A 54963-nucleotide genomic window follows, 5' to 3' on the forward strand; every position below is an offset into this window, starting at 1 on the left:
CCGCGAACTGCCACATGACCGCCGGGTCCTCGGGCGAGCCGAAGTTCAGGCAGTCGGACACGGCGAGCGGCTTGGCGCCGGTCGTCGCCACGTTGCGGTAGGCCTCGGAGAGGGCCAGCTGCGCGCCCGCGTACGGGTCGAGCTTGGCGTACCGGCCGTTGCCGTCGGTCGCGATGGCGACGCCGAGGCCGGTCTCCTCGTCGATCCGGATCATGCCGGAGTCCTCGGGCTGCGCGAGGACGGTGTTGCCCTGCACGAAGTGGTCGTACTGCGAGGTGATCCACTTCTTGGACGCCTGGTTGGGCGAGGCGACCAGCCTGAGCACCTGGTCCTTGAGCTCGGCGCCGGTGGTGGGCCGGGGCAGCGCGTTGGCGTCGTCCGCCTGGAGCGCGTCCTGCCACTCGGGGCGGGCGTAGGGGCGCTCGTAGACCGGGCCGTCGTGGGCGACCGTGCGCGGGTCGACGTCGACGATCTTGCCGCCGTGCCAGAAGATCTCCAGCCGGTCGCCGTCGGTCACCTCGCCGATGACGGTCGCGATGACGTCCCACTTGTCGCAGATCTCCAGGAACCGGTCGACCTTCGACGGCTCGACGACCGCGCACATGCGTTCCTGCGACTCGCTCATGAGGATTTCCTCGGGCGAGAGCGTGGAGTCGCGCAGCGGTACGTCGTCCAGCGTCACGCGCATGCCGCCGGAGCCGTTGGAGGCGAGCTCCGAGGTGGCGCAGGACAGACCGGCCGCGCCGAGGTCCTGGATGCCGACGACGAGCTTCTCCCGGAAGGCCTCCAGGGTGCACTCGATGAGGAGCTTCTCCTGGAACGGGTCGCCGACCTGGACGGCCGGGCGCTTCGACGGCTTGGCGTCGTCGAAGGTCTCGGAGGCGAGGATCGACGCGCCGCCGATGCCGTCGCCGCCGGTCCTGGCCCCGTAGAGGATGACCTTGTTGCCGGCGCCGGAGGCCTTCGCGAGATGGATGTCCTCGTGTCGCATCACGCCGATGGCACCGGCGTTGACCAGCGGGTTGCCCTGGTAGCAGGCGTCGAAGACGACCTCGCCGCCGATGTTGGGCAGGCCCAGGCAGTTGCCGTAGCCGCCGATGCCGGCCACGACGCCCGGCAGGACGCGCTTGGTGTCGGGGTGGTCGGCCGCGCCGAAGCGCAGCGGGTCCACGACCGCGACCGGACGCGCGCCCATCGCGATGATGTCGCGGACGATGCCGCCCACGCCGGTGGCCGCGCCCTGGTAGGGCTCGACGTACGAGGGGTGGTTGTGCGACTCGACCTTGAAGGTGACCGCGTAGCCCTGGCCTACGTCCACGACGCCCGCGTTCTCGCCGATGCCGACGAGCAGCGCGTCCGACTGGGGGGCCTTCTCACCGAACTGGCGGAGGTGGACCTTGGAGGACTTGTACGAGCAGTGCTCGGACCACATGACGGAGTACATGGCGAGCTCGGCGCCGGTGGGCCGGCGGCCGAGGATCTCCACTACGCGCTCGTACTCGTCCTTCTTCAGACCGAGTTCGGCCCAGGGCAGCTCGACGTCGGGGGTCCCGGCCGCGTGCTCGACCGTGTCCAGAGGCGTCCGGCTCATGCGTTGACCAGCTTCTTGAGGATCGAGGTGAAGAACGGGAGGCCGTCGGTGCGGCCGGACCCGACGAGGGGTTCGACGGCGTGCTCCGGGTGCGGCATGAGGCCCACGACGTTGCCGGCCTCGTTGGTGATGCCGGCGATGTCACGGAGGCTGCCGTTGGGGTTGACGTCCAGGTAGCGGAAGACCACCCGGCCCTCGGCCTCGAGCTTGTCGAGGGTGTGCTCGTCGGCGACGTACCGGCCGTCCATGTTCTTCAGCGGGATGTGGATCTCCTGGCCCGCCTCGTAGTCGGCGGTCCAGGCGGTGTCCGCGTTCTCCACCCGCAGCTTCTGGTCGCGGCAGATGAAGTGGAGGTGGTCGTTGCCGAGCATCCCGCCGGGAAGCAGGTGGGCCTCCGTGAGGATCTGGAAGCCGTTGCAGATACCGAGGACCGGGAGCCCGGCCTTCGCCTGCTCGATGACGGTCTCCATCACCGGCGAGAAGCGGGAGATGGCTCCGGCGCGCAGATAGTCGCCGTAGGAGAAACCGCCGGGGAGCACCACGGCGTCCACCTGATGGAGGTTCTTGTCCTTGTGCCAGAGAGCGACGGGTTCGGCGCCGGCGAGCCGGATCGCGCGCTGAGTGTCCCGGTCGTCGAGGCTGCCCGGGAAAGTGACGACGCCAATACGAGCGGTCACTTCGCGGCTCCCGCGACTGCTTCTTCCGACTCGACCTTGACGGTGAAGTCCTCGATCACGGTGTTCGCGAGGAAGGATTCCGCAAGATCGTGGATGCGGGCGAGGGCGGCCTCGTCGACCGGCCCGTCAACTTCCAGTTCGAATCGCTTTCCCTGACGTACGTCGGAGATGCCTTCGAAACCCAGCCGCGGCAGTGCGCGCTGCACCGCCTGGCCCTGGGGGTCGAGGATCTCCGGCTTGAGCATGACGTCGACTACGACGCGTGCCACTGGCACTCCCGGTGGTGTGGTGCTGAGCAGGTGCCTGCGGGTGTCTCCAACAGGTGTCTTCAGACTACCCGTACAAAATTTCTACGCGGGTAGAGTTGTAGGAAACTACGTGAGCGCCATCACGATCAGGTATCGGACCAGTGCCTACGCGAAAATTTCAGGGAAAGATCCGGGGTGCGCCGACGTTCCCTATTGCCCTGGGACACGCGGGCAGATTTAGTCGAGCTTCACATTGCAATGCCGGGCACTGTACAAATGAATTGGCAATAGCCGATACTTTGCCCCATAACAGGCGGACAGTCGACATCTCCGTGACGTCTTGGCACGTCATCGCAGAGCTGTCGCACGAAGGGACCGATATTCGTGGCGCAGAAGGTCGTGGTCACTCTCTTTGACGACATCGACGGCTCGGAAGCGGCGGAAACGATCGCCTTCGGACTCGACGGCAAGTCGTACGAGATCGACCTGAATGAAGCCAATGCCAAGAAACTGCGTAAGGCTCTCGCGCCCTACGTGGACGCCGGCCGCAAGCGGTCGAGGTCCGGCAAGGCGTACAAGCAGACGGAGGTCGCCCCCGACCCCGCGGCCGTCCGGGCCTGGGCCCAGGCCAACAAGCTGGAGGTGCCGGCGCGCGGCCGCATCCCCAAGAAGGTCTACGAGGCGTTCGCCGACGCGCAGTGAGCCGCAGTCGTCGGCCTGCCCCCGCGAGCGCGGGCCGACGGCCGGTCACGGGCCCCTCGCACATACCGACTTGCGCTGCACCCCTCCTGGTCAGCTAGAGTCTGGAGCACGCCGAGGGGCGAGGCCGAAAAGCCCAGCTCACGGAGTACACGCGGGTGTAGTTCAGTAGTAGAACATCCCCCTTCCAGGGGGAAGGCGCAGTGTGCGATCCCTGTCACCCGCTCTGTATCACCTGTCTGACCACCCTGGTGGATCAGGTAGGGTGGTGCTCGCGCCGATCGGTGAAAGCCGGTCGGAGGCAATGCGGACGTAGCTCAGTTGGTAGAGCGCAACCTTGCCAAGGTTGAGGTCGCGAGTTCGAGCCTCGTCGTCCGCTCAGGAAAAAGACCCCGGTCCTCTGGACCGGGGTCTTTTCGTGCGCTCTGCTCATCTGCCCCGCTCGCGTGCTCTGCGCGGGTGCCGTGCTTGTGCGTCCGGCTCGTGTGTCCCGCGCGATACGAGTGGCCGTCTGACATTTGTCATACGGAGTGATGACACCTCGCACTGCTGCCGGCCTCCGCCCGCGGGGAGGCTTGGGGCATGGACACGAATGAACACGTGATCGAGGTCACCGACCTCCGGCGTGTGTACGGGGGCGGGTTCGAAGCGGTGCGTGGGATCTCCTTCCACGTCGGCCGCGGTGAGATCTTCGCGCTGCTCGGCACCAACGGCGCCGGAAAGACCTCGACGGTCGAGTTGCTGGAAGGGCTCGAGCGCCCCGACGGCGGGCGGATCAGCGTGCTGGGCCACGATCCCCACACCGAGCGGGCCGCCGTCCGGCCGCGCACCGGCGTGATGCTCCAGGAGGGCGGCTTCCCCTCCGAACTGACCGTCGCCGAGACCGCGCGCATGTGGGCGGGCTGCGTGAGCGGCGCCCGCCCGGTCGGGGAGGCGCTGGCACTGGTCGGACTCGCCGGACGGGCCCATGTCCGGGTCAAGCAGCTGTCCGGCGGTGAACGGCGGCGCCTCGACCTGGCCCTCGCGGTCCTCGGCGAACCCGAGGTGCTCTTCCTCGACGAACCGACGACCGGCCTGGACGCCGAGGGACGCCGGGACACCTGGGACCTCGTGCGCGCACTGCGCGACGCCGGTACGACGGTGCTGCTGACCACGCACTACCTGGAGGAGGCGGAGAACCTCGCCGACCGGCTGGCCATCCTGCACCAGGGCCGGATCGCGGCCGCCGGGACACCCGCCGAGGTGACCGGCGCCCAGCCGTCCCGGATCACCTTCGAACTGCCCGAGGGCTACTTCGTCGGCGACCTGCCTCCGCTGGGCGAACTCGGGGTGTGCGGTCACGAGGTGGACGGGCGCGTCGTACGGCTGCGGACCGGGGAACTCCAGCGGGCGGCCACCGGTCTGCTGGTGTGGGCCGAGCGGGCCCAGGTGACGCTGCGGAGGCTGGACGTGCGGTCGGCCTCGCTGGAGGAGGCGTTCCTGGGGATCGCCCGGGAGGCGTCGAAGAGCGACGAGACCGAGGAGGTCACGGCATGAGCGGAGTCACGGTGAAGGACTCGGCCACCCGTGCCGGCACCCGCCCGGTCACGACGCCCGCGAGCCGGATGGCCGCCCTCGCACGGGCCGAACTGACGCTGCTCGGGCGGAGCAGGAGCACGCTCATCGCGGCCGTGTTCATTCCGCTGGTGCTGCCGGTGTGCCTGGCGTCGGTGGTCGACGACATGGACGTGGAGGACGTCGGGCTCAGCGTCGGTCTGGTGCTGCTGCCCGCCGCGATCGGCTTCTCGCTGCTGTTCGGGGTGTACTCGGCGCTGGCGGCCATCTACACGGCCCGGCGGGAGGAACTGGTCCTCAAGCGACTGCGTACCGGTGAGCTGCGGGACGCGGAGATCCTCGGCGGGGCGGCGCTGCCCGTTGTAGCCACGGGGCTGGTGCAGTCCCTGGTGCTGGTGGCCGGCAGCACGGTCCTGCTCGACGTACCGGCCCCGAGGGCGCCCCATCTCGCGGTCCTGGGGCTGCTGTCGGGCCTGGTGATGTGCGCGGCGCTCGCGGCCGTCACGGCGGCCGTGACGCGGACCGTGGAGAGCGCTCAGGTCACCACCATGCCCATGGTGCTCCTGTCGATGATGGGTTCCGGCGTGACCGTCCCCCTGGAGATGCTGCCCGACCGGCTCGCCGCCGTCTGCGAACTGCTGCCGCTGTCCTCGGTGATCATCCTGATCCGCGGCGGCTGGACCGGAGACCTGTCGGCGTACGAGGCCCTGGGCGCCCTGGCGACCGCACTGGCCTGGACCGTGGTGGCGGTGTTTGCTGTACGGCGGTGGTTCCGTTGGGAGCCCCGGCGCTGACGTACGCGCGGCGCCGGGAGTACGGGGAGACGGGGGGCGTGCGGATGCGCAGGCCGTGGGGCTGGTGGCGGCGGAAGAGCACGCCCGCGAAGGTCGAGACCTACACGCGGTGGTCGTTCCACTTCTTCGCCGTGGCCGAGTTCATGGCGGTGGGGCTGCCGTTCACCGGCGGGCTGCGGACCGGCACGGGGTGGTGGCTGCCGGCGATGACGGTCGGGCACTGCGTCCTGAGCGCGGTGACGGCGTCACGGGCGCTGGACTGGACGCGCGGGCGCCGGCCACAGCCGGTCCGGCTGCTGTGGGCCCTGGCCGCGGCCACCGCGGTCGTCGCCGTCACCGCGATCGGGATCGCGGAGCACGGGCCGGACCACGAGGGCGTCGACACCGCCGCGGGCGGGGTCTTCGGGGTCGTCCTGGTCTTCGGGGCCGGCTTCACCGCGCTCGGCGTGCGCAGACGGCGACGGGTGTTCGCGGTCGTCGCCGGCTTCGCGCTGGGCGCCGGGCTCATGGCGTTCCCGGTCGGACTGCCCGGCCCGGCCACGGTCATGACGATGACCGCCGTGTTCCTCGGCGGCGGATTCCTCGCCTTCACCTCCATCTTCTCCGTCTGGCTGCTCGACGCCGTCTACCGGCTCGACGAGGCCCGCGACACCCGGGCCCGACTCGCCGTCGCCGAGGAGCGGCTGCGGTTCGGACGGGATCTGCACGACGTGATGGGCCGGAACCTGGCGGTGATCGCCCTGAAGAGCGAGCTGGCCGTGCAACTGGCCCGACGGGGACGACCCGACGCCGTGGAGGAGATGATCGAGGTGCAGCGCATCGCGCAGGAGTCGCAGCGCGAGGTGCGCGCCGTCGTCCGCGGATACCGCGAGGCCGACCTGGGCGTCGAACTCGCGGGCGCGCAGGGGGTGCTGAAGGCGGCGGGGATCGCGTGCGCGGTGAGCGGGGAGGCCGGCGGGCTGTCCGCCGAGGTGCAGTCCGCGCTCGCCTGGGTGGTGCGCGAGACCACCACCAACGTCCTCCGGCACGGAAACGCCGGCCGGTGCTCGGTGGCGCTGCACAGGACGGAAGACCACGTGGTGCTGACGGTGGAGAACGACGGCGCGGGGCCCACCGGCGCCGGCGGCGGTTCGGGACTCGCCGGGCTGCGGGAACGGTTGCGGGGCGTCGAGGGCACGCTGGAGGCGGGGTTCGTCGGGACCGGTGTCTTCCGGGTCGTCGCCGAGGTCCCGCTGAGCGGGAAGGCTGCTGTGAGAGAGGTCGCTTCATGACCGTGCGGGTACTGCTCGCCGACGACGAACATCTGATCCGGGGTGCGCTGGCCGCGCTGCTCTCCCTGGAGGACGACCTGCTGATCGTCGCCGAGGCGGCCACCGGACCGGAGGCGCTGGCGATGGCGCTGGCGCACCGGCCCGACGTCGCCGTCCTGGATCTGCGGATGCCGGGCACCGACGGTGTGAACGTCGCCACATCCCTGCGCACCGAACTGCCCGGCTGCCAGGCACTGATCGTCACCAGCCACGGCAGGCCGGGGCATCTCAAGCGGGCGCTCGCGGCGGGTGTGCGGGGATTCGTCCCGAAGACGGTGAGCGCGCAGCGGCTCGCGGAGATCATCCGTACCGTGCACGCCGGGAACCGTTACGTCGACCCGGAGTTGGCCGCCGACGCGATCGCCGCCGGGGACTCGCCGCTCACCACGCGGGAGACGGAGGTCCTCGAACTCGCCGCCGACGGGGCGCCGGTCGCGGAGATCGCCGAGCGGGCCGCGCTGTCCCAGGGGACCGTACGGAACTATCTGTCCTCGGCCGTCTCCAAACTCGGGGCGGAGAACCGGCATGCGGCGGTGCGGCTCGCCCGGGAGCGGGGTTGGGTATAGTTGGCCTCGCGCCACGGCACCTTCACCACGGCGCAGTGCGGACGTAGCTCAGTTGGTAGAGCGCAACCTTGCCAAGGTTGAGGTCGCGAGTTCGAGCCTCGTCGTCCGCTCCATCGCGAAAGGCCCCGGTCATCGACCGGGGCCTTTCGCGTCAGGCCCAGCTGACGCCGGTCAGGCGCTCGTAGGCCTCGACGTACTTCGCGCGGGTCGCGTCCACGATGTGCTGCGGCAGCGGCGGCGGGGGCTGCTCGCTCGCCCGGTCCCAGCCGGACTCGGCCGAGGTCAGCCAGTCGCGCACGAACTGCTTGTCGTACGAGGGCTGCGCGCGGCCGGGCCGCCACTGGTCGGCGGGCCAGAAGCGGGACGAGTCGGGCGTGAGGACCTCGTCGGCGATGACCAGGTCCTCGCCCTCGAAGCCGAACTCGAACTTGGTGTCGGCGAGGATGATGCCCCGGTCGCGGGCGATGTCGCGGGCGCGGCCGTAGACGGCGAGGGTCGCCTGGCGGAGCTCGGCGGCGGTGTCGGCGCCGACCTGCCGGGCGACCTCCTCGTAGGAGACGTTCTCGTCGTGGTCGCCGACGGCGGCCTTGGTGGCCGGGGTGAAGATCGGCGCGGGGAGTTCGCTGCCGTCGACCAGACCCTCGGGGAGGGCGAGGCCGCAGACCGTGCGGGACTCCTTGTACTCGGCGAGGCCCGAGCCGGTGAGGTAGCCGCGGGCCACGCACTCGACGGGGACCATCCGCAGCGACTTGCAGACCAGGGTGCGGCCGGCCCAGTCGGCGGGGGCGCCCGCGGGCAGTTCGGTGCTCAGGACATGGTTCGGGACCAGGTCGCGGAGCTGGTCGAACCACCAGAGGGAGAGCTGGGTGAGGACCCGGCCCTTGTCGGGGATCTCGGTCGGCAGCACCCAGTCGAAGGCGGAGGTGCGGTCGCTGGCGACCATCACGAGGTCGCCCGCCTCGTTCTGGTACAGGTCGCGCACCTTGCCGGTGTGCAGATGCACCAGGCCCGGCACCTCAAGGGGCTCGGGCTTTTCTACGAATCCGGACACGGTTCCTCCCCGTGGTTCTGTCCTGGTGGGTCGATTGTCCCGTACATCGGGATCGACCTCGGACAGCGGGTGGCGCGAGCGGGCGGCCGGGCGTCAGCCGCGTTTGCAGATGCGGTCCAGGAGGTTGGCCGTGGCGCGCTGGACGCGGGGGTCCACATGGCCGGGGCGGTCCAGGGCCGGGGACCAGGCGAAGGTGCCGGAGGCGAAGACCAGGGCGCCCGAGGGGGCCCGGTAGAGGGAGGTCTCCTGATGGCGGAGAACGCCCTCGCTGTCGGCGTACGGGGAGTGGGCGAGGAGTATGCGGTCCTCGTGGGGCGGGAGGGGGGTGCGCGGGAAGTAACGGTCCGCCTCGCCCGCGACCAGGTCCTCGATGGCGTCGCCGTCGCCCGCGCCGGTCGCCTCCCACAGCCAGTGGCCGGCGTTGCGGACGATCAGCGGATGCGGCTCGGGCACCCGGCCCGCGTACTGGATGCCGACCAACTGCTGTTCGGCGCGGTCGATCTCGCGCCAGAGGACGGGCCTGCCGGGGCCCTTGCGCTTGCGGCAGGTCAGCAGCCGGCTGGGCACGCCCGAGGGGGAGGGACCCAGCTCCACCTGCCAGTAGACGGAGTTGGCGGACAGGAACACCAGTGAGGTGCCGCTGTCGCGAGCGACCTCCACGGTGCGGCGCATGCTCGTCGACCAGTACTCGTCGTGGCCGGGGAAGACCAGGCCGCGGTAGCGGGTGGGGTCGATGTGACCGGCGTGCAGGTCGCGGGCGTCGGCGTAGGCGAGGTCGTAGCCGTAGCGCTCGGCCCAGCGGATGAAGTCGTAGGCGTGGCCCACGTGGAGGGGCAGGCCGGCACCGGCGTACGGGCGGTCGAAGGAGACCGTGGTCGCGGCGTCGGCCTCGCCGAGGAGCCGGCCCTCGTCGTCCCACGCGTGGTAGAGGCTGGCGCCGCTGCGGCCGTCCTCGGGGTAGAGGTTGTAGGCCTGCCAGGTGACGTCGGGGAGCAGCAGGAGCAGGTCGGCGGGGCGCTGGTCGCGGACCGTGAAGGGGACGTGGGAGCGGTAGCCGTCGGCGGTGGTGAGGACGGCCACGTACGCGCCGACGTTCCAGTAGGACGGGACCTGGAGGCGCCAGGAGAGCCACCAGTGGTGGCAGGAGACCGTACGGTCGGCGGTCAGCGGCGGGGGCTGGACGATGCCGGAGAGGCGCGGGCTGGTGGTGATCTTGGCGGCGCCGTCACCGTCGTAGTGACCTATGCGGTAGACGTCGACGCTGAATTCCTGGGGCGGGTCGACCGTGATGTGGAAGTCGACGGCGTCACCGGGGGCCACCGCGCCGGTGGAGACGAAGCCCTTGATCTGGCGGTGCACGTCGTCGGCCGAGCGGGGGCCGCCCGCCGAGGAGGCACGGGGGGCCGGGATGCGGGCGGCGCCCTCGACGGGGGCCGCGTCCACGTACCAGGGGACGACCTGACCGGTGTCGTCGAAGTACGTCTCGCTGCCGCGCAGCCAGGGGACGGGGCCCTGTCCGAAGGGGTCCGTCACCGCATGGGCCAGTGCTCCCGACTCCCATCGGCGGATGTGTTCCGGTCCTGGTCCGGGTCCCATGGTGCTCCCCTCCCTTGTGCCCCCGTGCTGCCTGGTGCGTACGTCCTACGTGACCGCCCTGCGGGTTGTCCTATGTCGTGAGCCCATGCCACGGGCCCGATCGGTCCCAGCACATCACATAACGCGCGCAGGCAGTCACTATTCGTTGCGAATTGGCCGAAAGTGGAATATAGAGCTCCGTTAGGGCTGGGGCGGCGGGGTCCCGGGGGTCGCCCGGGGCGGGCCGACCGGGGGCGGGGTCCCGGGGGCGGGCGGCGCGGTCGGCGCGGACGTGGTCGGTGCTCAGGCCCGCTCAGCCGAGCCGCACCGGCTTCTCCGGGCGTATGCCGAGCTCCACCAGCCAGGTGCGCAGGGGGACCGCGTCGCCGTCCTCGACGAGGCTGAGCACCCGGGGGGCCAGGTCGGCCACGCGCTCGCCGTCGACCAGGAGGGTCGGGCCGTCGAGCCAGTCGAGCCCCGGCACGGCGCCGACGGTGTCCATCGCGGCGCAGCAGACCATCGCCGTGACGTGATCGGCCAGGAGTTCGCGGTCGGTGCGGGGCGGCTGGAGGGGGCACAGGGGGAGCGCGTCCTCGTCCCACAGGGCCATGTCGGGGCCCTGTCCGGGCGCGGGGGGACCGGCGGGCGTGGGAGGCGCGACCGAGGCGGCCGCGGCTTCCTCCCGCCCCACCTCGGCCCCGAGCCCCGCGGCGAGGGCCGCGCTGCGGGGGTTCGGAGGCAGGGGCTCCTCGTCGTCGTCGGGGAAGTAGGGCTCGGGGACGGCGTCCAGGACGGCGTCGGGGACCGGGGCGGGGGTCGGCGCCCGGCCGGTGCCCTTCGCGGGGTCCGGGTTCGAGTCCGGGCGCGGGGTCGGAGTCCGGGTCGGGGTCGCGTTCGGGTCCTCGTGGGGACCCGGACCCAGGTCCTGACCCAGCTCGGGGCTCGGGACCGGCTCGGGGCTCGGGACCGGCTCGGGGCTCGGGACCGGCTCGGGGCTCGCGTGCGGGTCCTCGTCGGGACCCGGACCGCCCGTGTCCCGACCCAGGTCGCCAAGCGGGACGAACTCCGGGCTCGGTTCCCGATCGGGGCGCGGGTCCGGGTCAGCGGGACCGGGGTCGCGTTCGCGGTCGCGGTTCGAAGCCGGGTCAGGACTCGGGCCCCGTCCGGGTCTCCCGTCGGACTCGCTCACACCCGTGGAGCCGCTGGCACCCGTGGAGCCGGTGACGCCCGTGGGACCGCTGGCGGTCGTCGGGGCGGTCGCGGCCGTGGAACCGGTCATGCCCGTGGAGCCGCTGGCGGTCGTCGGGGCGGTCGCGGCCGTCGGGCCCGGCGACTGGGTCGGAGGGGCCGGGTGGGGGGCGTCCGTCTCGTCGGGGTGGTCTGTCGGTCTGTCGGTCAGGTGGTCCAGGACCCGGGCCAGGGTCGGGCCGCTGTGGCCGCCGGGGTGGGGGCCGGAGTCGGCCGTGCCGGTCGGGTCGTAGGTGCGGCGGACACCGAGGAGGTCGAGGACCCGGTGGAGCCGGGCCGCGTCGGTGCGCCACTTGCGGTCGACGACCTCGTCCGGGTAGTCCTCCCAGGCCACCGGCGACCAGTCCGGGCCGGGGTCCGCGGGACCGCCGTGGAAGAGGCGGGCGGCGAGCAGCGAGGCGGCCTCGTCGATCGTGCCGGGCTCCTCGAGCAGGTCGCAGGCGGGGCGCTCACCGAGGCGGGAGGCGAACCCGTCGGCCAGCCGGTCGCGCCGGGACAGCTCGGTGAGGGCGGCGACGACGCCCGCGTCCAGCCGGGAGGGCCAGCGGCCCATCCGCCAGGCCGGCAGCGCCACCCGTGTCAGCAGCCGGTCCCAGCCCGCGTACGCCAGGCCCACCTGCTCCTGGGCGACGATCCGCAGTCCGTAGTCCACAGCCTGTGCACGCTCGGAGGCCGCGGCGGCGACGCCGCGCTCCATCTCGCCCGCGTGGATCTGACAGCCCCGCAGCATCAGGCGGGCGACCCAGCCGATGCCCGCGCAGGCCGGGCGCAGCACGGGATACCGGCCGCCCCGGTAGGCGCAGACGGCCACCGCGGCGTCCAGCCCGCGCACGAAGCGCCGGGCCGCGGCTATGTCGGGCTGCGCCGAGGGGCCCGTACCGGCGACGACCGGGGCCAGCACGGCCCGCAGCTCGCCGACCCGCATCCACCACAGGAAGGGCGAGCCGATGACGAGGACGGGCGCCGCCGCCGTACGACGGTGGCGGCCGTGCGAGCCGCCCGGGCCGGCTATCTCGTCACCGCCGCGGGACGGGGCCGGGCCGTGGGCCGGGTGGGTGCGGTCCTCCAGCCAGCTGTCGCAGTCCGGGGTGAGCGCTATCGCGGAGGGCGCGGGGACGTCGAGACGGTCGGCGAGGTCGCGGACCAGCCGGTACAGGTCGGGGGCCGCCTCCTCGGCGACGGCGACCGTGGGGCTGACCGCGGGACGCGCGCGGGCGACGACCAGGCCGATGACACCGGCGGCCAGCAGGACGATCAGCGCGACGACGGACACGGCCCAGCGGGCGGCGTCCCACCCCGGGCCCACGAAGTGCCCGGTGGAACGGCCCGCCAGCAGGATCACCGCGGCGGCCGCGGGCAGCAGCGCGACGGCGAGCGCCCGGCTGCGGATGCGCAGCACCGCCAGTGCCCGGGCCCGCGCGGCCTGCGCGCCCATCTCGACTCCCGTACCGGTCACGACCGGACCTCACCCCCTCCCTACGGTCCTGTTTCCCCCGGCTGTCTTCGCAGTGGTCACTCCCCCACTGTGGCACCGACCACTGACATCGCAATGCCGGTGGGCCAAGTGCCGGAACGAGTACCGGAATGCTTGCGCCGCACCCTAGTTGGCGCTCCGGCCCACGTCAGCCGGATGGCTCAGCGCTCACACGATGGAATGGCTTTGGGGAAAGGTGGATGACGGTGGGCAACGATCAGGCCCCGGGTTCCACGGCTCCTCCGTGTGGAGTTCCGTGGTGCCCCGGGGCCTGAGAGATCCGCGTCGCCGCCTGCCTAGGCGCCCGCCGCCGCCTTCGCGGCGATGTCCGTGCGGTGCTGCGAGCCGTCGAGTCCGATGCGCCCGAGCGCCCGGTACGCGCGCTCGCGGGCCTCGGTGAGGTCGGTTCCCGTCGCGGTGACGGACAGGACGCGCCCGCCGGCACTGACGACGGTGTCGCGGTCGTCAGCGGCGTACTTCGTCCCGGCGTGCAGGACGTACGCGTGCGGGGCGTCCTCGGCGGCCACCTCGGCGAGGCCGGTGATCGGGTCGCCGGTGCGCGGGGTGCCGGGGTAGTTGTGCGAGGCGATGACGACGGTCACGGCCGCGTCGTCGCTCCAGCGCAGGGCCGGCAGATCGGCGAGGTCGCCGGTGGCGGCCGCCTTCAGGACGCCGGCCAGCGGGGTCTTCAGCCGGGCCAGGACGACCTGCGTCTCGGGGTCGCCGAAACGGGCGTTGAACTCGATGACCCGGACTCCGCGGCCGGTGATCGCGAGGCCCGCGTAGAGCAGTCCGGAGAACGGGGTGCCGCGGTGGCGCAGCTCGTCGACGGTGGGCTGGAGGACGGTCTCAAGGACCTCCTCCACCAGCTTGGGGTCGGCCCAGGGCAGCGGCGAGTAGGCACCCATGCCGCCCGTGTTGGGGCCCTCGTCGCCGTCGAACGCGCGCTTGAAGTCCTGGGCGGGCTGGAGCGGGAGGACGCTCACCCCGTCGGTGATCGCGAAGAGGGAGACCTCCGGGCCGTCGAGGAACTCCTCGATGACGACGCGCTCACAGCCGGCCGCGTGCGCCGCGGCGGCCTCCAGGTCGTCGGTGACGACGACGCCCTTGCCGGCGGCCAGACCGTCGTCCTTGACGACGTACGGCGCCCCGAAGGCGTCGAGGGCCTCGGCGACCTCTTCGGGCGTGGTGCAGACGTACGAGCGGGCGGTCGGCACGCCGGCTGCGGCCATCACGTCCTTGGCGAACGCCTTGGAGCCCTCGAGCTGCGCGGCCTCCTTGGAGGGGCCGAACACCGGGATACCCGCCTCGCGCACGGCGTCGGCGACCCCGGCGACCAGCGGGGCCTCCGGGCCCACGACGACCAGCTCGGCGCCGAGCGCGACGGCGAGGGCGGACACGGCCTCGCCGTCCATGGCGTCGACCTGGTGCAGCTCGGCCACCTCGGCGATGCCGGCGTTGCCGGGGGCGCAGTGCAGCGCGGTGACGGCGGGGTCGAGGGACAGTGAGCGGCACAGGGCGTGTTCGCGGGCGCCGCTGCCGATGACGAGGACGTTCACGGGGGTCAGCCTAACGGGCGGGGGCGGGGGCGGTTTGTGCGGGCTTCCGAGAGCCGGGAGGGGGCGCGGTGGTGCGTTCCTCCAAAGGCCGGCCGCTCCTACTCGTTGGTGAACTCCTCCACGACCGTCGCTCCGAGCTCGCGAACGATCAGTTCGTAGCCGGAGAGGGCCGACTCGTTGAGGTCGGGGTCGTCGTCCTCGGGGGTGTCGTCCTCGGGGGCCACCGGTTCCGGGGCGGGCGGACGGGACGGCGCGGGGGCGGGCGCCGTGTGGGCGGCCGCCGACGGCGACGCGTGCTGGACAGGGGCGGGCGCGGCGGGTGCCTGCGGAGCGGACCCGGCCGACGGGGCCGGCGCGCCGTAGCCGCCGGGGTTGCTGTGACCACCGGGGCTGCCGTACCCGCCCGGCGCACCGCCACCACCGCCGCCGAAGCCACCGCCGGGCGGGGGTCCGGAGCCGCCGGACGGGTCGACGACCGCGTCGATCTTCCACTGGACGCTGAACTGTTCGGCCAGCGCCTGCCGCAGCACGTCCTCGCTGCCGCTGCTGGTGAAGTTGTCGCGCGCGCCGGCGTTGACGAAGCCGAGCTGGAGGGTGGTGCCGTCGAAGCCCGCCACATGGGCGTTCTGGCTGAGCAGGATCCAGGTGAAGCGACGGCGGTTCTTGACCGCCTCCAGGATGTTCGGCCAGAGCACGCGGGGGTCGATGCCGCCCGAGGGAGGCGCGTACCCGACCGCCTCGGGGCCGGGCGCGGGTGCGGCCGCCGGGGCCGGGGGTCCGGCCGGGGCGGCGGGCGCGGAGGCGGGGGTCGCCGGAGCCGGGGGCCTGCCGCCGCCGCCCGCGGGCGCGGCGGTGGGCCAGCCGCCGGGGCGGCGTCCGCTGCCCGCCGCGGTGGCGGTGGGCCAGGCGCCGGGGGCCGGCTGGGTGGGAGCCCGGTGGCCCGCGCCCGGCGCCTCCTCCACCGGAGGGGCGGAGGACGCGACGGGGGCGGGAGCCGGAGGGGCGGAGGGAGCCGGGGCGGGGGCCGGTGGGGCGGCCGGAGGCTGGACCGGCGCGGCCGCGGCGGGCTCGGCCGGTCGGCCGGGTGCCTGACCGGGACCGGGACCCTGCCCCGGACCCGGACCCCGTACCGCGGCGCGGGCGGCCGCCGCCCCGCCGCCGGGCGGGATCGGCGCGCCCCCGGCCATCGGGGCGCCGCCGTGCGCCTCGGGCCCGGGGACGTACCCCATCGCCGGCATCGCGGGCGCTCCGGGCGCCGCGCCCTGGACCGCGCCGCCCGGCGAGAAGTTCACGCCGCGCTCGATGCGGTCGAGGCGGGCCATGACGGAGCGTTCGTCGCCGTAGGCGGCGGGCAGCATCACGCGCGCGCAGATCAGCTCCAGCTGGAGACGGGGCGAGGTGGCGCCCCGCATCTCGGTGAGCCCCTCGTTGACCAGGTCGGCGGCGCGGCTCAGCTCGGCGGCGCCGAAGACACCGGCCTGGGCCTGCATGCGCTCGATCACGTCGGCGGGGGCGTCGATGAGGCCCTTGTCGGCCGCGTCCGGGACGGCGGCGAGGATGACGAGGTCCCGCAGGCGCTCCAGCAGGTCGGCGACGAAGCGGCGGGGGTCGTTGCCGCCCTCGATGATCCGGTCGACCACCTCGAAGGCGGCGGCGCCGTCACCGGTGGCGAAGGCCTCGACGACGGAGTCGAGCAGCGAGCTGTCGGTGTAGCCGAGCAGGGAGGTGGCCATGGCGTATGTCACACCGGCGTCGCTCGCGCCGGCGAGCAGCTGGTCCATGACGGACATGGAGTCACGCACGGAACCCGCGCCGGAGCGCACGACGAGCGGCAGCACCCCCTCCTCGACGGGGATGGCCTCCTGCCCGCAGACCTGACCGAGGTAGTCGCGCAGGGTCCCGGGCGGCACCAGCCGGAACGGGTAGTGGTGGGTCCGCGACCGGATGGTCCCGATGACCTTCTCGGGCTCGGTGGTCGCGAAGATGAACTTCAGATGCTCCGGCGGCTCCTCGACGACCTTGAGCAGGGCGTTGAAGCCGGCCGGCGTGACCATGTGGGCCTCGTCGATGATGTAGATCTTGTAGCGGCTGCGGGCGGGCCCGAAGAAGGCCTTCTCGCGCAGGTCACGGGCGTCGTCCACACCGCCGTGCGAGGCCGCGTCGATCTCGATGACGTCGATGGAACCCGGGCCGTTCCTGGCGAGGTCCTTGCACGACTCGCACTCCCCGCACGGCGTCGGGGTGGGCCCCTGCTCGCAGTTCAGGCACCGGGCCAGGATGCGCGCGCTGGTGGTCTTCCCGCACCCACGCGGCCCGCTGAACAGGTACGCGTGATTGACCCGGTTGTTCCGCAGCGCCTGCTGCAAGGGGCCGGTGACATGCTCCTGCCCGATGACCTCGGCGAACGACTCCGGGCGATAGCGGCGGTACAGCGCGAGAGACGACACGCATACGAGGTTATAGGCGACCACCGACATCGAGTCCCGCGCGGAACGGGCGCCCGGCCCCCACCGGCGAACGCAAGCGCCCCCCACGCACCCGCCAGAGCCGACCTACCCTTGCTGCCTTCCGGCCCTGGGGGAGTTCAGTCAGATAGCGCCGCGTGAGGGGCTGCGCACAGGCTACAGGATCTGAGCGGGGGGAACGAGTTCGCGAGCACTCCTCAACGTCTTGTATTGTTTGCCGCGGAGGATTCGCCTAGTGGCCTAGGGCGCACGCTTGGAAAGCGTGTTGGGGGCAACCCCTCACGAGTTCGAATCTCGTATCCTCCGCCAGTGCCTCACCGGGCACGAAGTCGAAGGGCCCCACCGCGAGGTGGGGCCCTTCGACGTTGCGCCGCACGTTCCGCGCCCCGCTTCCCGTCGCACCCCCCAGGTTTCCGCCCCGGCCGGGCGAGGGGGGCTTCCGAAGGTAACGGTCTGTGGTGGGGTCCCCTGGGGGCTTGTGGGGGCCTGCCGACGAAGTGCCAGGTCAGAGGCGCGCGGTCGGCCGCGTACCGGGCGGAGCGGTGATCGCCGTGCGGGCCTGTGACGAACGGGGGAGAAAGACGACCGCTCCGAGCGGCGCATGCAGGCCCATACTGGAGTCAATGACAAAGCCATCGGCACCGAAGCGTTACTTGCCCACCAGCCCCTTCAAGGCCCCGGCCGCGCCGTCCCCCAAGCACTTCGAGGTGGGCGACCAGGTCACGCACGACATGTACGGCCTCGGTCGCGTGATCGGCATCGAGGACGGAATCGCGGCACTCGTGGATTTCGGTTCGGCGCAAATGCGGATCCTGAGCCCGTACACCAAGATGAGCAAGCTGTAGGACCGCTGTGCCCGGTCACGGCACGCCAGGGCCGTCCACGGCCCTGTAACGAATGGGAGACCTCTCATCGACCCGACCTCGCTGTTCTCCGCTCCGGAAGGGGCGACTCGCTATGCCACCGCGGCATCGCCGCCTCCGACGACCAACCCCTTCCAGGCCCCGGACTTCGGGGAGGACGAGATCTTCCTGATCGAGGATGCGCAGGCGTCCCTCTCGGGTACGGGTGTGGATCGACGCCGGGCGAGCTAGCTCCGGCCGCCACGGACCGGTCCGGTCCCGCGCGTGCCGAAGGGCCCCACAGACGACGGTGGGGCCCTTCGACATGTGCGCCGCCTACGGGCGGGACCGCTCGGCCAGCAGGGCCAGCTCGTCCAGGAACGCCTCCGCCAGCAGGCCCGCGTCCCGGCCGCCCGAGTTGGTGGCGACGCTCAGCGTGTGACCCTCGGCGCAACCCCCCAGCGCGAAGGTGACCGTGTCGGCCGGCGGCACCATGGGGACGATGGTGAGGTGGCGCAGCGGCCGCCCGGCCAGGGTCCGGCCCTGCTCGCGCAGATGGACGTAGGAGCAGGCCGCCGGCGCGTACGCGGGGGCGAAGATCGTCCCGCCGGCCAGCGCCAGGGTCGCTCCGGGGACCGCCGCGAGGGTGCCCTCGACCAGCTTCTCGGCGGTGCGCCGGGGCCGGGTGACGGTGGTCAGCAGGCCGGTGCACGCGCTCAGGCGGGCCGCCGGGTCGGCGAGCGTCACCGGCGCGGGGACCCGGACGTTGGCGAACGCGTTGCCGAGGAACTCACCGCAGTCGTCCGGCCGTTCGTCGACCGGGACCGACAGCCACACCTGCCTCGGCTCCGGCACCCGGCCACCGCCGTCGGACACCGGTCCCGAGGAGGCGGCGGCATCGGGCTCCGCGGCCGACAGACAGCCGCGCAGGACACCGGAGACGGTCGCCAGGAACACCTCGTTGGTGGTCGCCGGGCGGCCGGGACCGGCCGCTCCCACCGGGACGGCCGCGCGCGCGGCCCGCAGGACGTCGGCGCGCAGCCGTACGACGGTGTACGCGGGCTCGCGCGGGCCCCGGTGCGGCAGGGGCACCGCGCGGCCCGTGGTGAGCAGCCCCGGACGGACGGCCCCCGCCGGGCCCGGGGCGACCGTCCGCCGCCGGGGGCCGGGCACCGCCAGGGACGCGGCCCCGTCCAGCGGCCGGCCGTCGTCGAAGAGGGCGCGCAGCAGGGTCGTCAGGGAACGGCCGTCGAGCAGGCTGTGGTGCATCCGGAACAGCAGGGAGAACTCCCCCTGCGTCGCCCCGCGCAGCAGGTGGAGGCTCCAGGGCGGCCGGCCGGCCGGGAACGGGGTGTGGAACCACTGCCGGACCGCGTCCCGCAGGGTGAGGTCCGCGCTGTCGATCTGCTGGGCCAGGTCGTGGCCGTCCCGCCGCTCCCAGCGGTGCCGGCCGGTCCACCGGGCGAGACCGGTCCGGGCACCGCCGGGAGCGACCAGGGTCTGGGTGAGCCGGGGCAGCGCCTTCCAGCGTTCCTCCACCAGCCCCCGCAGTTCGTCCAGCGGCAAAGGGGCGCCCGCGAGGTCCAGGGCGATCCCGGCGTTGGGCGGGCCGAACGGCCAGCGGGCCATCCCCTCTTCCATCAAGGGCAGATGCGATCCGGGCATGAGACTGCTCCTGTCATGGGCCGTCCGTGTCGTGGGCCGGTCCTGTCGTGGGCCGGCGGCTGGGGGACGACGTCCTGTACCCCCAACGGCCGATCGGACCGGCGGTCACGTCCGCGGCGTCACCGGCCGTCTCGCCAGGTACCTCTCAGGTGTTCCGCAGGTGTCAACGCGCGGTCGTTCAGGCTCCCTGATGGGGTGACACTGCCGCAGGTTTGCGGTCGGGAGCGGTGTCGGTGCGCCTTTAATCGGGACTCCGCGTCCGCCGTTCGGGCGCCTCGTCCCCGAATCCCCCGCCCCGGCGCCCGTGCCGGACAGGAGTTGTGTGTCGTGCCTGGTACTCATCCGAATCCCGCGCACATCCCCGCGCACGTCCCTGCCCGCTTCCCCGCCCACATCGCCGTGTTCAACGTTCCGATGCACGGACATGTGAACCCGACCCTGGGGGTCGTCGAGGAGCTCGTCCGGCGCGGCCACCGGGTCAGTTACGCCGTCCCCGAGGACTTCGTGCACCAGGTGAAGGCGGCCGGGGCGGAGCCCGTGCTCTACCCGGACGCGGGGGACGGCTCGGACGCCCCGGAGGACATGGGCGAGGGCTTCGCGCGGGTCGTCGAGGTGGCGCTGGCGGCCCTGCCCGCGCTGAGCCGGGCCTTCGGCAAGGACCGACCGGACCTGGTGCTGTGCGACATCTACGCCTTCGCGGGCCTGCTGCTGGGGGCCCGGTGGCAGGTGCCGACCGTCGTGGCCTCGCCCACCCACCTCGCCTACGACGGCATCGTCCCCGAGTTCTTCGGCGTGCCCGGCCTGCCGCAGCTGCCGGGTTTCGGGCGTCTGGCGGCGGCCTTCGCCGACCACGGGATCGAACCGGCGCGGATCCAGGACCTCGTGCGGCCCGAACACGCCGTCGCGTTCTTCCCCCGGGCCTTCCAGCGCAGGGCCGACACCGTCGCGGCGCGGCGCGTGGCGTACGTCGGACCGGCGCTCGGGGACCGCTCCTACCAGGGTTCCTGGCAGCCGCCGCGGCCCGATCTGCCCGTCCTGCTGGTCTCGCTGGGCTCCCAGTTCACCCGGCGGCCGGAGTTCTACCGGTCGTGCGTCGAGGCGTTCGCCGAGCTGCCCTGGCATGTGGTCATGTCCGTCGGCGCCGTCCCGCGGGACGGACTCGGACCGCTGCCGGACACCGTCGAGGTCCATCCCCACGTGCCCCAGCTGGCCGTGCTCGCCCAGGCGGACGCCTTCGTCACCCACGCCGGGATGGGCGGCACGATGGAGGCCCTGCACTACGGCGTCCCGCTGGTGGCCGTCCCGCAGATGGCCGAGCAGCGGGTCAACGCCGCGCAGATCGAACGCCTCCGGCTGGGCGTCCACCTGCCGCGCGAGAGCGTCACCCCCGAGGCGCTGCGCGAGGCCGTCCTGCGGGTCTCGTCCGACCGGGACATCCGCGCGGGTGTGTCCGCCATGCGCCGGGAGATCGCGGCGGCGGGCGGGGCGGGAGCCGCGGCCGACCTGATCGAGCGGGCCCTGTAGACCCGCGGTTCCGCAGCCGCCGCAGCCGCAGTTCCGTTGCCCCCGTGATCCCCGCGGCCCGGCACCCGTAGCCCGGCCGGCCAGGGGGCCGGGGGCCCTGTTCCGATGTTCCGAGGAGTGACCGTGACCCTGACCCACGCCCTGGCGTCCGACATCCGCCGCACCGGCACCGGGCGCCCGCCCCTGGAGGTGCCGGACTCCCGGCCGCACCTCTATCTCCGCCAGGTACGCATGAGCGACCTGGACTCCATGAACCATGTGAACAACGTCCGGCTGCTGGAGATGATCCAGGACGCCCACATGGACATGTTCTATCTGCGGCCCGGACTGCCCGGGCAGGAGATCCGCCCGAGGTTCGTCTACGCCCGCCACGAACTCGACTACACGGAACCCCTCGTCCTCCAGCCGGAGCCGGTGACCATCACCACCACCATCGGTGATCTGCGCCGCTCGACCTTCCGCGTCACCAGCCGGGTCACCCGCGACGCCCAGGTGTTCTGCACCTGTGTGAGCACGGCCGTCGCCTACGACCCGGACGCCCGGTGCTCCCGTCGGCTCGAGGAGGAGGAACGTGCCCTCGCGGCCCGGCACGCCACTCCCGACCCCGCGGGCTGACCGGCCGCCCCCGCGCGGGACACGCGGGCGGCCGCTGTCTCAGCGCCCGATCTCGACCGGCTTCGACTCGCTCATCTGGTCGGTGTCCGACACCCGTACGGTCACCTTCATCTCCCAGGTGCCGGGCAGCGGCAGGTTGACCGTGTCGGCGGCCCAGTAGCCGCCCCGGTCGGTGACCTTGGCGTCGAGCGGGCCGATGTCCTGGCCGGGCAGGCTGAAGGAGACGCGCAGCTCGGGAATGCTCACGAAACCGCCGTCGGGGCCGTAGACCACGGCCTGGAGGCCGTTGTCGCCGACCTGGCCGGGATCGAGGGTGACCTGCACCTTGCCGCTGACGCCGCGGACACCGGGCGCGCCGGAGCCGACGGTGAACGGGACGGTGGTCACGGAGGCCACCGGCAGTCCGGCGGTCTGTGCCGCGGTCGCCGCCTCGGCCGCCGCCCGTCCCGGCAGGGTGCCCGTCAGGACGGTCGTGAAGACGAGGACCACCACGGAGACGACGACCTCGGCCAGCACCGAGCGGCGCAGCGCCCGGCGTTGGGCGTCCTCGGCCGGGGTGAGGGCCCCGCCGGCCGGCGGCCGGGGCTTCCCGGGCAGCGACGGGCCGCCCGCCCGGGCCTCGGCCGGGGCGTCGGCAGTGCCGTCCACCCGGCTCGCCACCCGGCTCTCCACCCGGCCGCCCGTCAGGCCGTCCGCCGCGCCCGCGGACCGGCCGCCCACCGGCTCCGGTACCCGCTCCTCGCGCGTCTCGCGCTCCGTGCCGGCCAAGGTCTCCTCCACCGTCACGCTCCTCGCCGTCCTTTCCCTTGTCACCGTCCGCCGCGACCGGGCCCCCGCGAGCAGCAGCAGCGTCACCGCGGCCACCTTGGCCAGCAGGACGCGCCCGTACGTCGTGTCGGTCAGCGCGGACACCGAGCCGAGGCCACGCCAGGACTGGTAGACCCCCGTCACCACGAGGACGGTCACCGAGAGCGCCGCCAGCCGCGAGAAGCGCCCGACCACGCGGGACGGCACGGACGCCCGGTGGAACAGGGTGAGCAGGGCCGCCAGGCCGCCCAGCCAGACCGCCATCGCCAGCAGATGCAGCACCGTGGACGTCATCGCCGCGGGGACCTGGATGCCGGCCGAGGCGTGTTCGGCTCCGGCCCAGGTCAGGGCCAGGCATCCGGCGAGCGTGGCGCCGGACAGCAGCGCCGCGCGCGACGGCCGTTCCCCCGCCCGGAGAGCCTTGCGCTGCCACAGCAGCAGGGCCGCGGCCGCCGCGAGCAGCGCCAGGCGCGCCACCAGGGCCAGTCCCGGCCGGGTGCCCAGCGTGCGGGTCAGCCCCGACGGGTCCAGCGCCCGCGCGGGGCCGGTGCCGGTCTCGTACGGGCCGCGGAGCAGCAGCAGGAACACCGTCGATCCGGCCAGCGCCCACCAGCCGGCCAGCAGCAGCCCGCGCAGCGGCCGGACGTCCGGCGGGCGGCAGACGGCGATGAAGGCCGCCGTGCCGACGAGGAGCGCCGCGGCGACGTACGCGAGGTAGCGGCCGATGTTGAAGAGGCCCGCGGTGGCCGGGTTCTCCACGGAGGTGCTGGGCAGGGCCGGCGGGGTCGCGGACGGGCTGCCCACGGAGAAGGTGAAGGCGCCGGCGATCGGGTGGCTGTCCGCCGACACCACGCGCCAGGCCACCGTGAACGTGCCGGTGCCGAGCTTCGCGGGGAGCTCGATCCGCGCGGTGTCGCCACGGCCGTCCGCGTGCTCCGCCTCGCCCGTGTCGACCCGCCGGTTGTCGGGGTCGAAGACGCGGAAGGAGTCGTCGAGCAGGCCTACGGACTCGGTGAAGGTGAGGGTGATGGCGTCCGGGGCCGTCTTGACGACGCTTCCGTCCGCGGGGTCGGCACCGCGGAGGGCCGCGTGCGCGGAGGCCGGGCCGCCGCCGAGGAGGAGCAGGACCAGCACGGCGCCCAGCAGCACCAGCCCCTGAAGTCCCCTTCGGCCGCCGCCGGGTCTCCGGCCGGCGAGTTCCCCGGTGCCGCGTCCCCGGGTGCCGAGTCCCCGGGCGTCGGGTTCCCGGCCGTCGGTCCGCTCACCACCGTGTCGTCCGCCATCTCGCCCTTCGCCCACGTCACCGCTCCGCCTTGCCTGAGACCCGACACTCGTGTGCTCGGAGATACGTACGCACGCGCCGGGCGTCCGGTTCACCATGTCGGTCGCGCCGACACCCCGCCGTCCACCACCAGGTCGTGCCCGGTGATCCAGGACGCGAGCGGCGAGGCCAGGAAGACGCAGGCGTCACCGACGTCCTCCGGGCGGCCCAGTCGGCCGACCGCGACCGCCTCCCGCCACCGCCGCACCCCCTCGGGCCACGCCTCGGCCAGCCCCTCCCGGTCGATCAGCCCGGGCGAGACCGTGTTGACGCGGATGCCGGACGGCCCGTACTCCTGCGCCGCCGCCCGCGCATGCATCACGACGGCGGCCTTGGACGCGGCGTAGTGGGCGTGGCCGGGGGCCGGTCTCGCCGCCTCGACGGAGGCGATGTGCGTGATGCTGCCCCCGCGCTCCCGCATGACCTCCGCCGCCGCCTGGGTACAGGCGAAGACGCTGGTCAGGTTGGTGTCCACGACCGCCCGCCAGTCGGCCGCCGGCATCCCGGGCAGCTCCCGCACCGGCTGGACGCCCGCGTTGTTCACCAGCGCGTCGAGCCCGTCGCCCCACTCGGCGGCCCGGGCCACGAGCGTGCGGCACTCCTCCTCGACGGTCAGGTCGGCGCCGGCCAGGACGACGGCCCGCGCACCGGTCTCGGCGGTGATCCTCCCGGCGAGCGCGTGGGCCGCCTCGGTCCCGGTACGGCAGTGCAGCGCCACCGCCGCGCCCTCCTGGGCGAACCGCAGCGCGATACCGCGTCCGACACCGCCGCCCGCGCCCGTGATCAGGGCCACCCGGCCCGTCAGCAACGTCATGGACGGCACAGTCGCGCGATGAGGGCCGCCCGGTCCGGGTGGCGCGCCGTGAGGTCGGCCGCGTCACCGTGTTCGTAGTCCCCGTAGGTGAAGCCGGGGGCCATCGTGCAGCCGAAGAAGGTCCAGGCTCCGCCGTCGGCCACCCGCGCGCCCATCCAGGTGCGCGCGGGCACGGTGAGCTGCGGCTGCTGCCCGCCGAGGAGGTCCGGGCCGAGCATCGCCGTACGGGAGGTCCCGTCGGGGGCGAGCAGCAGCAGCGTGAGCGGATCGCCGAGGTAGTGGTGCCAGACCTCGTCGGTGGGCAGGCGGTGCAGGGCCGAGAAGTCGTCGGCGGTGAGCAGCGCGACGATCGCGGAGCCCGCCGGACGGCCGTCGGGCCCCTGTGGACCCGCCCAGGTACGGCGGAACAGACCCCCCTCGCGGGGGATCGGCTCCAGGTCGTAGCGCGCGACGAGGTCCTCGGGGGTGATCGGGTGTGCTGCTGCCGGATCGGTCACCCGGGGAACGCTACCTCCCGGCGCAGAAACGCCAGTTGCGCCTTCTTCTCCGGCAGGTGCACGTCCGGCAGATCGATCTCCGGCAGGGTGACGACCGGCCCCTCCTCGAAGCCCTGCCGGAGGAAGCGGGTGACCGCCTTCTCGTTGCGCACGTCGGGGTCCACCACGACGCGCGACCGGTCCAGGCCGACCAGCACGTACGACGCGAAGACGCCCAGCAGCGCCGCCGACCAGCCCGGCCGCGCCCCTCGTCCGCCGGCCGGCGCGAGGAGCACGTGGACGCCGATGTCGCCGGGCTCGACCGGGTAGCACTCGCCGACCCGGTCCTCGGCCGGCTCGTAGGTCTGGAGGAGGGCGACCGGCTCGCCGTCCAGCTCGGTCAGGAAGGCGTGATGCGTGTCGAGGCCGGCCATGTGGGCGTAGACCTCGGCCACCTGGTCCCGGGTCAGGCCGTTCATGCCCCAGAACGCGGCCCGCTCCTCGCTCACCCAGCCGTGGACGACGTCCGCGTCGCCCTCGGGGTCGAGGGGACGGATGCCGACGGTGCCGAACCCGTCGGCCGCCTCCGTGTGCACGTAACGGTCAGCCATGGTCGCTCTCCTTCTTCAGCTGTGCCCAGTCGGTGACGACCGGGGCCAGCTCGCCCCTGAGCCACAGGGGGAGCTGGTCGTGGTGGTGGGGGTGGTCGGGGAGGCCGGACGCACCGAACGGGACCACCCACAGGCTGTCCTCGCGGCGGGCCAGGTCCCACACGTAGCGGGCGGCCGGGCCCCGCGCGGCGAGGTCGGTCCAGCCGGGCACGGCCGAGGTGCACAGCACGCAGTCGTGGTCGCCGGCGAGGGCCGGGGCCTGCCGCCCGGGGTCGGGCAGCGCCTGCCAGGGGGCCAGGCGGTGGGTGTCGCCCCAGCGGGCGGCGGGCCGGCCGGCGACCTCCTCGACGGCCTCCCGTACGAGTGCCGTCCGGTCGACGCCGTACAGCTCCTCGGCGCGCAGGAGGTGCTCGAGGGCGAAGCCGATGCGCGGGACGAGGGCCAGCCAGGGGAGGAAGACCTCCGGGTAGGCGGGCGGGGTGGTGAGGGCGGCGAAGGCCGGATGCGCGGCGAGCCGGCGGACCAGGGCGCTCCGCAGGGCCGCGAACCGGGCCGCGTCCTGGCTGTCGGCGTCCATCCGCCGGTCCCAGCGCAGCAGGCGGTCACGGAGTTCGGCGGCCGCTCCTGTCAGGTCGTCGAGGGCGGACAGACGGTCCAGCAGGGGTGCGGCGGAGGCCAGATGGGTGTCCGTGTGGATGGCCGGCATGTCGGACGCGGACCACCGCCGGCGCTCCCCGAGCAGCGCCCGGATGCGGTCGGCGCGGTGCGGCGGGGCGAACTCGACGCCCAGTTCCGCGGCGGGGCCGCGCTGGTTGGCCATCACCGCGACGCCCTCGGCCAGGCCCGCGCGGGGCATCTCGTGCCAGCCGGTCCACTCGTGACCGGGCTCCCAGGCGGGCACCAGCCCGGTGCGGTTCGCCTCGGCGCGCAGCGGCACACGGCCCGCGACCCGGTGCAGCAGGCCGCCCTCGGTGTCGGCGGCCTGGACGACGTTGACGGGCTCGGCCCAGCGGTCGAGGGCGCGGTCCACGTCGGCGACCCGGCGGGCCCTGAGCAGCGGGAGGAGCGCCTGGAAGCCCAGGTCGGCGGTGACCCGGGGCGGGTGGCGCAGGGTCAGCGCGAGCGGGGTGCCGTCGTCGAGGCCCTCCGGGCCGCCGGCGATCACCGGGCCCCGCTCGGTCTCCAGCACCTCCACCTCGACGGTCTCCTCGCCCGCCACCCGTACGAGTTCGGTGTGCCGGGCGACCCGTCGCCAGGTGCCGTCCGGGCCGAGCGCCTCGACGCCCGCGCCGGTGCGGCGCAGCCGTTCGCGGTAGAGGTCCTGGTAGTCGGCCATGGCGTTGGTGATGGCCCAGGCGACCGAGCCGGTGTGGCCGAAGTGGGCGATGCCGGGGACCCCGGGGACGGCCAGTCCGACTACGTCGAACTCGTCGCAGGCCAGGCGGATCTGCTGGTAGACGCCGGGGTCCTCGATGAAGCGGTGCGGGTCGCCGGCGATGACCGGCTGCCCGGTGACCGTCCGGGCGCCGTCCACCAGCCAGCCGTTGCTGCCGGAGGTGCCGGGCCCGTCGGTGGCGAACAGGCCGACCGCCTCGGGGCCGAGATGCCGGGCTGCCTCCTCGCGCCAGAGCTTGGCGGGGAACCCGGCGAACAGGATGTGCGCGGACAGCCAGACGGCGAGCGGGGTCCACGGTTCCCAGCGGCCGGGCGCGAGGCCGGCCCGGGTGAACTCGGGGGCCTCGGCGGTCGCCAGCCCCTCGTTGACCCCGTCGACGTACGCCCGGACCCAGTCCGCCGTCTCCGGGTCCTTCTCCTCCAGTCCGGCGAAGCAGCGTCTCGCCGTGTCGTCGAGGCGGGCGCGCCGTACGAAGCGGTCCCAGGGGAGGGCCTCCGGGCCGAGGAAGGACGCCGAGGTGCCGCGCGCCCGGTGCCGTTCGACCTCCAGTTGCCAGGCACGGTCGCGGGCGGTGACGGATCCCTGGAGCCGGGCGAGGGCGCGGGCGCTGCCGGCGCGCAGATGCGGGACGCCCCAGGCGTCACGGTAGATCTCGGTGGTCACCCTCTGGCCCCTTTTTGCTTTAGGTTAGGCTGGCCTAAGTAGGTTGCGGCGAAATCGTACGCGAGGGGTGGAGAGGTCATGGCGCAGGGGCGGGGCTGGGAGGGCACGGTCCTCAGACTGATGCGTGCGAAGGACTTCACGCTCACCGTGACGGGGGCGGAAGAGGTCACCGACGCCTACCGCCGGCTGCGCCTGTCCGACGGCGGGCTGCTCGCCGCCACCGGCGTCCACCCGACGATCTGGATCCGGCTCTGGTTCGAGAACGCGGGCCGGCCGCACCAGCGGGCCTACACCCTGGTCGACCCCGACCCGGAGGCCGGCACCTTCGCCCTGGAGTTCGCGCTGCACGAGGGCGCGGCCAGCGACTGGGCCCGGTCGGCCACCCCCGGCGACACCATCGAGGCGACCGTCCAGGGCACCGGCTTCGAACCGCCGGCCCCGGCTCCCTCGCGCGTCCTCGTGATCGGCGACCCGGCCTCGCTGCCCGCCATCAACTCCCTGCTCGGCGAGGGCGAGGGAGCGCTCGGCTCCGCCCCGGCGACCGTCTGGTTCGAGGGCGTGTCCGACGGCCTCGACGGCCTCCCCTTCCGGACCGACCCGGCACGCCACGAGATACGGCCCGTGCCCCGGGTGGACTCCGGCGCCCACCTCGTCGAGCGGGTGAAGGCCGAGCTGCCCGCCCTGCTGGAGTCCACCCCCGACCCCTACGTCTGGATCGCCTGCGACACCCGCACCACCAGAACGCTGTCGGCCTATCTGCGCAAGGAACTGGGCCTGCCCAAGGAACGGCTGCACGCGCTGGGGTACTGGCGCGCGAGCTGACGGCCCAGGCGGGATCATCGACGCATGGACGTCACCCTTCACCTCTCCCAGGACCCCGAGGCCGACGAGCTCCTCGGGCGGTCCCCGCTCGCCGCGCTGGTCGGGATGCTGCTGGACCAGCAGGTTCCGATGGAGTGGGCGTTCAAGGGACCCCGGACGATCGCCGACCGGCTGGGCGCCGACGACCTGGACGCGCACGACATCGCCGCCCAGGACCCGGAGGCCTTCGCCGCGCTGCTCTCCGAGAAGCCGGCCGTGCACCGCTACCCCGGCTCCATGGCCAAGCGCGTCCAGCAGCTCTGCCAGTACCTCGTCGAGCACTACGACGGGGACGCCGGCGCCGTCTGGAAGGACGTGGGCAGCGGCAAGGAACTGCTCGGGCGGCTCCAGGAACTGCCCGGCTTCGGCAGGCAGAAGGCGCAGATCTTCCTCGCGCTGCTCGGCAAGCAGCTCGGTGTGCGGCCCACGGGCTGGCGCGAGGCCGCCGGCGCCTACGGCGAGCCGAAGTCCTTCCGGTCCGTCGCCGACATCACCGGCCCCGAGTCGCTGACGAAGGTACGGGCGCACAAGCAGGAGATGAAGGCGGCGGCCAAGGCGGAGAAGGCGAACAAGGCCGACACGCCCGGCAGCACGGGCGAGGCCACCAAGGCCGGCAAGACCGGCAGGACCGCGGAGAAGTAGGCCGGGGCCCGCCCGGACCACACGCCGGACCACACGCCGGGCCTGCCCGCACCGGGCCGCACCGGACCTCGTCGCACCGGACCGGTTGTCCGCCGAACGGGCGGATCCGGCCCCCGGCGTGCTGAATCCAGGGCGTGTCGCGGGGAGATGACCTCTCATGAGCCCCGCAGCACGCCGCCCCCGCAGCCGCATCCGGCTGCGGACGCTCGTGCTGCTGCTCGCGCTGCTGGTGCCGGGCGCGGCCGCCGAGATCGCGGCGGCGCCCGTCGTCGCCGCTGTCGGCACCGCCGAGACGGCCGAGTACGACGCCTTCGACACGGCGCTGCGACCGGCCCCCTGCGCCCACCGGCCCGCCGCTCCCCTGCGTCCCGCCACCCTCCCGGTGCCGGTGCCCGGTGTCCCCGCGGAACGGCCGCGGCCCGCGCCGCACCGGCCCCCGTACGCCCTGCGTGCCCTGCGCACCGTGGTCCTGCGCTGCTGACGGGCGCCGTTCCCCGGCACACCGGCGATCACGCCACGCTCACGCGAGGAACATGCGAGGGAAAGAGTCATGCCCACAGACCCGTACGCGATCCTGCGCGCCCTGCTGCGTGCGGAGGCGGCGCGCAGCACATCGAAACCGCAGGTGAAGGAAGCGAAACCGCAGCAGTCCCCGGAGCACCGGGAGCGCTGACCGGTCGGCGGGGGCGGGACTACCGCCTCCGCCGGGCCGTACCGAAGAGCGAACGGGTGATCTCGCGGCCGATCTGGGTGCCGACGGACCGGGCCAGCGACTTGAACACGCCGCTGCCGACGACCTGCTCGACGACGGAACGCCCCTCCCCGGACTCCCGGTCCCCGGCTCCCGCCGTCTCCTGCTTCTCCTTGGCCTTCTTCGTCTCCCCGGCCGGATGTCCGGGGGGCCGGGCCGCCAGTTTCTCGAACGCGGATTCTCTGTCCACAGCCTGTGCATAGCGCGCGTGGAGCGACGACTCCCGCACCGCCCGGTCGAGGGCGGGGCCGTCGACCGGCCCCATCAGGGACTCCGGCGCGCGCAGCCGGGTCGCGGCCACCGGCGTCGGGGCGCCCCTCTCGCCGAGGACCGTCACGACGGCCTCGCCGGTCCCGAGCCCGGTGAGCAGTTCCTCCAGGTCGTAGGAGGAGTCCGGGAACGTCTTCACCGTCGCCTTGAGGGCCTTCCGGTCGTCCGGCGTGAAGGCCCGCAGGGCGTGCTGGACCCGGTTGCCGAGCTGGGCGAGGACGTCACCGGGTACGTCCTCGGGGGTCTGCGTGACGAAGAACACGCCGACCCCTTTCGAGCGAATCAGCCGGACGGTCTGCGTGATGGAGTCGAGAAACGCCTTCGAGGCGTCCTTGAAGAGCAGATGCGCCTCGTCGAAGACGAACACCAGTTCGGGCCGGTCGGCGTCGCCGATCTCGGGCAGGTCGTGGAAGAGGTCGGCCAGCAGCCACATCAGGAAGGTGGAGAAGAGCTGCGGCTTCTCCTGGACGGCGGGCAGCTCGAGGACCGAGAGGACACCGCGCCCGTCGGCAGCCGTGCGCAGGAACTCGGCCGTGTCGAACTCCGGCTCGCCGAAGAAGGTCGCCATGCCCTGGGCCTCGAAGGCGGTCAGGGAGCGCAGGATCACCCCGGCCGTGGCCGTCGAAAGGCCGCCGATGCCCTTCAGCTCAGCCCTGCCCTCGTCCGAGGTCAGAAAGGCGACGACCGACCGAAGGTCCTTGAGGTCGAGCAGCTCCAGACCCTTCTGGTCGGCGTAGTGGAAGATCAGGCCGAGGGACTGTTCCTGGGTGCGGTTGAGCTGGAGCACCTTGGCGAGGAGCACCGGGCCGAAGCTGGTGACAGTGGCCCGCAGCGGGATGCCGTGACCGAGGCCGCCGAGGGCGTAGAACTCGGCCGGAAAGCCGGTCGCCGTCCAATTCTGGCCGACTTCCGCCGCCCGGCCCCGCACCCGGTCGTTCGCCGCTCCCGGCTCCGACAAGCCGGACAGGTCGCCCTTGACGTCGGCGAGGAAGACCGGCACCCCCTGCGCGGAGAGCTGCTCGGCGATCAGCTGGAGCGTCTTGGTCTTCCCGGTGCCGGTGGCACCCGCGACCAGCCCGTGCCTGTTCAGCATGGGGAGGGGGATACGGACCGGGGGAGCCGGGCAGGCACCTCCCGTCCCACAGCAGGGCGCCCAGGTCGAGGGCGAGGCCCGTGAAGGCGTACCCGGCGGCGATGTCGGCGGCGCTCGTCGAGCCGGTCATCGGCAGCCCCTCGTTCCGTTTTACCCCTGTTCATCACGTCTTTTCCAGCGTCGCACTCCGTCTCCATGGCTGCGCCCGGAACGTCGGGACCGGTAGGCTTTCCGTGTGATCTTCAAGCGCATCGGAAACGGCCGGCCGTACCCCGACCACGGCCGGGAAAGCACCCGGCAGTGGGCGGACGTCGCGCCGCGCCCGGTCCGCCTCGATCAGCTGGTGACCACCAAGCAGCAGCTCGACCTGGAAACCCTGCTCGCGGAGGACTCCACGTTCTACGGCGACCTCTTCGCCCACGTCGTGAAGTGGCAGGGCGACCTGTATCTGGAGGACGGGCTGCACCGCGCGGTGCGAGCGGCGCTCCAGCAGCGACAGGTCCTGCACGCGCGCGTGCTCGAGCTGGACTGACCCACCGCCAGGAAGCCCGCCCCCGCCCCGGCCGACCTGTCGGGTTGACCCTTTCGGGTGCTTTCCCGGGCCTCGAGCGGTGTCGGATGATCGTTTATTCGTCACGGCCGCCCGGGCGCACTACGCTGCGCCCATGAGCATGCTGACTCCCCCCGGCATGGGCGGCAAGTACCGGATCACGGGGGACAAATACCCCCGCATGCGCCCCCACCGACGACGTGGCCGCATGGCCGTCGTGGTCGTCGCCTGCGGCGCCGTGCTCGGCGTGGCCGGCTGGGGCACTCTTCAGCTCATCGACGTCTTCACGGGCGGCGGGGGGACGGCCACGGCCGCCGGAGCCGGCTGCTCGGTGAAGACGACCAAGGCGAGCCCCGCGGCCTCGCCGTCCGGCGTCGCCGTCGCGGGCACGGGCGTGGCGCCCAAGCCCGCGCAGATCACCGTGAACGTCTTCAACGCCACCACCCGCAGCGGTCTCGCCAAGACCACCGCGGACGAGCTGAGGAAACGCGGCTTCAAGATCGGCGAGGTGGGCAACGCCACCAAGCAGTACGACAAGAAGGTCGCCGGCACCGGGATGCTGCTCGGCCCCGCCTCCTCGCTGAACACCTCGCTGCCGGTGCTCGCCACCCAGCTCACCACCGCCGAACGCCGCACCGACGCCGCCCGCGCGGGTACGGCCGTCGACCTGATCATCGGCAACCAGTTCAAGGCGCTGACCAGTCAGGCGGCCTCGGTCAAGGCGCTGTCCGCCCTGGCCGCGCCCCAGCCGACGGCGACCACGAAAAAGGGCTGCTAGCCGCAGCCCTTCCCGCCTCGCCCGCCGGTGTTACTCGGCCGCGCCGTACAGGCGGTCGCCCGCGTCGCCCAGGCCCGGCACGATGTAGCCGAGCTCGTTGAGGTGGTCGTCGACCGCCGCCGTGACGACGGTGACCGGGGTGCCCGCGAGCTCGCGCTCCATGAGCTCCACGCCCTCCGGGGCCGCGAGCAGCACCACGGCCGTGACGTCGTCGGCGCCGCGCCGGATCAGCTCGCGGATCGCGGCGACCAGGGTGCCGCCGGTGGCCAGCATCGGGTCCAGGACGTACACCTGGCGGCCGAGGAGGTTCTCCGGCATGCGCGTGGCGTACGTGCTCGCCTGAAGCGTCTCCTCGTTGCGGATCATGCCCATGAAGCCCACCTCGGCGGTCGGCAGCAGGCGCATCATGCCGTCCAGCATGCCGAGGCCCGCACGCAGGATCGGCACGACCAGCGGGCGCGGGTGGGAGAGCTTCACGCCGGTGGTCGGGGAGACCGGCGTCTTGATGTCGACCTGCTCGGTACGCACGTCACGCGTGGCCTCGTAGGCGAGCAGGGTGACCAGTTCGTCGGCCAGCCGGCGGAAGGTCGCGGAGTCCGTGCGCTGGTCGCGGAGCGTGGTGAGCTTGTGGGCGACCAGAGGGTGGTCGACGACGTGGAGACGCATGTCCACAACAGTAACCGGGCCGAACCCGCCCGGCGTCCCCACGCACAGTGAGGCTCTCCCCCTCACCTTGCCCTCGCGTTCCGCCGATGGCTGGCGTCAAACCGCCCGTCGGAGGGAAAGTGGGAGAAAGGTAAGGAGACGGACCGGGGTACCCGGAGTGGTGTGTTGATGCCTGAGCTGCCCAACCTGCCCGACGACGACGCGCCGAACAAGGCGCGGCCGGACGAGACCGACGCCGAGCGCCGACGGCGCCGCGCCCGGTTTCTGCGGGAGCTGGCCGAGGCCCGCGCGCTGCGCGACCGGGTCCAGCCACGCCGCGCCAAGACGGCCCGCCTGCGCCACGCGATGCGCATGCGCACCTTCCGCTGGTAGCCCCGGCGGCAGGGGACTTGGGGCATACGGGGAAGATCGCCACCGTCACGGGTGTCGTGTGGGGTGGGCATGCGTGGGCGAAGGGAAAGCCGCGTACGATCCGCTGGTGGCGGCAACGAGAGCGCTGGTGAGTCCCTCACGGACGTCTCCTGTACGTGCTCATGGACGTACTCACGGGCGTGCGATCGAAACCACCGGACACAGGGAGCCGAAGACGTCCCCTGGACGCCTCGTTTCTGCCACGATTCCGAGTGGGTGGGGCTCGGAGCCTGAGCTCTCTCCGCCCGCAACCTCCGCCGGGGGGACCCCCAACCGGCACGCCTAAGACCAGTGGGAGAGTCACGGTGTACTTCGCCGCACTGCTCGCGCGCACCGAAGACGGGTGGGAAGCGAGCGACACAGAGCTCGACGATGTGGAGACCCTGTCGGATCTGGCCGACCTGGCCCGGGAAGCCTCTCCCGACGACGACACGGTCCTCGTGCTGATCGAGCAGGAGGACTCCTGGTTCGGGGTCGTCCGCATCGACGGCGAGGAGGACCCTCGCATCTTCGTCTCCGACGCCGCCGCCGCCGCCCGCAGTTCGTACGGGGAGATCCTGCTCACCGACGAACTGCTCGGAAGGGACCCGGGTGACGACGACGACCTGGACGCCCTCGACCTCGACGGCACCGAGGACGGTGAGAACGAGGACGACGACGATGACGACGAGGGTGCCGTCAGCGCCGTGAACGGCAGCTCCGCCGAGGCCGTGCCGCACGGCCCGGTCGGCGACGCCGGCATCCTCGACGACCTCGGCGTCGGGGAGAAGGAGCTGAGGTCGCTGTCCGCGGACGCCGTCACCGAGATCGCCGACGCCCTCGGCGCCTCGGAGGTCCTGGAGACCGTCCGCTGACCGCACCGGGAGCGGCGCCGGATCCCGTACGCGACCGCTGGCGGGACGCGATGCGGCTCGCCCTGGACGAGGCACGGCTGGCCGCCCGGGACGGAGACGTCCCGGTCGGTGCCGTCGTGCTGGCTCCGGACGGTACGACGGTCCTCGCCAGGGGCCACAACGAACGGGAGGCCGGCGGTGACCCGACGGCCCACGCGGAGGTGCTCGCCGTCCGGCGGGCGGCGGCCGCGCTCGGCGAGTGGCGGCTGTCCGGCTGCACGCTCGTCGTGACCCTCGAACCGTGCACGATGTGCGCGGGCGCGCTCGTGCAGTCCCGGGTGGACCGGGTCGTCTACGGCGCCCGTGACGACAAGGCGGGCGCGGCCGGATCCCTCTGGGACGTCGTCCGCGACCGACGGCTCAACCACCGCCCCGAGGTCGTCGAAGGCGTCCTCGCCGAGGAGTGCGCGGGGCTCCTCACGGAGTTCTTCCGCGACCGCTGATCCGGCCCCGAATCCGATTTCAAACCGGGGGCCGGTGTGCTGTAAGGTCTCCCTCGGTAGCGTGTCCGAGCGGCCGAAGGAGCTCGCCTCGAAAGCGAGTGTGGCGCAAGTCACCGAGGGTTCAAATCCCTCCGCTACCGCTTCTGTACGAAGGGTCCGGCTCTGTGAGTCGGGCCCTTCGTCGTGTTGTCCGGGCTTTCGCGGGGCTCCGGGCGCTTGCCCAGGTACGTCCAGGCCAGGCCGCCGACAATCGGGGCGCTGAGCAGGAAGAGCAGCCAGAGCGCTTTCGGCGCGCAGCGGACGCGCTCGGCGGGGGTGCGGACGCAGTCGAGCAGCGCCCCCACGCACAGCAGTGTCACGAGGACCATCGCGGCCACGGCCGGCGGTTCCAGCAGTCCCAGCATTTTCTGCCCTTCCGTTCTCTTCCACTCCGCCCGGCGCACACCGGCGTTCACCCCTTCATCGGGTGACGGGCCGCGAACGGTTCACGAACGCGCCGTGGATGTTCAAAAGCGGTGTGAAAATCGCACTTCCGGTTACACTCGCCGCCGTCAACAGGGTCCGGGTGGGCTCGTACAGGGGAGGCCAGGTGGCGGTGAACGCCAAGAAGATCGCCGTCTACGTACTCGTGGTCTTCGTGCTCTACGTGATCATCACGGACCCGGCGAAGGCCGCGGACTACGTCCAGATAGGCTTCCAGGGCATATCGGACGCCGCCAAGGCCGTCGGAGACTTCTTCACCTGGCTCGCCGACGGGGCCGAGTAGCTCGCACGGGGAGTGCCCATGATCCGCCACCTGGTCCTTTTCAAGCTCAACGAGGGCGTCGAACGCGACGACCCCCGGGTCGTCGAGGGCGAGGCGGCCTTCCGCGCGCTCGGCGGCCGGATCGAGGAGCTGCGCTTCTGGGAGCTGGGCTGGAACATCAGCGACCGGCCCATCGCCTACGACTTCGCGATCAACTCGGCGGTCGAGGACGCGGACGCGCTGAAGCGGTACATCGAGCACCCGGCCCACCAGGCGGGTGTCGCCCTGTGGCGCGAGTTCGCCACCTGGGTGGTCGCCGACTACGAGTTCTGAGCGACTCTCCCTTCAGTTCCCCGGCAGTCCTGTCGGCGGTTCGGAGCCCTCCGCGGATACGGCGGGGGGCTCTCGCATGTCACGGGTCAGGGTTCACGGCTCAACTTCTCCCTCAACACGGCGTTATGGGGTGCTTGCACACAGTGCACATGTCTTGTGATGCTATGACCGCTTTTGACGGATGAGTTGACCGATGTTGACCTGACGAAGAGGTGGCGTTGACCGTGTCGGCCAGTACTGCGCCGCCTCAGGAAGAGGCACCCCCGGCACCCGCCCCCGCGCCTGCCCTGGAAGCCGTCCAGGAAGCCCCTCAGGAAGCCGTCCAGCCGCCCGAGCGGCGCCGGGGGGCCGACACCCGGGCGCTGACCCAGCTGCTCTTCGGCGAGCTCAAGGAGCTCCAGCCGGGCACGCCGGAGCACAACCGGGTGCGCGGAGCGCTCATCGAGGCCAACCTCCCGCTCGTGCGCTACGCGGCCGCCCGCTTCCGCTCGCGCAACGAACCGATGGAGGACGTCGTCCAGGTCGGCACCATCGGCCTGATCAACGCCATCGACCGCTTCGACCCGGAGCGGGGCGTGCAGTTCCCGACGTTCGCCATGCCGACGGTCATCGGCGAGATCAAGCGGTACTTCCGCGACAACGTCCGCACGGTCCACGTCCCGCGCCGGCTCCACGAGTTGTGGGTGCAGGTCAACAGCGCGACCGAGGACCTGACGACCGCCTTCGGCCGCACCCCGACGACGGCCGAGATCGCCGAGCGGCTGCGCATCGGCGAGGACGAGGTGCTCTCCTGCATCGAGGCGGGCCGCTCGTACCACGCCACCTCGCTGGAGGCGGCCCAGGAGGGCGACGGCCTGCCGGGCCTGCTGGACCGCCTCGGCTACGAGGATCCGGCACTGGACGGCGTGGAGCACCGCGACCTGGTGCGCCACCTCCTGGTCCAACTCCCCGAGCGCGAGCAGCGCATCCTCCTGCTGCGCTACTACAGCAACCTCACGCAGTCACAGATCAGCGCGGAACTCGGCGTCTCCCAGATGCACGTCTCCCGGCTGCTCGCGCGCAGCTTCCAGCGCCTGCGCTCGGCGAACCGCATCGAGGCGTGACTCCGGACCCCCGCGACACGTCACTCGATCAGGGCTCGGAAGCCTGAGCGAGTCGTCACCGCTGAGAGCGAATCGCTCACCCGGCCCCTTCCCGACAGATCTGCGCTGAAATGCCGTCAGACCCCCTCTTTCCAGGGCCGTTTCGTCACTGACATGTCGACATGTCACTACAGCGTGTTGCCGACATGTGACATTCTGCCGGAAGCGCGTTTGCCGGGGCTTCGGCTCCGGTATTCAGGTGAAGGCTGACGTTCCTCAAGCGGGAATGTTCGCCGCGACCGTCCCGCGACCCAAAGGGGGTGGCATGTCCGCAGATCAGGGCAGCTCGAAGGTGCTCACGCTCGCACAGAGCGAGTCCGCGCCCAGCGCGCCCGTCGAGCCCGCCGTGCTCGACGTGCTCGACGACGTCACGGCCCCCGAGGCCGCTCCGGCCCCGGCACTCACGACCACAGGGGCCATCGACACCCGCACCCTGTCCCGCTCCCTGTTCCTGCGACTGGCCACCCTCGCCGAGGACAGCCCCGAGCGCATGTACGTCCGGGACACCCTCATCGAGCTCAACCTCCCCCTCGTGCGTTACGCGGCGGCCCGCTTCCGCTCGCGCAACGAACCGATGGAGGACATCGTCCAGGTCGGCACCATCGGCCTGATCAAGGCGATCGACCGCTTCGACTGCGAACGGGGCGTGGAGTTCCCGACGTTCGCGATGCCGACGGTCGTGGGCGAGATCAAGCGCTTCTTCCGCGACACCTCGTGGTCGGTGCGGGTCCCGCGCCGTCTCCAGGAGCTGCGCCTGGCCCTCACCAAGGCCAGCGACGAGCTCTCGCAGAAGCTGGACCGCTCTCCGACGGTCGCCGAACTCGCCGCGGTGCTGGGCGTGTCCGAGGAGGACGTCGTCGACGGCCTCGCGGTCGGCAACGCCTACACGGCCTCCTCGCTGGACTCCCCGGCCCCGGAGGACGACGGCGGCGAGGGCTCCCTGGCCGACCGCCTCGGTTACGAGGACACGGCCCTGGAGGGCGTGGAGTACCGCGAGTCGCTGAAGCCGCTGCTGGCCAAGCTTCCGCCCCGCGAGCGCCGCATCATCATGCTGCGCTTCTTCGCCAACATGACCCAGTCCCAGATCGGCGAGGAGGTCGGCATCTCCCAGATGCACGTCTCCCGTCTCCTGACCCGGACCCTGGCGCAGCTGCGCGAGGGCCTGATCTCCGACTGACGGACCCGCAGGACGGACCCGCACTAAGGATCCGGACGACGGATCCGGACTGGGTCCGGGGGCTTCCTTCCTGACGGAGCGTCAGCGACACTGGCGCGATGCGAAGTCCGACACGGGCACGTGGCCGCCGGGGCGCCTCTCTGGGCGCGTCGGCGGCCGCCGTCGTGGTGGCGGCGGGTCTGCTGGCCGGCTGCGGGGGAGACGGGCACACGGGCGGCTACGTCGCCATCGGCGGCGCGGGCGACACCGCGTTCCCCGACCCGCGTACGGGCGGCTCGGCGGATCCGACGGGCGGGGTGCGGCTCGTCCCGCTGGACGACGAGAGCGGCTCGCCCGCGGGGAGAGCCGGCCGGCCGGGTGGCCCGGCGGGAGAAACGGCCGCCGGACCCGCCGGAGAAGGGTCGGGGGACACCACGGGAGGCGCGACCGGGCCCGGCGCCGCTCGGAGCGCCGCTCCTGGCCTCCCGGGCTCCTCGGGCACCTCTGACGCCTCGCCCGCCCCGGGCACCGGGGGCGGCGACGCGACGGGCGGTACGCCGCCGGACGGGCCCTCACCGCCACCCACACCCACGGCCCCTTCGAGCACCGTGCCCGCCGGACCTGCCGCGCTGGTCGTGGGCGCACCCGTCCGGGCGGGGACGGATCAGCGGTGGTGCGAGAACGTGACCCTCACCTTCCGCAACTCCGGGGGCAGCGTGGTGCGTTCCGGCACGGTCACCTTCGGGACCCACGTCATCGACGCGATCGGCGTCGACTGGGCGACACGCGAGTCGACGGCCGCGCTCCCGACACCGATCGCCGCGGGGGCGCGTCAGGAGAGGACGTGGACGGTCTGCGTCGACGCGTGGCGCGTCCCGCTGGGCATGCACATCGAGACGCGGGACGTGTCGGTCCGGTGGGAGTGAGCGGTCCGCGGTTACTTCAGCGCGAGCCAGGCGACCGCCGCGACGATCACGACGGCGGCGACGATGCCGACGATCAGGCCGATGCGAGGCCCGGACTGGGTGGGCGCCGGCTGGGCGGCCCGGGGGGCGCCGTCGTCGACGAACGCGCGGAACATCTGGGTGCTGCCGGCGGGGTCGTGGTTGCCCTGGGGGCCCTGCGTGTTAGCCATGGGCCGAGACACTAGCGAAAATGCGCCGGGCGGCCCAAGTGGGGGTAGGAAGTCCGGACGTTCGCAACCCGCTCGACCCGACCGGCCGGGCCCCTGAACCCGACCTGCCGGACCCCTGCACGCGAACCGACCGGACCCTTGGACTCCGACCGGCCGGTCCCCTCAGCTGGACACGCGCACCCCCGCTCCGCCCACCCCGCCTCCGCGCCGCCCTCCTCACGCCCTCGTGCCGCCCCTTCACGCGCCCGCGCCGCGTCCCCCGCGCGCTCACACGGCGTACCGCACGCGCCCGCACCACCCCCGTCCCCCACCCGCAACGCCCCCACCTGCACATTTACCGTCGCAATACTTGCCTTTGCCAACTTTTTGCGGGGCTCACGGGGCTTTTATTTGCCTGTAGCAACCAACCGCTCCTATGGTTGCCCTAAGCAACAACATGGGAGGTGTGATGGCGGGGCAGGCGCAGTACGAGGAGCTGGCGCGTCAGCTCACTGCCGTCGGGGCGGTGAAGCGTGACCTCGGACGGATCCTGCCGCCCGACTGTTCCGCGGGCTCGGCCGGCGTGCTGGCGCTCCTCGGCCGCCACGGCGACATGCGCATGAGCGCTCTGTCCGAGCTGCTCGCCGTCGACATGTCCGTGACCAGCCGACATGCCGCGCACCTCGCCGACCGGGGCTGGATCGAACGCTCCCCCGATCCGGCGGACAAGCGCTCCCGCATCCTGCACCTCACGCCCGAGGGCCACGCCATGCTCGTCGAGCTCTCCCGTCGGAGCACCGAGTTGCTGGCGGAACGGCTGGGCGACTGGACCGACGCCGAGGTCGGCCGCCTCATCGCCCTGCTGACCCGGCTGCGCGCCAGCTTCGGCGACTGCCGCACGGTCGCGCACCGGCCGCCGGCCCCGCCCGCGCCGCCGCCTCCCGTTCCCGTAAGCGAACAGCCACAGACCACCCGTACACCCGCACAAGCAACATAGGAAAAGGAAGCCCATGGCAACGACCACACCAGCCGGTGTGCGGGCTCACGCGAAGCACGGCGGAGGGTCACACGGCTCCGCCGACGCCACTCCGATGACCCACCGGCAGATCATGGAGGCCCTCTCCGGGCTGCTGCTCGGGATGTTCGTGGCGATCCTCTCGTCCACGATCGTCTCGAACGCGCTGCCGGAGATCATCGGCGACCTCGGCGGCGGCCAGTCCGCCTACACCTGGGTCGTGACCGCCACCCTGCTGTCGATGACGGCGACCACCCCGCTGTGGGGCAAGCTCGCCGACCTGTACCCCAAGAAGGCGCTCGTCCAGATAGCTCTGGTCATCTATGTGCTCGGGTCCGCGGCGGCCGGCCTCTCGCAGAACCCGGGCATGCTGATCGCCTGCCGTGTCGTGCAGGGCGTCGGCGTCGGCGGTCTGTCCGCCCTCGCGCAGATCGTCATGGCGGCGATGATCTCCCCGCGTGAGCGCGGGCGTTACTCCGGCTACCTCGGCGCGACCTTCGCCGTCGCCACCGTCGGCGGTCCGCTGCTCGGCGGCGTCATCACCGACACCAGCTGGCTCGGCTGGCGCTGGTGCTTCTACGTCGGTGTCCCGTTCGCCGTCATCGCGCTGATCGTGCTGCAGAAGACCCTGCACCTGCCCACCGTGAAGCGGGACGTGAAGGTCGACTGGGCCGGCGCGTTCTTCATCTCCGCCGCGGTGTCGCTGCTGCTGGTCTGGGTCACCTTCGCCGGTGACAAGTACGACTGGCTGTCGTGGCAGACGTACGCGATGGTCGCGGGCTCGATCGTGCTCGGGCTGGTCTTCGTGCTCGTCGAGTCGAAGGCCAGCGAGCCGATCATCCCGCTGCGCCTCTTCCGCAACCGCACGATCACCCTCTCCTCCATCGCGTCGATGTTCGTCGGCGTCGCGATGTTCTCCGGCACGGTGTTCTTCGCCCAGTACTTCCAGCTGGCCCGGGACAAGTCCCCGACCATGTCGGGCGTCATGACGATCCCGATGATCGGTGGCCTGTTCCTCTCCTCCACCGTCTCCGGGCAGTTCATCACCAAGACCGGCAAGTGGAAGATCTGGCTGGTCAGCGGCGGTGTGCTCATCACGGCCGGCCTCGGTCTGCTGGGCACCATCCGCTACGACACGGACTACTGGAAGACCGCGGTCTTCATGGCCCTGCTGGGCCTCGGCGTCGGCATGATGATGCAGAACCTGGTGCTCTCCACGCAGAACCAGGTCGAGCCGAAGGACCTCGGCTCCGCCAGCTCCACGGTCACCTTCTTCCGGTCCCTGGGCGGTGCGATGGGCGTCTCGGCGCTGGGCGCCGTCATGGCCAACCGGATCACCGACTACGCCAAGGACGGCATCACCGACCTCGGCCCCAAGTACGCCTCCCTCGCCTCCGGTTCGAGCTCCTCCAGCTCGATCCCGGACATGGACAAGCTGCCCGCGCCGCTGCGCACGGTCATGGAGAGCGCGTACGGGCACGGCATCGCGGACGTCTTCATGATCGCGTCCGCCCTGGCCCTGCTCGCCTTCCTGATCACCCTGTTCATCAAGGAGGTCCCGCTGCGGACCAAGGGCGCGCTGGCGCAGGCGGCCACGGCCGAGGCGGAGGACACCACCGCGGCCCCGGCGGCGACCCCGGCCGCGGCTGCGGCTCCGGCCGCGGTCTCGGCTCCCGCCCAGGAGCACGTCCCCGGCTGGGCCGTCGCCGACGCGACCGCCGAGCCGGGCGGGGAAGCCGGCCCCCAGGGCACGCAGCGGCTCGCCGCCACCGCCACCGCCGACCCCCTCCGGGCGCCCTCGGGCGGCATCCCGGTGCACGGCTTCGTGCGCGGCGCGGAGAGCGCGCCCGTCCCGCAGGCCGCCGTCACCCTGATCTCGCTCGCCGGACGCCAGCTCGGCCGCTCGGTCGCACAGGCCGACGGTTCCTACGGACTGGACGCGCCGGGCACGGGTTCGTACGTGCTGATCGCCTCCGCCGACGGCTTCCAGCCGCAGGCCTCCACGATCGTCGTGAACGGCGAGCCGGTCGCGTACGACATCCTGCTGAGCGGGACCAGCGGGCTCACCGGTGTCGTCCGCGCCGCCGGATCCGGTGAGGTCGTCAAGGACGCGATGGTGATCGTCACCGATGTGCGCGGCGATCTGCTCGCCACCGCGGCCACCGGTGAGCAGGGCGAGTTCTCCTTCGCGGAGCTGGTGCCGGGCGCCGTGACCGTCGCGGTGAACGCCGTCGGGTTCCGGCCGCGCGCCCTGCCCATCGAGGTCGGCACGACCGGCGTGACCCGCGCGGAGGTGGTCCTCGAAGCGGGCGCCCAGCTCCAGGGCGTCGTCCGGGCGCCGCACGGTCCGCTGGCCGACGCGCGCGTGACGCTCGTGGACGCGGCGGGCAACGTGGTCGGCACCGCCACCACCGGCGCGGACGGCGCGTACGCCTTCGCCGACCTCGACGGCGGCGACTACACGGTCATCGCGACCGGCTACCCGCCGGTGGCCACCGCGCTGACCGTGGCGGGCGCGGGCGTCGACGGCCACGACATCGAACTCGCCCACCCCGGCGAGTAGTTCCGACAGTTGTCGGTTCCGGCCCGGTGCGGGCGTTCGCCCCGCACCGGGCCGGTTCCAGTTCGAGGAGTGCATGAGATGGGACTGACCGCGAAGATCCGTACGCGGGACGGGTGGGCCGTGTCGCACGCGGTCGTCACGCTGACCGACATGGCGGGCGGCCAGGTGCTGCGCGCCGAGGCGGACGCGGAAGGCGCCGTACGGGACACGACCACGCTCGCCCCCGGGGCGTACACCGTCATCGTCACGGCCGTCGGATACGCGCCCGCGGCGGCCAGCGCGATCGTGACGGCGAGCGGCCGCGCCGAGGTGGGGGCCGTGACCCTGGCCCGGCAGGGCGGCACGGAGCTGCCCCCGCCCGGGCCCTGGACCGTCGACCCGGCGCACTCCGCCGTCGGCGCGGTCGCCCAGCACCTGGGCATCTCCAGCGTGCGCGGACGGTTCACCGAGTTCTCGGCGGCGATCGAGATCGCCCCGGACGACATCGCCGGGTCCCGTGTGGAGGCGGTGATCCGGGCGGCCTCCATCGACACCGGCAACGCCGTGCGGGACACCCACCTGCGCTCGGCGGACTTCCTGGACGTCGAGACGTACCCGGAGATCACCTACCGCTCCGGCGGCCTGACCCCGGCGGGCCCGGACCGCTGGACCGTCCACGGCGAGCTGTCCCTGCACGGTGTCGCCCGCCCCGTCGACCTGGACCTCGCCTACCTGGGCACCGGCGCCGACCCCTGGGGCGGCACCCGGGCCGCCTTCCGGGCCACGACGGAACTGCACCGCGAGGACTTCGCGATGAACTACAACCAGGTCGTCCAGGCGGGCATCGCGGCCATCGGCACGACCCTGAAGGTGGAGCTGGACATCCAGGCGGTACAGGGCGACGCGCTGCCCCAGGCGTAGGCACGGCAGGGTCAGCCGGAACGGGCACCGCTGCGCCTAGGCTGACGCCATGGCACCGAACATCGCGACGAACACCAAGGTCTCCCTGGACGAGTTGCTGGACTTCGTACGGCCCCGGCACCGCGCCATCCTGCTGACCCGGCGTGCCGACGGCGGCCCCCAGGCCTCGCCGCTGACCTGCGGGGTGGACGACTCGGGGCGGATCGTCGTCTCGACCTACCCCGAGCGGGCCAAGACCCGCAACGCCAAGCGGGACGAGCGGATCGCCGTCCTCGTGCTCAGCGACGACTGGAACGGACCGTGGGTCCAGATCGACGGTACGGCCGAGGTGATCGACACGCCCGACTCCGTCGAGCCGCTCGTGGAGTACTACCGCAACATCGCCGGTGAGCACCCCGACTGGGACGAGTACCGGCAGGCCATGCTGAAGCAGGGCAAGTCGATCATCCGGCTCACCCCGGACCGCTGGGGCCCGATCGCCACCGGCGGCTTCCCGGCCCGCCTGGTCACCGGCGAGTAGACCGGAGCGGCGGCCCGCCCGGACGGCAGCGGCGACGTTCCGGGTCCCCGGCCGCACGGGCCCCGGGGCGCGGGACCGTCAGCGGGTCGCGGGACCGTCAGCCGCGTCGCACCATCGCCTCGATGCCCGCGATCAGCAGGTCCAGGGCGAAGGTGAAGTCGCGGCTCATCATCTCCGCGACCGTGTCGCCGCCGCGGGCCGCCATGAGGTTCATCGACTCCTCGAGGATCTCGGCGGTCCGCGGGGCGCCCGCGGTCGCGCTCATCGCCTGCCGGAAGTACTCGTCCGGGGTCAGACCGGTGTCCGCCACCCGCGCGAAGAAGTGGCCCTCGATCGTGCCGTAGCCGTACACGAACTGGAAGACGGCCGAGATCGCGCCGGTGACGCCGTGCGCCGGCAGGCCGGTGCGGAGCACGACCCGCTGGACCGTGCGGGAGAAGACCACCGAGTTCGGGCCGATGTTGAGGTAGCGGCCGGCCAGCGGGGACAGCCACGGATGGCGCACCAGCAGCTCGCGGTACTGCGTGGCCAGCGCGCGCAACTGCTCACGCCAGTCCGCGTCGTCGTCCGTCGGGTCGGGCAGCGCCGTCAGCTCGCCGAAGGCGCTGTCCAGGGCGAGTTCGAGCAGGTCGTCCTTGGTGTCGACGTACCAGTACACGGACATCGCCGTGACGTTCAGCTCGGCCGCCAGCCGCCGCATGGAGAACTTGGCGAGCCCCTCCGCGTCCAGGAGCCGCACGGTGGCCTCGGTGATCCGGTCCCGGTCGAGTCCGGAGGGCTGCCCCCCGCCACGGCCACGCCGACGCGCCTGGCCCTCCAGCCACACACTGCGATGCGCGGCGCCCTCGGCGGTCTCGGCCATGGCACGGCACCTTCCTTCCGGTAGCTGGGGAAGATGCTAGGCGGAGGCCCCCCGCCGTGGCGCGGGGGACCGCCCTGACACGGTCAGACGCCGGACGGCTCAGGCGGCCAGACGGCTCAGAGGGTGGCCGGCTCAGAGGGTGGCCGGTACCGACGCGGCCCCGTCGCGCTCGGCGCGGGAGAGCAGGGCCGCGGCCACCACCCCGCCCAGCAGCACGGCGGCCGCCCCGATCAGCAGGCTGACCTCCAGCCCGGCGGAGAACGAGTCGACCACCCGCGCCTTCTCCGCCACCGAGTTCGCCGCCGCCAGCGCCACCGGCAGGGACACCGCCGCGAACCGCGCGTTCAGCACGGCGCCCAGCACGGCGACCCCCAGCCCGGTGCCGAACTCCGCCAGTGTCCCGTTGACGCCCGCGCCCACTCCCGCCTTCGCCGGCGGGATCGAACTCATGATCGCGTACGCCATCGCCGGGCTGGCGACCGATGTCCCCGCGCCGATGAGCAGCAGCCCCGTCAGCATCCCCGGGTAGCCGTCGGAGGCGAGCGTGGCGACGGCCGTCAGACCGCCCGCCACCAGCGTCATCCCCACCAGCACCGACACCGGCCCGCCGAGTCCGACCATCACCTTCGCCGACAGTCCGGTGACGTTGAGGGCGACCACGGCCAGCGCCAGCGGCGCGGTCCGCAGGCCCGCCTCCAGGGGGCCGTAGCCGAGGACGAACTGAAGCTGCTGGGTGAGCAGGAACAGCGCGCCGCCCATCCCGAAGGTGACCAGCACCGCGCCGGCGACCGCGCCCGTGAACCGTCGGTCACGGAAGAACGCCAGGTCGAGCATGGGATACGGGATTCTCGACTCCCAGTAGGCGAAGAGTGCGAGGACGACGACCGCCAGCCCCGCGCTCGCCAGGACCCGTGCCGAAGTCCAGCCGTGCGAGGGGCCGGAGATGATCGCGAAGACCAGCGAGGTCATACCGACGGTCGACAGGAACGCGCCGAGCAGGTCGGGACGGTCGCCCCGCGGGTTCCTCGTCTCGGGGACCAGGGCGACGACGGCCACCAGGCCCAGCGCCGCCACCGGCAGGTTGATCAGGAAGATCGCGCCCCACCGGAAGTGATCGAGCACGAAGCCGCCGATGAGCGGTCCGGCCGCGAAGCCGAGCGAGTTCACCGCGGCCCAGATGCCGATCGCCTTCGGCTGCTCCTCGGACACGAAGACCTGCATCACCACGGCGAGGGTGGTGGTGAACAGCAGCGCCCCGCCCACCCCCATACCGGCCCGCGCGGCGATCAGCTGGGCGGTGGTGTCCGCGAGGCCGGCCGCCAGCGAACCGACGCCGAACAGTGCCAGGCCCGTGATCAGCATCTTCTTGCGGCCGTAGCGGTCGGCGGCGCTGCCGGCGGTGAGCAGCAGACCGGACTGCACCAGGGAGTACGCGTTGATCATCCACTGGATGTCGGCGGTGGCCGCGTCCAGTTCCCGGGTGAGCGAGGGGATCGCGACGTTCAGGACGGTGTTGTCGAGCAGCACGGTGAGCTGGGCGAGGCAGATGACCCCGAGGATCAGCCAGCGCCGGGGGTGGCCCGAGGCGCTGTCCGGAAGGGCCGGCGACGAGATCTGGGACGGCGACGATGCCTGGGCCCGGGAGGGCGGCGAGTCCTGGGCCTGGGAGGGCGACGATGCCTGGGCCTGGGAGGGCGGCGCGGCCGCTGGCGGGGAGGGGCGCGGGGAGGGGGACGGGGTCATGTTCTACACCGTAGAGCTATCGCCATACGCCGTACAACAAAGTTGTTCGGGGCATGGAGAAGGGCGGCGACCTCGGTCACCGCCCTTGCTCACGTCAGGCCGTACGTCAGCCGCTCGCCTTCTGCGTCAGGTCGTAGAAGGTGGCCGAACCGACCGTCACCTTCTTGAAGTTGGCCTCGACCCAGGAGGTGATCTGCGAGGACGTGCCGCTGCTGCCGCCGCTCATGCCGCCGCCGGAGCCACTGCTGATGAAGTAGTGGATCTTTCCGTCGGTCACGTACTGCTTGAACTGCGCCAGCGTCGGGGACGGGTCGGTGCCGTTGAAGCCGCCGATCGCCATCACCGCGTCACCCGTGGCGAGCTGGTAGCTCGCGGCGTTCTGGGCACCGATCGCGGCCGCCGCCCAGGTGTACTCGCCGGAGTCGGCCGCCAGCAGCTTCTTGGCCTCGTCGGTGACCGAGGCGCCGTTGAGCAGACCGCCGACACCGCCACCGCCCATGCCGCCGCCGTCGCCGGTCTGGCCGCCGGGACCGCCCTGCTGGTTCTGCCCCTGGCCCTGGTTCTGCGTGCCGCCGTTGCCGTTCTGCTGGTTCTGGCCGGGCATGCCCCCGCCGGGGAAACCGCCGGTGCCGCCACCCTGCTGGTTCTGGCCCTGGCCCTGGTTCTGCGTGTTGCCGCCCGGCCCACCGCCGAAGCCGCCCCGGCCACCGCCGCCGCCACCCGGACCGCCGCCGCCCATCATGCTCGCGCCGGACGGACCGGCGGTCACGATGGAGCCGGTGTGGCCCTCCTGAAGCGTGCTGACGGTGTACGCCGTCGGTCCGGCCAGCGCGGCCACCAGGCCCACGGAGGCCGCCGCGAGCGCGAGCCGACGGTTGATCCGGCCCGCGAAGATCAGGCCGAGCGCGGCGGACAGGCCGCCGATCAGCACCAGCCACTTCAGCCAGGGCAGGTAGTCGGAGGTGCGGTTGAGCAGGACGTACGACCAGGACGCGGCCGCGACGACCGAGGCCGCGAGGGTGATCGAGGCCCACAGCTCGGACCGCCTCTCCCACAGCAGACCGGCGCCCATGCCGATCACGGCCGCCAGGTAGGGGGCGAGGGCCACCGTGTAGTACTGGTGGAAGATGCCCGCCATGTAGCTGAAGACCACCGTGGTGATCAGCAGCGAGCCGCCCCACACCAGGAACAGACCGCGGGTCGTCGACGTCCGCTTCAGCTTGCGGGTGGCCACCAGACCGCCCGCCAGCAGGATCAGCGCGGCCGGCAGCAGCCAGGAGATCTGGCCGCCGATCTCGGAGTTGAACATCCGGTCCCAGCCGGTCTCACCCCACTGGCCGGTGCCTCCGCCGCCACCACCGCCGCCGACGCTGCCGGTCTCCTCGCCGTTCAGACGGCCGAGACCGTTGTAGCCGAAGGTCAGCTCCAGGAAGGAGTTGTTCTGCGAGCCGCCGATGTACGGGCGGGAGGAGGCAGGCCACAGCTCGACGATCGCCACCCACCAGCCGCCGGACACGATCAGCGCGCCGGTGGCGACGGCCAGCTGGCCGAACCGCTTCTTCAGGCCCACCGGGGCGCACACCGCGTACACGATCGCCAGCGGCGGCAGGATCAGGAAGGCCTGGAGGGTCTTGGCGAGGAACGCGAAACCGATCGCGACCCCGGCCCACACCAGCCATTTCGTCCGGCCGTCCTCCAGGGCGCGGGCCACCGTGTAGCAGGCCACGGCCATCAGCAGCGCCAGCATCGCGTCCGGGTTGTTGAACCGGAACATCAGCGCGGCGACCGGCGTCAGCGCCAGCACGGCGCCCGCGATCAGACCGGCCGCGGCACTGAACCGGCGGCGCACCGAGGCGTACACCACGGCGACCGTGCCGACGCCCATCAGCACCTCGGGGACGAGGATCGCCCACGAGTTCAGGCCGAAGAGCCGGACCGACAGCGCCATCGGCCACAGCGAGGCCGGGGGCTTGTCGACGGTGATGGCGTTGCCCGCGTCCAGCGACCCGAAGAACAGGGCCTTCCAGCTCTCGCTGCCGGCCTGGACGGCCGCGGAGTAGAAGGAGTTGGCGTAGCCGGAGGCGCTCAGGTTGTACAGGTAGAGCAGGAGGGTGACGGCCAGCAGGGCGAGGAACGCCGGGCGCGCCCAGCGGGGGTCCTCGGGGCGCCCGCGCCACAGTCTGCGGTGCAGGGGCTGCTTCGGCTCACCCGATCCGGGAGCCGGGACGGCGGTCTCCCGGGCGTCGGCATCCGGGCCGGCCGGCGCAGCGGCCGGCGGCGGATCCCAGCTCGTCGTCTGATCGAGGTCGGTGGTCATCGGGCGTCCCCCGGGTCGGTGTCATGGGGGCGGCGCACCGGCAGCATCTGCATGGTCGCGTCCCTCCAGGTGCCGTCCGCGGCTTCGCCGGCGCGGAACTGAGCGGTCGTGTTGTGGTCGTGCGGGTCGTGCTGGTCGTGCTGGTCGTGCTGGTGCACGATGTGCCGCTGCGGCAGCGGCTGCGTCTGCGGATGCGCCTGGTGACAGGGCTGCGTCTGGGGATGTGCCTGCGGCAGCGGCTGCGAATGCGGCTGCGTCTGCGTCTGCGGCGGCTTCTGGGGATGCGGCACGGACGGGCCGCCGGCCTGCGGGGCGCCGGTCGGGTACGTCGGTGCGGAGGCCGGCGGGAAGGACGCGCCCGGGGCCGGGGCGGAGGCGTGCGGGAAGTACGCGCCGGGGGCCGGGGCGGAGGCGGAGGCGTCGGGGGCGGCCGTCGCGCCGTTCGCCGGCTCGTCGCCCTCGCGCCGGTCGGAGAACACCCAGACGCGGAAGAGCAGGAAGCGCAGCACGGTCGCCGCGAGGTTGGCGGCGATGAGCACCGCCAGCTCGGTGGAGTGCGCGGGGCTCGAGGTCGCCGTGTTCAGAGCGACCAGCGAGCCGCTGGTCAGCGCGAGGCCGATACCGAAGACGACCAGACCCTGGGCCTGGTGTCTGACGGCCCCGCCGCGGCCGCGCACCCCGAAGGTGAGCCGGCGGTTGGCGGCGGTGTTGGCCACGGCCGACACCAGCAGCGCCAGCGCGTTGGCGAGCTGTGATCCGCCGAACTGCCGGAACACGGTGTAGAGCAGCAGGTAGAAGAGGGTGGAGAGGCCACCCACGACACAGAAGCCGACAAGCTGGCGGGCCAGGCCCTTGGGTACGTCCATGATGTCGCGGTCGCGGGGGTCGTCGCCGAACGGCCTGGTCAGCCGGTCCAGGGAGAGCGAACCGGTGGCCAGCGCCCGGCCCACGCGCCATACCCCCTTCAGGTCGTCCGTCGCCGTCTTCACGATGTGCACCGTGGAGTTCGGGTCGTCGACCCAGTCGACCGGCACCTCGTGGATACGGAGGCCGGCACGTTCGGCGAGCACCAGCATCTCAGTGTCGAAGAACCAGCCGGTGTCTTCCACCAGGGGGAGCAGAATCTGTGCGACATCACGCCGGATCGCCTTGAACCCGCACTGGGCGTCCGAGAAGCGGGCCTGGAGCGAGCCACGCAGGATGAGGTTGTAGGCCCGGCTGATGAATTCCCGCTTCGGCCCGCGCACCACGCGGGAGCTGCGGGCCAGCCGGGAGCCGATCGCCAGGTCCGAGTGGCCGGAGATCAGCGGTGCCACCAGCGGCAGCAGCGCGTTGAGGTCGGTGGACAGATCCACGTCCATGTACGCGAGGATCGGGGCGTCCGAGGCGGACCAGACGGTCCGCAGCGCACGGCCGCGGCCCTTCTGCTCGAGCCGGAAGTTCGTGACCTCCGGGATGCGCGCCTCCAGGCGCTGCGCCACCAGGGGAGTGGTGTCCGTCGACGCGTTGTCCGCGATCGTGATGCGGAACGAGTACGGGAACGTGCGCGTCAGGTGGTCGTGCAGTCTCCGGACGCACGGCTGGAGGTCCTTCTCCTCGTTGTAGACGGGGATCACTACGTCCAGGACAGGCGTACCGGCTGTGGCGGCCGGGAGGTGCTCCCGCGCCGGCAGGGTGCCGGGAGAAGAGTCGGTTCGCATGACAACGACTTTCGTCAGGCGCCCTGTTGCACCCATGTGGTGGCACTGTGCTCGACCTGTGAGTCGAGTTGCCAGTTCGTTTCGGGGGAGGGCTGGGGAACGGCGGGGGCAAGGGCGGGCAAATGCACGGTAAAGACGGTCTGCCCGGGCACGCTGTCCACCGTCACGGCGCCGCCGTGCGCGGTCGCCACGGCCTGCACGATGGCGAGGCCGAGACCGGTGGAGCCGGTGGTACGGGAGCGTGCCGAGTCGCCGCGCGCGAACCGTTCGAACACGTGCGGGAGCAGATCGGCCGGGATGCCCTGACCGTTGTCCTGGACGTCCACGCACAGCCACGGCCCGCGCCGCTGCACGCGCGCGGTGACGGTCGTACCGGGCGCGGTGTGCGTCCGGGCGTTGGCGAGCAGATTGACGAGGACCTGCTGAAGGCGTGCCGCGTCGGCGGAGACGAGCGCGGGCTCGTCGGGAAGTTCGAGGCGCCAGACGTGGTCGCGTCCGGCGGCGCGGGCGTCGCTGATGGTGTCGATGACCAGGGGGACCAGGTCGGTCTGCTCGAACTGGAGGGGGCGGCCCGCGTCGAGCCGGGCGAGCAGGAGCAGGTCCTCGACGAGGAGGGTCATCCGGCCGGCCTCGGACTCGATACGCCCGAGGGCGTGCCGGGTGTCGGGCCCGACCTCTTCCCGGCCGCGCCGGGTCAGCTCGGCGTATCCCCTGATGGAGGCGAGCGGCGTACGGAGTTCGTGACTGGCGTCCGCGACGAACTGCCGGACCCGCATCTCGCTCTCCTGGCGGGCGTGCAGGGCGCCGTGGACGTGGTTCAGCATCCGGTTCAGCGCGGCCCCGACCTGCCCGACCTCGGTGTGCGGGTCGGTCTCGGCCTCCGCGACACGCTCGCTGAGGTTGACCTCGCCGGTGTGCAGGGGGAGTTCGGAGACGCGGGTGGCGGTGGCGGCGACCTTGCGGAGGGGGCGGGTGGCGACGCCGACCATGACGGTGCCCGCGAGGGTGGCGGCGATGAGACCGGCGACGGTGAGGCTGATCTCGACGAGGATCAGGGTGTTGATGGTGTTGTCGACGTCCGACGTGGGGATGGCGACGTAGTAGCCGGAGAGGTCGTTGCTGGCGTACTTGACGCGGTAGTCGCCCAGACCGGGGATCTCCACGGTGTGCATCTTTCCGTCCTGGGAGACGGAGTTGAGCACCTTGATCTGGGCCTCCGTGAGCGACTTGGGGCTCATCTGGAAGTCGTCCTTGGACTTCACCCCTCGCTCGGCGTCGGTGACGACGCCGTTCACGACCTTGGCCGCGATGGTGCTGTCCGGCTGGGGGCCCTGGGTGACGAACTTCTCGAGATCCGTCTCCTGCGCCTTGCCCTGCTGCTGGCTGGGAGCCGCGGCGCCGTTCTTCTGCTGGTCGGGCGGCCCGAAGTCGCGGGGCGCGACCCGCGCCGCGACCTCACCCAGTCGCCCGTTGAGCTGGCCGTACAGGTGATCCCGCAGCACCAGTGTGGTCACGGTGCCGATCACCGCGCAGATCACGGCGATCAGGGTCACGGACACGACGACGAGCCGCGTCCGCAGGGTGCGCGGCTGACCCGCTCGTCTCTTCTGCGCACGCGGCCGTCGTCGCCCGCTCATGACACAGCGGGCTTGATCAGATACCCGGCGCCACGCCGGGTGTGGATCATCGGTTCCCGTCCCGCGTCGATCTTCCGCCGCAGGTAGGAGATGTACAGCTCGACGACGTTGGCCTGACCACCGAAGTCGTACGACCAGACGCGGTCGAGTATCTGGGCCTTGCTGAGCACGCGCCGCGGATTGCGCATCAGGAAGCGCAGCAGCTCGAACTCGGTGGCGGTCAGGTGGATGTTGTCCCCCGCCCGCGAGACCTCGTGGCTGTCCTCGTCGAGGGTGAGGTCACCGACGACGAGCACCGAGTCGGAGCGCCGGTCGGCGGCACCGGAACGCCGGATGAGCCCGCGCAGCCGCGCCACGACCTCTTCGAGGCTGAACGGCTTGGTGACGTAGTCGTCGCCGCCGGCGGTGAGGCCGGCGATCCGGTCCTCCACCGCGTCCTTGGCCGTGAGGAACAGCACCGGAACGTCCGGAAGCTCCCGACGCAGCCGGCCGAGGACGGTCAGCCCGTCCATGTCGGGCAGCATCATGTCGAGGACGACGGCGTCGGGACGGAACTCCCGGGCGGTCTGGATGGCGCCCGTGCCGTCTCCCGCACTCCGGATCTGCCATCCCTCGTAGCGCAAGGCCATGGAGAGCAGTTCGGTGATCGACAACTCGTCGTCCACCACAAGCACTCGGACGGGGCTCCCGTCCGGCCTCAGCAGTTCGGTGCGCCCCTGGGGCGAGGTCGTGGTCATGGTGAACACCTTGGCGGGGTCCCCTGAGAGCACTCTTTCACTAATCTGTGATTTTCCTGAGAAACGCACAGGCGCCTCTCAGGCAGCTCCTTGGAACCCTTTGCTCCACATCGGTTCCGGGGGGCGGTATGCCCGGTACGGCATGCTGTGCGGCCCTCAGGACGCGCGTTCCGTGAGAATCGCCTGGGGAGCGCGCTCGTACCCGTGGCTGTGTTCCACCTTGGCGATGTGCAGGCAGTACCGCTCGTACCAGTGTGCCCGTCCGTGCGCCTTCGCCGCCCGGTGCTCGGCGTGCGTCCGCCACCGCTCGATCGCCTCGAGATCGCGGAAGTACGCGACGGTGACGGCGAGTCCGCCGGGGGTGCGGGCCGAGTCCTCGCCCAGGAACCCCGGGATGTCCTGGACCAGCTCGCCCAGCCGGTCCGCGGTCTCGTCGTACCCGGTGTCCTCCTCGGTGCGCAGTGAGGTGAACACCACGGCGTAGTAAGGGGTTCGAAGTCCGGCAACAGGTGCTACACGCTGTTCGCTCATGTCACCCACGATCGGCCGGGCACACCGCCCCGGTCCAGCCTCCTTGCCGAAAGGGATCCCTCCGGGATCCAACTCTTTACCCACCCGGCCCTGTTCACCCCGGGACCGCACGCCCCGGACCTCAGAACAGCCCGTCCTGGCGGTGATCCGCCGCCGTCTCGAAGTGCCGTACGGGAAAGGCGGGTTCGCCGCCCGCCACCGGCACCAGCGGCCAGCCGCGCATCAGCCGTGTGTCGAGCACGACCACTCCGGCCGGGGTGGCGAGATGCAGATCGGGTCCGGCGGCCGCCACGAGCTCCCCGCTCACCGCTCCCCCGGCCACCAGCTCGCCCACCTCACCGCGCGCCACCGGCGCCCCGGCCAGCCCGAACGCCCGCACATGATCGACCGGCCGGAACGGCACGCGCTCCAACGACTCTGGCCAGCCGACCAGTTCCACGGCCCGCGCGTACACCCCGCCGATCTCCGCCGCCCGTTCCTCCTCCGTCCCCGGCAGCGCGGCCCGCACCGCGCGCTTCACGGCGTACGGGATCCGGTCCGGCACCCGCAGCGCGGCCCGCAGCAGTTCCTCGGTGCGCCGGGCGGCCATCAGCGGCCCGCTGCCGAGCCAGCCGAAGCAGACGGCGCCCTGCTCCAGCAACCGCGCCGGACCCCGCTCGGCCGCGGTGATCCCGACCTTGACCAGACCGGGCCCGAACCACGCGAGGTACACGCGATAGGGGCGGGGGTCGTCGGCGACCCGGTCCGCGGCGACGGAGTGCGCCCGGTCCAGCCGCGCACACTCCTCGCACCGACCGCCCGCGCTCCTCCCCGGTACGACCACCCGCCGGGGGCAGGCGTGCCCACGAGCGCCCGCGCATTCCCGTACACCCCCCTCCACCACCGCGAAGGAGACCCGCTTCCCCCAGGACAGCGGGCTACGACGCCCCCCGTCCCACGTCAGCTCCGGCCCCTCCGCCGACCACCGCAGCCCCGCGCACTTCCATGCCTGTGCCATCACCCACCACGGTAGGCGCAGGCACTGACACCGGGGCCAGGGCCTCGG

The 54963-nt window shown here is 72.5% G+C and carries 53 protein-coding genes, 5 tRNA genes and 1 other RNA gene (2 of these 59 running past the window's edge); 31 read left to right on the top strand and 28 right to left on the bottom strand.

Features of this window, described 5'->3' with window-relative positions; all coding sequences use genetic code 11:
- The 3 genes in view from purL to purS are tightly spaced (each overlapping or abutting the next) and all read right to left on the bottom strand, a layout consistent with a single transcriptional unit that may run on beyond the window.
- Positions 1-1591, bottom strand: the 5' portion of a protein-coding gene (gene purL, locus AOQ37_RS13315) for a phosphoribosylformylglycinamidine synthase subunit PurL (protein WP_062644602.1). Its footprint begins 668 nt before the window's first position; only the first 1591 of its 2259 coding nucleotides appear in the window; the start codon lies at positions 1589-1591; the stop codon falls past the left edge of the window.
- Positions 1588-2268 (bottom strand): phosphoribosylformylglycinamidine synthase subunit PurQ, encoded by a 681-nt coding sequence (purQ, locus tag AOQ37_RS13320; RefSeq protein WP_062644604.1) that lies wholly within the window; start codon positions 2266-2268, stop codon positions 1588-1590. Before purQ ends, purL begins: the two co-directional genes overlap by 4 nt.
- Positions 2265-2537 carry a phosphoribosylformylglycinamidine synthase subunit PurS gene (gene purS / locus AOQ37_RS13325; RefSeq protein WP_020131278.1) on the bottom strand — a complete coding sequence of 91 codons (273 nt, stop codon included), beginning with the start codon at positions 2535-2537 and terminating at the stop codon, positions 2265-2267. Before purS ends, purQ begins: the two co-directional genes overlap by 4 nt.
- 363 nt (positions 2538-2900) lie before the next feature.
- On the opposite strand from purS, the gene AOQ37_RS13330 reads away from it, so the two are divergent.
- The 8 genes from AOQ37_RS13330 (at position 2901) to AOQ37_RS13365 (ending at position 7552) form a co-directional block, all read left to right on the top strand.
- Positions 2901-3218 carry a histone-like nucleoid-structuring protein Lsr2 gene (locus AOQ37_RS13330; protein ID WP_062644605.1) on the top strand — a complete coding sequence of 106 codons (318 nt, stop codon included), beginning with the start codon at positions 2901-2903 and terminating at the stop codon, positions 3216-3218.
- Positions 3219-3369: 151 nt separating this feature from the next.
- Positions 3370-3441, top strand: a tRNA-Gly gene (locus AOQ37_RS13335).
- A gap of 80 nt (positions 3442-3521) precedes the next feature.
- A tRNA-Gly gene (locus tag AOQ37_RS13340) sits at positions 3522-3594 on the top strand.
- 203 nt (positions 3595-3797) lie between these two features.
- The gene (locus AOQ37_RS13345; protein ID WP_062644607.1) at positions 3798-4751 is read left to right on the top strand and encodes an ABC transporter ATP-binding protein; all 954 of its coding nucleotides are present in this window, start codon (positions 3798-3800) and stop codon (positions 4749-4751) included.
- A complete protein-coding gene (locus AOQ37_RS13350) occupies positions 4748-5563 on the top strand; it encodes an ABC transporter permease (RefSeq protein ID WP_062644610.1) in 816 nt (271 codons plus the stop codon). The genes AOQ37_RS13345 and AOQ37_RS13350 overlap by 4 nt, the downstream gene beginning before the upstream one ends.
- Before the next feature lie 44 nt (positions 5564-5607).
- Complete coding sequence (locus AOQ37_RS13355) at positions 5608-6834, top strand: sensor histidine kinase (RefSeq protein WP_062645109.1); 1227 nt, start codon at positions 5608-5610, stop codon at positions 6832-6834.
- Positions 6831-7439 carry a response regulator transcription factor gene (locus AOQ37_RS13360; protein WP_062644612.1) on the top strand — a complete coding sequence of 203 codons (609 nt, stop codon included), beginning with the start codon at positions 6831-6833 and terminating at the stop codon, positions 7437-7439. Before AOQ37_RS13355 ends, AOQ37_RS13360 begins: the two co-directional genes overlap by 4 nt.
- Before the next feature lie 37 nt (positions 7440-7476).
- Positions 7477-7552 (top strand) — tRNA-Gly (locus AOQ37_RS13365).
- A gap of 38 nt (positions 7553-7590) precedes the next feature.
- On the opposite strand, the gene AOQ37_RS13370 is transcribed toward AOQ37_RS13365, so the two are convergent.
- The 6 genes from AOQ37_RS13370 to ffs form a co-directional block, all read right to left on the bottom strand.
- On the bottom strand, positions 7591-8490 hold the full coding sequence (locus AOQ37_RS13370) for a phosphoribosylaminoimidazolesuccinocarboxamide synthase (RefSeq protein ID WP_062644614.1): 900 nt from the start codon (positions 8488-8490) through the stop codon (positions 7591-7593).
- Positions 8491-8583: 93 nt separating this feature from the next.
- Complete coding sequence (locus AOQ37_RS13375) at positions 8584-10086, bottom strand: N,N-dimethylformamidase beta subunit family domain-containing protein (RefSeq protein WP_062644616.1); 1503 nt, start codon at positions 10084-10086, stop codon at positions 8584-8586.
- 292 nt (positions 10087-10378) lie between these two features.
- The gene (locus AOQ37_RS13380) at positions 10379-12748 is read right to left on the bottom strand and encodes a hypothetical protein (protein ID WP_062644617.1); all 2370 of its coding nucleotides are present in this window, start codon (positions 12746-12748) and stop codon (positions 10379-10381) included.
- A 335-nt stretch (positions 12749-13083) separates the two neighbouring features.
- On the bottom strand, positions 13084-14346 hold the full coding sequence (purD, locus tag AOQ37_RS13385; RefSeq protein WP_062644619.1) for a phosphoribosylamine--glycine ligase: 1263 nt from the start codon (positions 14344-14346) through the stop codon (positions 13084-13086).
- Between the two features lie 98 nt (positions 14347-14444).
- Entirely contained in the window at positions 14445-16793 is a 2349-nt protein-coding gene (locus AOQ37_RS13390; RefSeq protein ID WP_062644621.1) for a DNA polymerase III subunit gamma and tau, read from the bottom strand.
- A 69-nt stretch (positions 16794-16862) separates the two neighbouring features.
- An RNA gene (ffs, locus tag AOQ37_RS13395) (signal recognition particle sRNA small type) lies at positions 16863-16961 on the bottom strand.
- 71 nt (positions 16962-17032) lie between these two features.
- On the opposite strand from ffs, the gene AOQ37_RS13400 reads away from it, so the two are divergent.
- Both AOQ37_RS13400 and AOQ37_RS13405 read left to right on the top strand, forming a co-directional pair.
- Positions 17033-17120: transfer RNA gene (locus AOQ37_RS13400), tRNA-Ser, on the top strand.
- A 314-nt stretch (positions 17121-17434) separates the two neighbouring features.
- A complete protein-coding gene (locus AOQ37_RS13405; protein ID WP_028807083.1) occupies positions 17435-17656 on the top strand; it encodes a hypothetical protein in 222 nt (73 codons plus the stop codon).
- A gap of 333 nt (positions 17657-17989) precedes the next feature.
- Here AOQ37_RS13405 and AOQ37_RS13410 read toward each other — a convergent pair whose 3' ends face one another.
- Positions 17990-19318 carry a wax ester/triacylglycerol synthase domain-containing protein gene (locus AOQ37_RS13410; RefSeq protein ID WP_078890158.1) on the bottom strand — a complete coding sequence of 443 codons (1329 nt, stop codon included), beginning with the start codon at positions 19316-19318 and terminating at the stop codon, positions 17990-17992.
- Between the two features lie 327 nt (positions 19319-19645).
- Here AOQ37_RS13410 and AOQ37_RS13415 point away from each other — a divergent pair, with 327 nt between their 5' ends.
- Positions 19646-20842 (top strand): macrolide family glycosyltransferase, encoded by a 1197-nt coding sequence (locus AOQ37_RS13415; RefSeq protein ID WP_374701498.1) that lies wholly within the window; start codon positions 19646-19648, stop codon positions 20840-20842.
- A gap of 123 nt (positions 20843-20965) precedes the next feature.
- Positions 20966-21457, top strand: a complete 492-nt coding sequence (locus AOQ37_RS13420; RefSeq protein ID WP_062644624.1) for an acyl-CoA thioesterase — start codon at positions 20966-20968, stop codon at positions 21455-21457.
- Between the two features lie 39 nt (positions 21458-21496).
- On the opposite strand, the gene AOQ37_RS13425 is transcribed toward AOQ37_RS13420, so the two are convergent.
- The 5 genes from AOQ37_RS13425 to AOQ37_RS13445 all read right to left on the bottom strand — a co-directional run bounded on the left by AOQ37_RS13425 (position 21497) and on the right by AOQ37_RS13445 (position 27545).
- Positions 21497-23413: a copper resistance CopC/CopD family protein gene (locus AOQ37_RS13425; RefSeq protein WP_062644626.1), complete on the bottom strand. Its 1917-nt coding sequence runs from the start codon at positions 23411-23413 to the stop codon at positions 21497-21499.
- Positions 23414-23637: 224 nt separating this feature from the next.
- A complete protein-coding gene (locus tag AOQ37_RS13430; protein ID WP_062644632.1) occupies positions 23638-24399 on the bottom strand; it encodes an SDR family NAD(P)-dependent oxidoreductase in 762 nt (253 codons plus the stop codon).
- Positions 24396-24869 (bottom strand): cupin domain-containing protein, encoded by a 474-nt coding sequence (locus AOQ37_RS13435; protein ID WP_062645111.1) that lies wholly within the window; start codon positions 24867-24869, stop codon positions 24396-24398. Before AOQ37_RS13435 ends, AOQ37_RS13430 begins: the two co-directional genes overlap by 4 nt.
- 23 nt (positions 24870-24892) lie before the next feature.
- Entirely contained in the window at positions 24893-25486 is a 594-nt protein-coding gene (locus tag AOQ37_RS13440) for a GNAT family N-acetyltransferase (protein ID WP_062644634.1), read from the bottom strand.
- Positions 25479-27545 (bottom strand): penicillin acylase family protein, encoded by a 2067-nt coding sequence (locus AOQ37_RS13445; RefSeq protein ID WP_062644636.1) that lies wholly within the window; start codon positions 27543-27545, stop codon positions 25479-25481. Before AOQ37_RS13445 ends, AOQ37_RS13440 begins: the two co-directional genes overlap by 8 nt.
- A gap of 78 nt (positions 27546-27623) precedes the next feature.
- Between AOQ37_RS13445 and AOQ37_RS13450 the strand changes: the two genes are divergently transcribed.
- The 4 genes from AOQ37_RS13450 to AOQ37_RS41805 all read left to right on the top strand — a co-directional run bounded on the left by AOQ37_RS13450 (position 27624) and on the right by AOQ37_RS41805 (position 29721).
- Positions 27624-28367 carry a siderophore-interacting protein gene (locus tag AOQ37_RS13450; protein WP_062644638.1) on the top strand — a complete coding sequence of 248 codons (744 nt, stop codon included), beginning with the start codon at positions 27624-27626 and terminating at the stop codon, positions 28365-28367.
- 24 nt (positions 28368-28391) lie between these two features.
- Complete coding sequence (locus AOQ37_RS13455) at positions 28392-29048, top strand: HhH-GPD-type base excision DNA repair protein (RefSeq protein WP_078890160.1); 657 nt, start codon at positions 28392-28394, stop codon at positions 29046-29048.
- 157 nt (positions 29049-29205) lie between these two features.
- Positions 29206-29529, top strand: coding sequence for a hypothetical protein (locus AOQ37_RS13460; protein WP_062644639.1), 324 nt, complete (start codon positions 29206-29208; stop codon positions 29527-29529).
- Positions 29530-29598: 69 nt separating this feature from the next.
- The gene (locus tag AOQ37_RS41805; RefSeq protein ID WP_267888007.1) at positions 29599-29721 is read left to right on the top strand and encodes a hypothetical protein; all 123 of its coding nucleotides are present in this window, start codon (positions 29599-29601) and stop codon (positions 29719-29721) included.
- 19 nt (positions 29722-29740) lie between these two features.
- Here AOQ37_RS41805 and AOQ37_RS13465 read toward each other — a convergent pair whose 3' ends face one another.
- Entirely contained in the window at positions 29741-31162 is a 1422-nt protein-coding gene (locus tag AOQ37_RS13465; protein ID WP_374701499.1) for a helicase HerA-like domain-containing protein, read from the bottom strand.
- A 235-nt stretch (positions 31163-31397) separates the two neighbouring features.
- Between AOQ37_RS13465 and AOQ37_RS13470 the strand changes: the two genes are divergently transcribed.
- Positions 31398-31694 carry a type II toxin-antitoxin system VapB family antitoxin gene (locus AOQ37_RS13470; protein ID WP_004943146.1) on the top strand — a complete coding sequence of 99 codons (297 nt, stop codon included), beginning with the start codon at positions 31398-31400 and terminating at the stop codon, positions 31692-31694.
- Positions 31695-31851: 157 nt separating this feature from the next.
- Positions 31852-32490, top strand: a complete 639-nt coding sequence (locus tag AOQ37_RS13475; RefSeq protein ID WP_062644641.1) for a LytR C-terminal domain-containing protein — start codon at positions 31852-31854, stop codon at positions 32488-32490.
- Between the two features lie 30 nt (positions 32491-32520).
- On the opposite strand, the gene upp is transcribed toward AOQ37_RS13475, so the two are convergent.
- Positions 32521-33156, bottom strand: a complete 636-nt coding sequence (upp, locus tag AOQ37_RS13480) for a uracil phosphoribosyltransferase (protein ID WP_062645112.1) — start codon at positions 33154-33156, stop codon at positions 32521-32523.
- Between the two features lie 168 nt (positions 33157-33324).
- Here upp and AOQ37_RS13485 point away from each other — a divergent pair, with 168 nt between their 5' ends.
- The 4 genes from AOQ37_RS13485 (at position 33325) to AOQ37_RS13500 (ending at position 35043) form a co-directional block, all read left to right on the top strand.
- On the top strand, positions 33325-33528 hold the full coding sequence (locus AOQ37_RS13485) for a hypothetical protein (RefSeq protein WP_107085199.1): 204 nt from the start codon (positions 33325-33327) through the stop codon (positions 33526-33528).
- A gap of 344 nt (positions 33529-33872) precedes the next feature.
- A complete protein-coding gene (locus AOQ37_RS13490; RefSeq protein WP_062644643.1) occupies positions 33873-34421 on the top strand; it encodes a tRNA adenosine deaminase-associated protein in 549 nt (182 codons plus the stop codon).
- A 50-nt stretch (positions 34422-34471) separates the two neighbouring features.
- On the top strand, positions 34472-34903 hold the full coding sequence (tadA, locus tag AOQ37_RS13495; RefSeq protein ID WP_020131307.1) for a tRNA adenosine(34) deaminase TadA: 432 nt from the start codon (positions 34472-34474) through the stop codon (positions 34901-34903).
- 55 nt (positions 34904-34958) lie between these two features.
- Positions 34959-35043: transfer RNA gene (locus tag AOQ37_RS13500), tRNA-Ser, on the top strand.
- Here the strand turns inward: AOQ37_RS13500 and AOQ37_RS13505 are convergent.
- Complete coding sequence (locus tag AOQ37_RS13505) at positions 35038-35307, bottom strand: PLD nuclease N-terminal domain-containing protein (protein ID WP_062644645.1); 270 nt, start codon at positions 35305-35307, stop codon at positions 35038-35040. The genes AOQ37_RS13500 and AOQ37_RS13505 overlap by 6 nt on opposite strands.
- Before the next feature lie 185 nt (positions 35308-35492).
- Between AOQ37_RS13505 and AOQ37_RS40840 the strand changes: the two genes are divergently transcribed.
- From AOQ37_RS40840 to AOQ37_RS13525, 5 genes are all read left to right on the top strand, one after another.
- The gene (locus AOQ37_RS40840; RefSeq protein WP_020131312.1) at positions 35493-35669 is read left to right on the top strand and encodes a hypothetical protein; all 177 of its coding nucleotides are present in this window, start codon (positions 35493-35495) and stop codon (positions 35667-35669) included.
- An 18-nt stretch (positions 35670-35687) separates the two neighbouring features.
- Positions 35688-35981 carry a Dabb family protein gene (locus tag AOQ37_RS13510; protein WP_062644647.1) on the top strand — a complete coding sequence of 98 codons (294 nt, stop codon included), beginning with the start codon at positions 35688-35690 and terminating at the stop codon, positions 35979-35981.
- Between the two features lie 218 nt (positions 35982-36199).
- Positions 36200-37084: an RNA polymerase sigma factor SigF gene (locus tag AOQ37_RS13515; RefSeq protein ID WP_062644649.1), complete on the top strand. Its 885-nt coding sequence runs from the start codon at positions 36200-36202 to the stop codon at positions 37082-37084.
- 304 nt (positions 37085-37388) lie between these two features.
- The gene (locus tag AOQ37_RS13520; protein ID WP_062644651.1) at positions 37389-38300 is read left to right on the top strand and encodes an RNA polymerase sigma factor SigF; all 912 of its coding nucleotides are present in this window, start codon (positions 37389-37391) and stop codon (positions 38298-38300) included.
- 98 nt (positions 38301-38398) lie between these two features.
- Entirely contained in the window at positions 38399-39205 is an 807-nt protein-coding gene (locus AOQ37_RS13525) for a hypothetical protein (protein ID WP_062644653.1), read from the top strand.
- An 11-nt stretch (positions 39206-39216) separates the two neighbouring features.
- On the opposite strand, the gene AOQ37_RS13530 is transcribed toward AOQ37_RS13525, so the two are convergent.
- Positions 39217-39414: a hypothetical protein gene (locus tag AOQ37_RS13530; RefSeq protein WP_054242212.1), complete on the bottom strand. Its 198-nt coding sequence runs from the start codon at positions 39412-39414 to the stop codon at positions 39217-39219.
- A 448-nt stretch (positions 39415-39862) separates the two neighbouring features.
- Here AOQ37_RS13530 and AOQ37_RS13535 point away from each other — a divergent pair, with 448 nt between their 5' ends.
- The 4 genes from AOQ37_RS13535 to AOQ37_RS13550 all read left to right on the top strand — a co-directional run bounded on the left by AOQ37_RS13535 (position 39863) and on the right by AOQ37_RS13550 (position 44391).
- Positions 39863-40390, top strand: a complete 528-nt coding sequence (locus AOQ37_RS13535; protein WP_062644654.1) for a MarR family winged helix-turn-helix transcriptional regulator — start codon at positions 39863-39865, stop codon at positions 40388-40390.
- A gap of 94 nt (positions 40391-40484) precedes the next feature.
- Positions 40485-42971, top strand: coding sequence for an MFS transporter (locus AOQ37_RS13540; RefSeq protein ID WP_062644656.1), 2487 nt, complete (start codon positions 40485-40487; stop codon positions 42969-42971).
- Between the two features lie 78 nt (positions 42972-43049).
- Positions 43050-43871, top strand: a complete 822-nt coding sequence (locus tag AOQ37_RS13545) for a YceI family protein (RefSeq protein ID WP_062644658.1) — start codon at positions 43050-43052, stop codon at positions 43869-43871.
- 49 nt (positions 43872-43920) lie between these two features.
- A complete protein-coding gene (locus AOQ37_RS13550) occupies positions 43921-44391 on the top strand; it encodes a PPOX class F420-dependent oxidoreductase (RefSeq protein ID WP_062644659.1) in 471 nt (156 codons plus the stop codon).
- Positions 44392-44488: 97 nt separating this feature from the next.
- On the opposite strand, the gene AOQ37_RS13555 is transcribed toward AOQ37_RS13550, so the two are convergent.
- From AOQ37_RS13555 to AOQ37_RS41265, 9 genes are all read right to left on the bottom strand, one after another.
- A complete protein-coding gene (locus tag AOQ37_RS13555) occupies positions 44489-45253 on the bottom strand; it encodes a TetR/AcrR family transcriptional regulator (protein WP_199825002.1) in 765 nt (254 codons plus the stop codon).
- A gap of 132 nt (positions 45254-45385) precedes the next feature.
- Positions 45386-46996: an MFS transporter gene (locus AOQ37_RS13560; RefSeq protein WP_234436895.1), complete on the bottom strand. Its 1611-nt coding sequence runs from the start codon at positions 46994-46996 to the stop codon at positions 45386-45388.
- A gap of 106 nt (positions 46997-47102) precedes the next feature.
- A complete protein-coding gene (locus tag AOQ37_RS13565) occupies positions 47103-49313 on the bottom strand; it encodes a glycosyltransferase family 39 protein (protein ID WP_062644661.1) in 2211 nt (736 codons plus the stop codon).
- Positions 49310-51013: a bifunctional glycosyltransferase family 2/GtrA family protein gene (locus tag AOQ37_RS13570; protein WP_062644663.1), complete on the bottom strand. Its 1704-nt coding sequence runs from the start codon at positions 51011-51013 to the stop codon at positions 49310-49312. Before AOQ37_RS13570 ends, AOQ37_RS13565 begins: the two co-directional genes overlap by 4 nt.
- A gap of 14 nt (positions 51014-51027) precedes the next feature.
- The gene (locus AOQ37_RS13575) at positions 51028-52650 is read right to left on the bottom strand and encodes a sensor histidine kinase (RefSeq protein ID WP_062644665.1); all 1623 of its coding nucleotides are present in this window, start codon (positions 52648-52650) and stop codon (positions 51028-51030) included.
- Entirely contained in the window at positions 52647-53387 is a 741-nt protein-coding gene (locus tag AOQ37_RS13580) for a response regulator transcription factor (RefSeq protein WP_062645116.1), read from the bottom strand. The genes AOQ37_RS13575 and AOQ37_RS13580 overlap by 4 nt, the downstream gene beginning before the upstream one ends.
- Positions 53388-53543: 156 nt before the next feature.
- Positions 53544-53918: an antibiotic biosynthesis monooxygenase family protein gene (locus AOQ37_RS13585; protein ID WP_062645117.1), complete on the bottom strand. Its 375-nt coding sequence runs from the start codon at positions 53916-53918 to the stop codon at positions 53544-53546.
- A 121-nt stretch (positions 53919-54039) separates the two neighbouring features.
- The gene (locus AOQ37_RS13590) at positions 54040-54915 is read right to left on the bottom strand and encodes a DUF2797 domain-containing protein (protein WP_062644667.1); all 876 of its coding nucleotides are present in this window, start codon (positions 54913-54915) and stop codon (positions 54040-54042) included.
- On the bottom strand, positions 54836-54963 hold the final stretch of the coding sequence (locus AOQ37_RS41265; RefSeq protein WP_062644669.1) for an HGxxPAAW family protein. Its footprint extends 304 nt past the window's final position; only the last 128 of its 432 coding nucleotides appear in the window; its start codon lies beyond the right edge, outside the window; the stop codon is at positions 54836-54838. The genes AOQ37_RS13590 and AOQ37_RS41265 overlap by 80 nt, the downstream gene beginning before the upstream one ends.

The organism is Streptomyces maremycinicus (assembly GCF_001184025.1).
GTDB lineage: Bacteria > Actinomycetota > Actinomycetes > Streptomycetales > Streptomycetaceae > Streptomyces > Streptomyces maremycinicus.

What these genes read in the sequence shown, in the direction of transcription:
- AOQ37_RS13345 (WP_062644607.1), top strand. Translation starts at nt 3,798, where the DNA reads ATGGACACGAATGAACACGTGATCGAGGTCACCGACCTCCGGCGTGTG.
- AOQ37_RS13350 (WP_062644610.1), top strand. Translation starts at nt 4,748, where the DNA reads ATGAGCGGAGTCACGGTGAAGGACTCGGCCACCCGTGCCGGCACCCGC.
- AOQ37_RS13355 (WP_062645109.1), top strand. Translation starts at nt 5,608, where the DNA reads ATGCGCAGGCCGTGGGGCTGGTGGCGGCGGAAGAGCACGCCCGCGAAG.
- AOQ37_RS13360 (WP_062644612.1), top strand. Translation starts at nt 6,831, where the DNA reads ATGACCGTGCGGGTACTGCTCGCCGACGACGAACATCTGATCCGGGGT.
- AOQ37_RS13375 (WP_062644616.1), bottom strand. Translation starts at nt 10,086, where the DNA reads ATGGGACCCGGACCAGGACCGGAACACATCCGCCGATGGGAGTCGGGA.
- AOQ37_RS13380 (WP_062644617.1), bottom strand. Translation starts at nt 12,748, where the DNA reads ATGGGCGCGCAGGCCGCGCGGGCCCGGGCACTGGCGGTGCTGCGCATC.
- AOQ37_RS13405 (WP_028807083.1), top strand. Translation starts at nt 17,435, where the DNA reads ATGACAAAGCCATCGGCACCGAAGCGTTACTTGCCCACCAGCCCCTTC.
- AOQ37_RS13410 (WP_078890158.1), bottom strand. Translation starts at nt 19,318, where the DNA reads ATGCCCGGATCGCATCTGCCCTTGATGGAAGAGGGGATGGCCCGCTGG.
- AOQ37_RS13430 (WP_062644632.1), bottom strand. Translation starts at nt 24,399, where the DNA reads ATGACGTTGCTGACGGGCCGGGTGGCCCTGATCACGGGCGCGGGCGGC.
- AOQ37_RS13440 (WP_062644634.1), bottom strand. Translation starts at nt 25,486, where the DNA reads ATGGCTGACCGTTACGTGCACACGGAGGCGGCCGACGGGTTCGGCACC.
- AOQ37_RS13450 (WP_062644638.1), top strand. Translation starts at nt 27,624, where the DNA reads ATGGCGCAGGGGCGGGGCTGGGAGGGCACGGTCCTCAGACTGATGCGT.
- AOQ37_RS13455 (WP_078890160.1), top strand. Translation starts at nt 28,392, where the DNA reads ATGGACGTCACCCTTCACCTCTCCCAGGACCCCGAGGCCGACGAGCTC.
- AOQ37_RS13460 (WP_062644639.1), top strand. Translation starts at nt 29,206, where the DNA reads ATGAGCCCCGCAGCACGCCGCCCCCGCAGCCGCATCCGGCTGCGGACG.
- AOQ37_RS41805 (WP_267888007.1), top strand. Translation starts at nt 29,599, where the DNA reads ATGCCCACAGACCCGTACGCGATCCTGCGCGCCCTGCTGCGTGCGGAG.
- AOQ37_RS13465 (WP_374701499.1), bottom strand. Translation starts at nt 31,162, where the DNA reads ATGCTGAACAGGCACGGGCTGGTCGCGGGTGCCACCGGCACCGGGAAG.
- AOQ37_RS13475 (WP_062644641.1), top strand. Translation starts at nt 31,852, where the DNA reads ATGGGCGGCAAGTACCGGATCACGGGGGACAAATACCCCCGCATGCGC.
- upp (WP_062645112.1), bottom strand. Translation starts at nt 33,156, where the DNA reads ATGCGTCTCCACGTCGTCGACCACCCTCTGGTCGCCCACAAGCTCACC.
- AOQ37_RS13485 (WP_107085199.1), top strand. Translation starts at nt 33,325, where the DNA reads ATGCCTGAGCTGCCCAACCTGCCCGACGACGACGCGCCGAACAAGGCG.
- tadA (WP_020131307.1), top strand. Translation starts at nt 34,472, where the DNA reads ATGCGGCTCGCCCTGGACGAGGCACGGCTGGCCGCCCGGGACGGAGAC.
- AOQ37_RS13505 (WP_062644645.1), bottom strand. Translation starts at nt 35,307, where the DNA reads ATGCTGGGACTGCTGGAACCGCCGGCCGTGGCCGCGATGGTCCTCGTG.
- AOQ37_RS13510 (WP_062644647.1), top strand. Translation starts at nt 35,688, where the DNA reads ATGATCCGCCACCTGGTCCTTTTCAAGCTCAACGAGGGCGTCGAACGC.
- AOQ37_RS13520 (WP_062644651.1), top strand. Translation starts at nt 37,389, where the DNA reads ATGTCCGCAGATCAGGGCAGCTCGAAGGTGCTCACGCTCGCACAGAGC.
- AOQ37_RS13525 (WP_062644653.1), top strand. Translation starts at nt 38,399, where the DNA reads ATGCGAAGTCCGACACGGGCACGTGGCCGCCGGGGCGCCTCTCTGGGC.
- AOQ37_RS13530 (WP_054242212.1), bottom strand. Translation starts at nt 39,414, where the DNA reads ATGGCTAACACGCAGGGCCCCCAGGGCAACCACGACCCCGCCGGCAGC.
- AOQ37_RS13535 (WP_062644654.1), top strand. Translation starts at nt 39,863, where the DNA reads ATGGCGGGGCAGGCGCAGTACGAGGAGCTGGCGCGTCAGCTCACTGCC.
- AOQ37_RS13540 (WP_062644656.1), top strand. Translation starts at nt 40,485, where the DNA reads ATGACCCACCGGCAGATCATGGAGGCCCTCTCCGGGCTGCTGCTCGGG.
- AOQ37_RS13545 (WP_062644658.1), top strand. Translation starts at nt 43,050, where the DNA reads ATGGGACTGACCGCGAAGATCCGTACGCGGGACGGGTGGGCCGTGTCG.
- AOQ37_RS13550 (WP_062644659.1), top strand. Translation starts at nt 43,921, where the DNA reads ATGGCACCGAACATCGCGACGAACACCAAGGTCTCCCTGGACGAGTTG.
- AOQ37_RS13555 (WP_199825002.1), bottom strand. Translation starts at nt 45,253, where the DNA reads ATGGCCGAGACCGCCGAGGGCGCCGCGCATCGCAGTGTGTGGCTGGAG.
- AOQ37_RS13560 (WP_234436895.1), bottom strand. Translation starts at nt 46,996, where the DNA reads ATGACCCCGTCCCCCTCCCCGCGCCCCTCCCCGCCAGCGGCCGCGCCG.
- AOQ37_RS13565 (WP_062644661.1), bottom strand. Translation starts at nt 49,313, where the DNA reads ATGACCACCGACCTCGATCAGACGACGAGCTGGGATCCGCCGCCGGCC.
- AOQ37_RS13570 (WP_062644663.1), bottom strand. Translation starts at nt 51,013, where the DNA reads ATGCGAACCGACTCTTCTCCCGGCACCCTGCCGGCGCGGGAGCACCTC.
- AOQ37_RS13575 (WP_062644665.1), bottom strand. Translation starts at nt 52,650, where the DNA reads ATGAGCGGGCGACGACGGCCGCGTGCGCAGAAGAGACGAGCGGGTCAG.
- AOQ37_RS13580 (WP_062645116.1), bottom strand. Translation starts at nt 53,387, where the DNA reads ATGACCACGACCTCGCCCCAGGGGCGCACCGAACTGCTGAGGCCGGAC.
- AOQ37_RS13585 (WP_062645117.1), bottom strand. Translation starts at nt 53,918, where the DNA reads ATGAGCGAACAGCGTGTAGCACCTGTTGCCGGACTTCGAACCCCTTAC.
- AOQ37_RS13590 (WP_062644667.1), bottom strand. Translation starts at nt 54,915, where the DNA reads ATGGCACAGGCATGGAAGTGCGCGGGGCTGCGGTGGTCGGCGGAGGGG.